The organism is Roseibium sp. MMSF_3544 (assembly GCF_030732845.1).
Classification (GTDB): Bacteria; Pseudomonadota; Alphaproteobacteria; order Rhizobiales; family Stappiaceae; genus Roseibium.
Map to the genome: position 1 here is coordinate 403,132 of NZ_JASHKA010000003.1, position 56,322 is coordinate 459,453.

Sequence of the window (56,322 nt, forward strand, 5' to 3'; positions counted from 1 at the left end):
ACATCCCAGTGCCTCCTGGCGCTTTGCGGGTTTCCGGTCGACGACCGTGACAGCCTTGGCTGCGTGGATCGCGCCGATATTCTTCCGCACATCGGATTGATGTCGCACTATGCGAATTCACCGGACGCCATATCCTCAATGCTGACCAGCTTTTTTGAGGTTCCCTTCGAAATTATCGAGTTCGTTACCAGAACCGTCGATATCCCCCCCGATTCGCGCATGGAACTTGGCATCGGAAACTCTCACCTCGGCGGTGACATGGTACTTGGAGAGGAGGTCGAAGACGATCTCGGCAAGTTCCGCCTCAAGATCGGCCCGGCTCCTTACGAGACGCTTGAGACCTTCTTGCCTTACGGTGACCATCACGAAACACTTGTGGACCTTCTTTCGATGATCGTTCGCGACCCGATCGACTGGGATCTCGAATTCGAGTACGAAGCCGACAGCATGCGGCCGGGCCAGCTCGGAGTGTCGCGGCTCGGTAACAATATCTGGGTATCAGACGTCGAGGGGGCTCCTCTGGAAAACAATGTTCATTTGGCTCCGGCGTCGCCAGACAGTTCCGTTTCCGGTTAGAATTGCGCCGTGCTAGACAAGGTTGACGGGAAAGCATAATCGGGCGAATCGCCCTCTTCAGGAGATTCGTCCTCGGGCAGGATGCAAGTTCAGGTATGAGTCACTCACTTACACTTGTTTGCGACAAGATCGGGTCCCGGCATCAATTCGGATCGGGCGGAGGTGCTTTCGGGCGATCGCGGAAGTGCGACTGGGTTCTGCCGGATCAAGAACGGCATCTGTCGTCGGTGCATGCGCGGATCATCTTCCAGAACGAGACCTTTGTGCTGGTCGATGAAAGCACGAACGGCACCTTTCTGGAAGGACACACCACCGCGATTGGCCGGGGCAAGGCCGTCAGCTTGTCACCCGGAATGAAGTTGCAGGCCGGCCCCTATGAGATCCGCGTGGAGAGCATTACGGCAGGCCCCTCCGGCCAGACCGGGGCCTTCGCGCACTCGCCAATCACCGACAACAGGCAGACACAGTCCGGTACGGCGCCATTGGGTGTGGACACTTTGGGCGCAAGCGTTGCGCAGAAGCCGTCGCTGGATCCCCTCGACCATCTTGGCGGCGGATCCTCTCAGCCGTTGACGCCGGTTGCTGTGGCCGACGCTCAAGCAGCGACGATACCGGAACCGGTCTCTTATGCCATGCCGACGCAACCCGGACGCTCAGGGACACCGACACGGATTCAGCCCGGGCAAACAGCGTCTGCGGGTGCGCCGGAAGCGGCAGCCGACCAGACACGAATTGCACCCGCCCCAGCAACGCCGGACACAAGTGCGCTCCTGCCCACGTCCCCGAACGATCTGTCACCGGTGACGCAGGTACAACCGCAATCCCTTCCCGTCAGCCCAGTGGAAACAGAAAGCCAGACCAGCGCTCCGAACGTCGTGCTTCCGCAGGCCGCGCAGGCAACTCCTTCTCAACCTGCAGCGCCGGCAGATAACCTCATCCCGGAAGACTTTCTCTCGTCTCTGACGGGTGGAGCTGCCGCGCCGCCATTGCCCGCAGCACCATCACTACTTCAGGAAACCGGTCAGCCAGCAGCTGAAACGCCGGTGGAAGCCGCAACCGCACGGACGGCTTCGAAACCGGAAGAAACACCCGGAGAAGGCGTCATTCCGGATGGTGTCGATTTCGGAATGGCCACCCCGGTAGACGCCACGCCATCTCCAGTCCCGCAACCTCAACAGCCGGCTGCAGCGCCCGCCGTACCCGCAAGCCAAACGCCAACGACAACGCTCAGCCCGCTCGAGGCACTGAAGCGGCGCAGAGCGCAGCGTGAAGCTGAACTTGCACAAAAGGCAAAGTCGCGGGCAGCACCGGGCGGTGACGCCTCCACGCCCACGCAAGCACCCGGCTCCAGCAAGGCCGCCACGACGTCGGCACCAAATCCGGTCGTGCCTGCAACCTCTATAAAGACGACGCCACCGGAGGGAACAGATGCGGAAGCTGTTGTCTTCCAGGCTCTTCTTGCGGGACTTGGCTTTGCAAACGCGTCTGTGGCCCAGGATGATAAAGCGGGCGTTGCGCGCGAAACAGGTGAATTGGTTCGCGAATTGGCAAACGGCCTCATCGCCTTGCTGAGTGCACGCAAATCGCTGAAAAGCGAGTTCCGGATGTATGAAACCAGGATACAGCCGGAAGAAAACAACCCATTCAAGCACTTTAACGTCGGTGAACTGGCCATCGATGAAATGCTGTTTTCGCGCAAGGGTGGCTTCATGGAACCGGCCGAGGCGGCCAAAGAAGCCTTCAAGGACCTGCAAAGCCAAAACATGATCACCATTGCAGCAACCCAACGCGCAATGCGACTCCTGTTCGAGAGCCTCTCGCCCGAGACGCTTGCCGGTGAAGAGGATGATGGTGGCCTCAGGCTGAAAGGACTTGGGTCGCGCCGGAGCAAGTTCGAAGCAGCAAAGGAAAGACACGAGCGCCTTCGCGCCGATTTTGATGCAATCGTCCGTCAGACAATCGCGGAAGCCTTTGTTCAGATAGAAGAAGAACAGGTCCGACAACAGTCGAAGGACTTTTGGGGGAATAGAAAATAATGGAAATATCCCGGCGGAACATGATGAAACTGTCTGGGGTCGCAGCCTTTGCGACGCTGGCGGGTTGTTCGAGGGTCCCTCCGCCGACGCCGATCAAGATTGAGATCCAGGCTGATGAGTTCACCAACCCCAACGAAAACGGTGATCCGGCTCCGGTCGTTGTCAGGGTGTACCAGCTGAAAGAAGTCACCGCTTTCGAAAACGCCGAGTATTTCGATCTTGCCGACGATGAAGCCAAAGTGCTTGGCGGCGACCTGATCGGGGTGCAGGAATTCGAGCTTACACCGGGCGAATCGAAGGATTACACAAGAGACGTGTCTTCCGAAGCAACGCATCTTGGGGTAATTGCGAGTTTCCGGGATATAGATTCTGCCCAGTGGCGCGATACAATCGAACTGCAGCAAGAAAAGAAGAATCAATTTATCATCTACCTGACAAGTCTTGCAGTAAGAATACAGAAATTGCGCAACCGCCGGCTCGGAGTTCTCTAGCGTCCCTGACCTGCGCCGGTTTCCTGCGGTCACTGGCGCGTTCGGCTCACGAAAAGGCAGCAAACAGGGGGCAAATGCTGCGCTATGTTCTTAAGTAAATCTGCGGAGATGGGCCTTGAATGAAAGCCTGAAACCACTGTGGCTCGAGGGAATGTTCCTGCGGCCCCAACATCTGCAACAACAAGACCGCTGGTTTGAATCCACACTTGAACAACGCGTGCAGGACTTGCTGCCCTATGCTTGGGGCTTGCGTCAGCTGACCGTCGATTCCGAGGCGCTGGAGCTTGGACAGTTTCAGATCACGCTTGCCGAGGCGATCTTCCCCGACGGAACCTCTTTTTCAACAGAAAAAAACGGCGTCATTTCAAGCGCGCGCCAGATCACGGTCGATGACCAGGGAAAACGTGTTTTTCTGGCGCTGCCGCTCAAGTCCGCAGGCCAGCTTGAGCTGGGCGACGATGAAAAAACACATCGCCGGTTTTCGCGCCGCTCGAGCGAGGTCCGCAACACAAACGAGGCGGACAAGCCCCAGGCTGCGATTGCCGTCGGGGCGCTGACGGCGCGCATCGTCCTGGAAGGAGAAAACCTCGACGAAACCGCCCATATTCCAATTGCTGAAATCGAGACCGTTTCAACACAGGGCCAGATCAAGCTTTCCGAAACCTTCATCCCACCCGTTCTGACGGCCTCGGCCAGTCAGCACCTGCTGGGGCAGATCGATCAGATCCGCTCTCTTTTGCGCAAGCGCGGAGACATGTTGGCCTCCAACACCACGGGCCAGGGAGAATCGACGCGCTCGGGTATCGTGGATCTCATGGCGCTCAGCATCACCAATCACTACGAAGTGCTGTTCGATCATATCGCCAGCTCCGGGCGCCATTCCCCGGAACTCGTTTACCGGGAGTTCATCAGCCTGATCGGGACCTTCGCGGCCTATGGCGCCGACGACCGACGCCCGCCGGAGCTACCGGCCTATGACCATCTGGATCTGCGCCAGACCTTCCAGAAACTCGTCGCCATTCTGGACAATCTGCTGAGCTTCGTGATTGAGCAGAATGCCGTCAACATTCCGCTTTCGAAGCGCGACTACGGCGTCTGGCTTGGCGAGACGACCAACAAGATGATCTATTCCGAGGCACGCATGTTCGTGCTGATTGCACATGCCAATGTCAGCCTCGAAATTCTTCGCACACAAATGCCGATCCAGATCAAGATCGGGCCGGTCGAGAAAATCCGCGAACTCGTGAACCTGCAGCTTCCCGGCGTGCCGATTACACCCATGTCTGTCGCGCCACGCCAGATACCCTACGTCCAGAACGCCGTTTATTTCGCTGTTGATGTTGAAAACGAACTTTGGCCTCAAATGCAGTCGTCTGCGGCCTTTGCGTTGCATCTTAGCGGCGATTATCCTGGTCTTGGTCTGGAACTCTGGGCCGTTCAGAAGGGGCAGTAACCCGTAGCATGACTGACGACGACCTGGACCAACCGACCGTCGCTCAAAAACTGAGCCCCAGAGCCCGGACCTCAATGGCCGAGTCGCGGGGTCCTTATGCCGGGGAAGAAGACGAACCCACCATTGCCTTTGTCTCGCCGACGGGAAGTCCTGCCGCGACCGTGTCGCCGACCCCGTCTGAAGGCAATGGCAATCTTCAATCTGCGGCTGGCATCGTGCGCCAGCTCGACCCGGATCCTGAACGGATCATCGTCCGGGCAGCGGCCCCGCTTCTGCTGATCATCTCGCAAATCCGCAACTCGATCGAACAGGCTGATGTGCACGCGCTGCGTCAGGAAGTGGTCGACGAAATCGACCGGTTCGAACAACTCGCACAGCGCAACGACGTCGGTGCGGGAGACATCATCGCGGCCCGCTACATTCTGTGTTCGACGCTCGATGAGACTGTTCTGATGACGCCGTGGGGCAGCCGAAGCGAATGGAGTTCGAACAGCCTGCTCAACCAGTTTCACAACGAGACCTGGGGCGGCGAAAAGGTCTTCAGCATTCTCGATCGCATTCGCGGCGACGCCAAAGCCAAGCTGCCGCTCCTCATTCTGGTTCACACCTGCCTTATGCTCGGCTTTGAAGGCCGCTACCGTGTGCTTGAGGGCGGGCGCAATCAGTTGGAGGATCTTCGCAACGAATTGTCGCGCCTCATCCGGCGCAACAGCAGCCTGAAGGCTGATGAACCGTTGTCGAAGAATGCCAAGGGCACGCAGAAGGGCGACAATGTCAGTTCCCTGCCGCCCTTCTGGATTCTGCTCGCGATCGGGCTGCTTCTACTGGTCGTTGTTCGCGGCTACAGCGATTTCATCCTGGACGGCGAGCTTGTCGAAGCGCTCGGCGCCATCAATTCTCTCAACAGGCTGTAGGAGGTAAGCGATGTTCCGTACTTACCTCGCGTCGCTGCTGCGCCCGGCCAGCCTGCTGATCCTGCTTATCCTGATCGTCATTTCCCTGATCGTGCTGATCTGGGGCGGCCTGCTCACGGTCGCGAACGTGACACCGTTTGCGAAGGCAGCGCCGCGCGTCATCCTCGCGGTCGTCCTGATCCTGGGCTTTTTCCTGATCACTTTCGTGCGCCACCTGCTGACGCGGCGCGCCAATGCCAAACTCATCAACTCGATGCTCGCGAACGACGAGCTCGTTTCCATGGGCAACGATCTGTCCGCGGACGAGGTCGAACTGATCCGCGAACGGTTTGAGTCCGCGCTGAAAACGCTTCGGGACAATCCCGTTGCCGGGTCAAGTTCGAGAAATTATCTGTTCGAGCTGCCCTGGTACATCATCATCGGTCCGCCGGGGACCGGCAAGACCACTATTTTGCGCAATTCGGGGCTTGATTTTCCGTTGGCCGAGGGCGGTCACGAGGCGATCCAGGGTGTCGGCGGAACGCGCAACTGCGACTGGTGGATCTCGAACGAAGCCGTTCTGATCGACACCGCAGGACGGTACACGACGCAGGACGTCAACAGAGGGGTTGATTCAGCGGCCTGGAGCGGCTTCCTCGATCTGCTCCTGAAGCACCGCCAGCGGCGCCCGATCAATGGTGTTCTGCTCGCCGTCAGTGTGGAAGATGTCGCCCTTGCGAGCGAAGCGGAACGCAAGCAGCAGGCGGAAATCCTGCGTCAGCGCCTTCGGGAGTTGCACCGGGCCTTCGGCATGCGCCTGCCGGTCTACCTGATGTTCACGAAGTGCGACCTCATTGCCGGCTTCGACGAGTATTTCGACACGTTGCGCGATGCCGACCGGCAGCAGGTCTGGGGCGTGACTTTCCCCTATAACGAGGAACAGTCCTCGGTGGGGCCGGTGTTCGAAACGGGCTTCGTGGATCTGGTCAACCGGATCGAGCGGCACCTGCCTGAAAAACTCGCCGAGGAGCGCAACAACGGCCGCCGTTGCCGTATCTATGGCTTCCCGCATGAGTTCGGCAGTCTCAGTAACGTTCTGCGGGACTTTGTCAGCGACGTCTTCCGGGCAACCCGTTACGAAGCGCAGCCGCTTCTGCGCGGCATCTACTTCACTTCGGGCACTCAGGAAGGCACGCCGTTCGACCGTCTGCTCGGCGCGATGGGGCGCAGTTTCTCGCTTGCGGCCAGCCAGCAGCCGGCATTGAGCGGTCAGTCCAAGGCATTCTTCATCAAGAAACTGCTGACTGACATCGTCTTTCCGGAACAGAATCTTGTCGGCAAGAACCGGGCCCTGGAACGCCGCATCGCGACGATTTACGGCGGTGCCGCAGCCGCTCTTGCCGTCGGCGTGATCGGCCTGTGCCTTTACTGGATCGCCGGTCTGGACAATGCGATCGAGGTGTCCGAGACGACGGCGCAATCCGCCGACCAGGTCCGCGTTCTCAAGGCGGAGGCCGACCGGAACCGCTCTTTGATCAACCTATTGCCGACGCTCAATGCAGCGCGTGACATGCGCAACGAGATCGAAGAGCAAAGCAACTGGCTGTCGGCAACACCGATCAGTATCGAAGCCCAGTCCGTGCTCTACCCGGCTGCGGAGCGGACCTACGACGATCTGCTGGAGGAATACCTCTTGCCGTCGATCAACTCCCGTCTGGAAGCGCAAATCCAGCTTCTGTCGACTGCCTCGGACGGCAACAGTACGTTGTTGCGGGACCAGCTTGAGACCTACCTCATGCTGACGACCGGGCAGAACTACAATGCTTCCAAGGTCAAGGCGGCGCTCAGGGCGCAGAACGAGTCGACCTTCCTGCTGAACCCCGCGGACAGGGCGGAAATGCAGGTTCACATGGACAACCTTGAGAGCCTCTTGCCGATCTCCGGAACTGCGGCCGCTTCGACCGCAAGTGAGCTTCCGGTGCTGGATGCCGCACGAAGCCGGATCCAGCAGGCGCCACAGGCAACGGATATCTACAACCGCATGGTATCGGACGCAGCGCAGCGCTACAGACTGCCGCCGGTCAACATTGTACGCACGCTCGGGTCTGGATCTCTCTACGTCGATACGGCAAATGCGGGCGGCCGGACGATCATTCCGGGACTCTATACCAAGAACGGTTTCTACAATTTCTTCCTGGAGCGGCTTCCGGAATACATTCGTGGCTCCATGGGCAGCGACTGGGTTCTGGGCAACTCGGTCAACGCGACGACTTACAACCAGGTCGCAATGGAAGTCGTGAAACTTTACACCGACGACTACATCAAGGCGTGGCGTGAAGGCACGGCCTATATCCGCGTTGTCGACATTGGTTCACTCGGGCGGTCGCAGATTGTTCTGGAACAGCTATCAAGCCCGGATTCGCCTCTCCTGACGATTCTGAACGTTCTGAGGGAAAACACCCAACTCCCCTTGCCGGGCGACAGCTCTGATCAAAGCAGTGCCGGTACCGACCAGGCTGCCGGCCAGACAAGCGGAGGCGCTACCGGTCTCGTCGCGTCGGCTTCCGAAGCATCGCAAAGGGCGGCGGTGCAAACCGCCTTTGGCGATGCTCCCTGGCCAGGACTTGCGATTGAAGATGCCTTCCGTCCGCTGAATAATCTTGTTGATCCGGACAGCGGTGCTTCGCTTGACAGGGTCCTTCAGCTCTTCGGGGACCTTTACGGCAACGTCTCCGGCGTCGTCACAGCTCCGGAGCCCAACAAGGCAGCCTTCGATATCGTGAAGTCGCGCGCGGAGAACCCGCAGAACGATTCCTTCACCTCACTGCGTTCAGAAGCGGCGACAAAACCGGAGCCGGTCCGATCACTTGTGCTTTCCATCGTGAACCGGACCTGGGCATTGCTCAATCAGTCCGCCTATATCTACATAAACCGGAGCTGGCAGAACGAAGTGGTTCCGGTCTGCTCCAGCATCATGGCCGGACGCTATCCCTTCTTCCAGGATTCTGAAGACGATATCTCGCTGCAGGATTTCGCGGACCTACTGGGTCCTGCCGGCGTGGTCGATGCCTTCTTCAAGGACTTTGTTTCGCCCTTCGTGAACATTCGGGGACGTCAGCTCGTCGAGATTGAAACGCAAGGGGCAAATCTTGGCCTGTCGAGTGAGTCGCTTGCACAGCTCGCGACGGCCCAGACGATCCGGGACGCATTCTTTCCGGCAGGGGCAGCCGATCCGACAGCCAAGTTCACGATCAGGCCGACCTTCCTTGATCCGGGCGCGCTCAAATCCACTCTTAAGATCGATGACGACACAATGATCTACAGGCACGGCCCTGTCCGTGCGAAAGATTTTACCTGGCCCAGCCAGGCGGATGCCAGCAGCGCCGACATCTCCGTGACCCTTCTCGACAATTCCACGTCCTCGCTCAAGAAAACTGGAACCTGGGCCATCTTCCGGCTGTTGACTGCCTCCGGATTGTCCTCGGCCAGGGGGCGGGATCAGTTTGTCTTTTCAATCAGCAAGGACAACGTTCGCGCAAGCTTCGCGCTGAATGCCGGCAGTGTCACGAACCCCTTCAACCTCGGACTTTACAGCTTCCGCTGCCCACCGTCGCTCTGACATGAGCGCGCCATGCGACCAGCCTGCCTGTCATGGCAGGTAACTTGAAAAATCGTCTCTCCGTACGCAATGACGGAACAAGAAAAACGGAGCGGGAGATGGAACACTGCGGTTATTTCGGCAAACGACCACTGGAACGGGACTTCGTGTTCGAGGGCCTGACCGCCGGAATGACCGACGCCTGGGCGAACCTTATGTCCGACTGGCTGATCAGCGCACAAAGCGCCTTTCCGAACGACTGGCAGCAGTTCTATTTCGAAGCGCCCGCATGGAGATATGCCATCGCACCTGGCTTGCTCGGCCCGTCAGGTTGGTGTGGTCTCTTGTGTGCGTCAGCCGACACGGTCGGCAGGGCGTTTCCGCTGGCCGTTATGCTGCCGACCGAAGCTTCGAACCGTGACATTTTTTTCGACGCTGAGACCGAACGGGCATTGGATGCGCTTGAAGTCGACATGATGGCTTTCATCGACGGACAAGTCTCGCGGAGTGAGTTTCACACCACGATTTCCGAGCATGCAAAAATTCTCGGAAATCGTCAGGGGTTCAATACCGGGACACCGGACGAGCTTTTAAGCGCACAGAACGAAGCGCTCTGCCTCAGATACGCACGCACAGGTGACGAAGCCATCATTGCGGAAAGCGCACTCAGCTTCCGGTCCCAGGCTGCGTCCAAAGGCACGCTGCCGCTGTCTTTTTGGTGGCAGGATGGAAGCGATGCCAGAGCGCCGGAACTGTGCGTTTGGAAAGGTCTTCCGAGAGGGTCGGGGGCCGGCGGGTTTTTCGCTGGTTCCTGGGAAACATTCGGCTGGCAACACGAACAAATCGATCCGGACCGGATCCTGCGGCTATAAGGAAGCGACTTCAGGAAATGACTTACAAGTTGTCTGTCCCCTTGAATCTGCGCACAGAAGCCGCGACCCGGCAGGGCCCAAACCATGAAATGAACCAGGACACGCATTTTGCCGACGCGGAAAACGGACTGTTTTCGCTGGCAGACGGTATGGGCGGGCACAGGGACGGCGATCTGGCCAGTCAAGCCACGGTCGAGGCGGTTGCCGAGCTGGTCAATCTGCCGGCAATGTCACATGAAAAACAGCTGACTGCGCTCGATGCTGCGCTTGCCAGCGTGAATCAGAAACTGTTTTCCAGTTACCTTGCCGCGCCGGAGCACGACGTCTCCGGTACAACAAGTCTTAGCCTCGTGATCAGCGAGTCCTTTGCCAGCTGCATCTGGACCGGCGACTCTCGTCTTTACCTGCTGCGTGACCATCACCTTTTCCTCATTTCGGAAGACCATGCCGACGAGCTCGGGCGGCTCACCTCGGCCGTCGGCATTTCCGAGCAGATCACCACATTGGGCCGGCGAACTGTCGAACTCATGCGCGGTGACGTTTTCCTGCTCTGCACCGACGGGCTGCTGAAAGGGATGGACGAGACGATGCTTGCCAACATGACAGCCGAAGGAACCTACGGGCTCGCCGACCGGCTGATCGCGCGCTCGGTCGCTGGCGGGTCGTCTGACGACATTACCGTGATCGTGGTCTGGACGGACGGCAATGGCTGAGAAAAAGAAACCGGCAGTGCGCAAGAAGCGAGGCAAGGTGGCAGCCGCCGACAGCTCTGCCGGAGCCTCCAGTCGCAAAAAAGGTCAAGAAGCCAGCGTTTCGCCAGATAAAGCTGACGGTGACAAGCCGCAGGCAGAAGGTGACACGTCGAAAGCAAACCTGCCGGAGGAACAGCCTCAAGGTGCCGCCGATGACGGCGACGCCAAGAATCTCCCCCAAACGGAGGACGTCTCACCGAAGGAGACGTTGCCGGATGAACCGGTTCGAAAAGACACGAAAGCTGCGAAACCGGACGTTGACCTCGGTACAATCCTGAAGGACAGGTTCCTGCTGCTGAAGGTGATCGGAAAGGGGGGACTGTCGACTGTCTATAAGGCCCGCGATCTGGTTGCAGCCAAGGCTGGGCTTGCAAATGCAGATGTTGCCATCAAGATCATCCGCGCTGCACCCGATGTCGACAAGGACAATATCGCCCTGATGCATCGCGAGGCGCGCCGCCTCAGAGATCTCGTTCATCCGAACATCGTGCGGGTCTACGACATGGACCGCCAGGACGACATCCATTTCATGGTCATGGAACTCCTGGAAGGCCAGCCGCTTTCGAAACTGCTGCGGCAGTCACCGGAGCATACGTTGCAGCCTGCACAGCTTTTCCGGCTGATCGGCGACCTTGCAGCCGCACTTGGGTACGCACACCGTAACGGGATCATTCACGCCGACCTGAAACCCGGCAACGTCTTTGTTCAAAACACAGGCGTTGCCAAGCTGATCGACTTCAACATCGCCTATCCGATTGCCCGGCCGGTCAAGACACGCGAAGAAGACACAGTCGTCATTCTGGCCCGCTTCGGCGCCGTTACCCCTGCCTACGCGTCCCCGCAACGGCTCAACGGAGCCGAACCGTGCGAGGCTGACGACGTCTACTCGCTTGCCGTGATCACTTACCTGGCGATCTGCGGAACGCGGCCCTTCGGTAAGAAAAATGCTCTTGAGGCCCGCGACGAGGGACTTCAGCCCGCGCGGCCCGACGACCTCTCCTGGCTACGCTGGAAGGCCCTGAATGCGGGCCTTGCGCTTGACGACAGTGGCCGAACGCCATCCGTGCACCAGTTCGCACAAGGTTTTTGCAACCCCAACCCGTTGCACCTGGCGAAGGCATTTCTTTATCGGCAGATTTTGGGACAGGCCTATCAGCCGTCCTCGGCCGGAAGATAGAACGAATGGGTCTGGCCTGAAGCCCACCCCCCGAGCACAGAAGCCGTCACGTTGATCAAGTCCTGGTCCTCGACCTGAACCCGCTTTACCTGAAACGAGACCTGCCCCGTCAGAGACGCGCTCAGTTTACCAAGGCTATCCGCAACAGCAGCAACGCGAGCGTCGGCAGTTTGCCCCGGTGACAAAGCACCACCCAGCGCTTCCTGGAACAAAGAGAACAATCTCGAAACCAGGAGTGCCTGATCGAGCGATCCGCGGCCTTCCTTTCCAGGCTGCAGCGTGACGCCGCGCCGGAACACAAGGCTGGTGCGATTGGCAACACCCTCAAGCACGTTGATCCCGCATTGAGCCAGAGATGGTGCTGCACCCGGCCCGGCGTGGAAACGGACGGCAGTTGCCACGTTTCGCCCCATGGCCACGCTCTCTTCAACTTCCAGAGCGTCGAAGTCCGCGGGCACACCGACAGGCAGGTGCGGGAATACTTCATTCGCCAATTGCGCGATCACGCGGGAGAGAGCGATCCAGGCGGCCGATGCAAAGACGGAAGGGTAAGCCGGCTCTTCCGATGACAGCCTTGCGTCGTTCCAGAACAGGGACACATGGGACGCGGCATCGGTTCCGCGCAAGCCTTGAAAACTCTCAAATCCAGGTTCTTCCAGGAGCTGGTGTGCCGCTTCCATATCCGCGAGCTCTTCGCCTGGCACACCGCTGAAATCTGACTGAAGCGCAATCAGGCCCACAGTGTCGGATTCAGCACATTCGCGGGTGATTACCTTGACGCATTCAGCATCCTGGCCGGAAACCCCTGTCCTGTTGGCAAACAGCACAACGTCATAGAGCTCGGCCTGCAATGCGCCGTCGTAACCGCCAATCAGGTCTGCCAACGCATCGGGTGCAAGATCATGATCGAGCTGCATCAGGTGAAGTTCGAACGGCAGCGACAGCGATAGCTCGGACAATAGAAGTTTGAGGCCGTGCCAATTTTCCATCACCGTATGCAGCTTCGGTGCTGCAAAGAAAGCCCTGGATTGCGCGTCGGCAAGTTCCGACTGAGGCGAGCTTTTTTTCGCGGGTGGGGGCTTCACAAAATCCTGGCTCTCCTCGCGCAGGGTCTTGCGAACGAATGCGTCAACCGCCGCTTTTGCAATCTCGCTGTTACCGCTTGGTTTGTCCGCTTTGTCGGGCGTGTTCACCATGGAAAAGAGCGCGTCCAGGCCATCCACGGCCTCTCCCGTGCCAGACCCGCTGGACGCATCGTCTGAGGCCGTGCTCCCGGCGGACGGTCGCGGAGTATCAGTCTGCTCCGCTGTTGTAGCGGTGCCCGCTCTTAGGCGGGCGAGCAGCTTGTCGTAGCGTTGACCGTAAGCTTCCAGCTCGTCCGGGTCGACTTTCGCAGCCGCGATCTCACGCTGGAATTTGAAGTTTCCGGCAATTGTCGCAGGCCGCAGGTCCTTGACCTTGCCGAACGCAAGATGTTCTTCAAGTTCAGCCGGATGAGAACCGAGCCCATTGGCGGACTGAACGTCAAACTCGGGCTGATTTTCCTCCAGGACTTCAGCGACATCGAGACCGGTGATGTTCAAGAGACCTCGGTTCGACGGCAACCCGAAGTCTCCGGCAATCAGGACGCGGAATGGCGGCGGTGGTGAAACGGGAACCGCCTGGGGCGTTCCGTCTCCGAGGCCGATGGAAAAACTGCTGATACCACCCTTGTTCTCGTCCTGCCCGGTCATTGTCTCTAACCCTGATTGATGACTGTGAGATTGGCTTCTATCAAAAGAAAGGCCAAGGTCTGCCTGTCGATTATAACCTGTCCGTCGACTTTGTAGCCTTTTCGTGTATCTGCGGCATGACCCGAGACTTCAAAGACCAGAGCCGATCTGGAGTTGATAGATGACATTCCGACAGGGGTGACGGTCAGGTCAATATTCAGCGGCTCGCCATTTGCCATTGTTTCCTGCGACCTGCCCAATGGTGTCGGCGCGTTTCCACCCGGCTGATAGACCTGGGGAGAGCGGGTTCTCAGGTAATCGTAGATGCAAGAATGCAGGGCATCGGGTTCCCGCTGCGCCGGTTTCCAGGTGGCCATTCAGTTCCTCGTCATTCTCCCGGTGGGATACCGGTTTTTGCTGATGATTGACGTGCTGCCGGGCACTCGGCAAAAGCGCCCGGCAAACCTGTTAAATAGATCTCGTCAGACAGCGCCGTCGCTGATCTGGAACACGATCCCAGATGATGTTTTTGTGCGATGGGCAACATTCTGGTTTGTCGACGTGACCGGGTTGGTCAACTCTCCGTTCGAGACAGCGCCGAGGATCACCGGCCGGTCCGGGTCCCCCTGAAGGAAGCCAAGCAGGACTTCGGTGTCCTTGGTCAATGTCGAATGCGAGCCGTAGCCATCGCCACCGCCATAGGGTTCCATTTTCCTGACGAAGTAACTGGCCAATCCGTTCAGGAGGCCGCTTTCCTCGTCAATGATCCGGACCTTGTAGCGCCCGTGATCATCCAGCTCCGCGCGCTTGCTGTCGGTCTCACCGTCGATAAAGCCGACCATGTAACCGCTGACAAGCGGTTTCGGTGTTCTGACCGGAGGACGATAGCCCTTGTCGAAGGGCACGCAGACGAAACTGTTCCGATAAGGTGAAGATTCTACATTGGAAGAGCTGAACCCGACCGGTGGCGTTATCGTGCAGGAATGCTTGACAGCAATGATGATGTATTGCCCGTCAAGATCGCTGACCGGATGATCTTTCAGACGGAAGAACACACCAGGGCGGAGGTTTGGAATGTTGCTTTCGCCCTGGAATTGCAACTGCTGACCTTCGAGCTGCTCCACGCGACGCTTGGCAATAAACTCGCCATCGGAGACCGTGGGATAATTCTCACCATAAAGAGTCATCACCCCTTGTCCCTCGTAGGACGCGCTGGCTGAAACAGACAGGGATACATTGGGCTTATTCTCGTTGTACTCCCTGAGCGCAACAGTTCCGCTTGCAGTTTTGTAGCAGGCGGTGAAAGACCATACTCCCATAGAGTCAGTCCCCAATACCTGGTTCTTGCTGCGATAGGGAAGTTCGTCGGGAATGTTGTCTCCGCTCAACTTGGTGAAGTGTTCCTTCTTGTCGCCAAAAATGACCTTCTCGCGGTCGCCGGAATGATCAAAAGCGTAGTAGATCCCGAACCGCTCACACATACGATTTATGAAATTCAAATCGTCTTCCTGGTACTGGAACACGAAGTCGAGTGTCGGATAGTCCGATGCTGTGAGCAGCATCTCGGATTGAATCTGGCGTGCGACCCGGTCGGACGACGTGCTGGACGAGGCCTTGTTCGCATCTGCGATTTCCGCCTGAATTATGTCGACAACCGTGACGTCCTTGTCTGTTCCATAGACCTGGTTCTGGGAGCTGTGCCGAAGGAGTGACAGTTCAGGCTCAATCCAAATCTCATAAACGAATTGCCGGTTATGTGTGGGCTCCAGTATTTTAATTACCGTCAAAATGCCGACAAACTTCATAGTCCAACCAGCTTGCTTGAATTCAAACTGCGTCGGCTTTGCAAGTATGTCGTCAACTTTAATCGTGCTTTCTGCAATGAACGTGACGACGATTTTGTAAGTGTCTCCCAACCGGTCATCCACCTGAAAACTCTCGACGTAGATGTCGTCTTCCGAAACATCCGGCATCGATAACGTCATTTGTGTCATTACCTGGTCAGCACTCATCGGGAATCCTCCTTGGGCTGGTCTTGCCGGTCTGCGCATTGCAAACGCAAGTTTTGCAGGAATTTCGTTACGCTTCTACAAAACTTGACATCCGGCTGTCTTGATATGCCCAACGTGGGTTGCACTCAGCGAGGGGTCAATTCACCGAATTCTGCACAGCAAGCCTTATTTACTTTGTATAAACTATGAATTTACGCGTTTTCAGCACCACATTGGCCATTTTCGCAAGTGAATTGCTCTGAAGATGAAAAATTTGTGACCTAAATCACACGTCAGACACGGGATTTATTGCGCACTCTACACAGAAGTGTGAAGAAAACTGCGCAGTGTCATATATTAACAGAGGTTAATATTGTCACTTAGTGTGTTGAATTCATGTGATTATTTTAAATTTCCCAAAACTGGCACGCCCGTTGCAATTCCCTTGGCATCGGCGCCAATCACAAAACCAAGGGCGTCCTAGACAGCGAACGAGAGTTCTTACGAACAAAAAAAGCCGAGGAGTTCAAAATGTCCAATATCGCATACATGACCATCAAAGGTGCCACCCAGGGCGACATCTCAGCTGACGCAACCACCGCAGACAGCATCGGCAACCTGTGGCAGGAAGGCAAGGAAAGCACTTGCCTGGTCTACGCCTTCGAACAGAACGCCGTTGTTCCGCGTGATCCGCAGTCCGGTACCGTGATCGCCGCCCGCCGTCACATGCCGACGACCTTCCAGAAGCCGGTCGACAAGGCAACCGCTCTTTTGTGGCAGGCACTGGCCACCGGTGAAGCCCTGGAAATCGAAGTTCACTTCTGGCGCACGGCGACAACTGGCGTTCAGGAGCACTACTACACGATCAAGTACGAAGACGCGGTCCTCGTTGACGGCAAGACCATGATCAAGGACGTCAACGACGAAGCCAATGCGTCCCGTGGCGACCTCGACGAGTTCTCCTTCACCTACCGCAAGTGTGAATGGACCCACGAAGTGGCAGGCACCAGCGCATCCGACGATTACCGCGCGACATCTTAATAGCCGTCGAAATTTCTGAAATAAGAGGGTCGTTCCGGAACTCCGGGACGGCTCTTTTTTTAGTTTTACAGATTTTTTTAACGGGACGCGGAGAACTATGCCTGCATAGTACTCTTGTCATGATATCGTATTAGCTAAATCACGATAATCGAACAACTTGCAGATGGGGCCAGCTCTTGATTGATCTCGATCTTCGCCGACTAATTGGACGTCTCAATACCTATTGCCGACGTTCCCTTGAAGCTGCCGCCGGGCTTGCAGTGACACGTGGTCACTACGAGGTCACGATTGAACACCTCCTGCATGTTTTCACGGACAGTGCTCAGCACGACCTGCAAAGCGCCTGCCGGTATTTCGAGATTGACCCGGCACCGCTCAAGAAGGCTCTGGACTCAACGCTGGAAAGCCTGAAACGCGGAAATCAGGGCCGTCCGGCCTTTTCGCCGCTGTTGATCGAATGGATTTCGGATGCATGGCTGGTCAGTTCCGTGGAACTGGAGCTGGACCAGGTTCGCTCCGGCAGCCTGCTGGCAACGATCTTCGCCAAGCCCAACCGATTCGGGGACGATCGCTGGCTCAGCCTCCTCGACGCCATGTCATTTGTCGAGCTGAAGAAGAATTTCCGCGACATTATCGACCAGTCCGAGGAGACCACGGCCGGACTGGCTGCGCTTCCGTCGGGTGAAGAGGGCGCCGCGAGCCGGTCCGTTGCCCCGGGAATGGATCCGGACAGCGCGCTCGCAAGGTTCTGCACCAATTTCACTCAGCTCGCGCGCGATGGAAAAATCGACCAGGTGTTCTGCCGCGACCGCGAGATCCAGCAGATGATCGATGTGCTCGGACGCCGCCGCAAGAACAACCCGATCTGCGTCGGTGAACCTGGCGTCGGTAAGACCGCAGTGGTCGAGGGCCTAGCCCGCAAGATCGCTGAAAACGACGTTCCGGACATGCTCAAGAATGTCGAGCTAATCGGTCTGGATCTCGGCATGCTTCAGGCAGGCGCTGGTGTGAAAGGCGAGTTCGAAAATCGCCTCAAAGGCATCATCGACGAAGTCAAATCGTCTGCAAAACCCATTATTCTGTTCATCGACGAAGCCCACATGCTGATCGGTGCCGGCGGATCGGCCGGAGGGGCTGATGCTGCGAACCTTCTGAAACCGGCGCTCGCGCGCGGCGAACTTCGGACTATCGCGGCAACGACGTGGAGTGAATACAAGAAATACATCGAGAAGGACCCGGCCCTGGAGCGCCGTTTCCAGCTGATCAAGCTGGACGAACCGAGCCCGGAACAGGCGATCACCATCATGCGCGGTCTGCGCGGGGCCTACGAGAAGAACCACGGCGTCTATATCCGGGACGATGCGGTTGTCGCAGCTGCCAAGCTCGGGGCGCGCTACATTTCGGGACGGCAACTGCCGGACAAGGCGGTGGATGTCCTTGATACGGCTTGCGCCCGCGTGAAGCTGTCTCTGTCTTCCAAACCGTTCGTCATCGAGCTTAAGGAAAAGCGGCTCGGGGAACTGCAGCGCGAACTCGACTCTCTCAAACGCGATCATGAAGCCGACTTTGCGTCTCATGACCTTGAGGTCTCGGAAATCGAAGCTGAAGTCGCGGCAGAAGAGACTGCGATCAACACGCTCTCCGACCGATGGAACCGGGAGAAAGAGCTTGTCGAACAACTGCTCAAGATCCGTCATGAACTCGGTCTGAGCCTGGAAGACGACGTTGCGCCTGAAGATACAGATGCGGAAGCGGACGACGGTGAGGTATCCGAGGACGCCGGAGCGGAGGGGGAAACGGCAGTCGAATCGGCCGATGACGCCGCTGCGATCAGCCCGGAAGACTATGCAAAGATCGCTGCCGATCTGAAGACCGTTCAGGAAGGCGATCCGCTGATCTCCTTTGAAGTTACGGAAGAAGCAGTCGGGCAGGTCATATCCGACTGGACCGGTGTTCCGCTCGGCCGCATGGTTCAGGATGATGCTGAATCCATTCTGGCGCTTGGCAACAATCTGAAAGGCCGCGTCATTGGTCAGGATCATGCCATCGAGGCGGTTGACCAGGCCCTGCGTACTGCCAAGGCGGGTGTCCAGAACCCCGATGCGCCGATGGGCGTTTTCCTGTTCGTCGGCCCCTCAGGTGTCGGTAAGACGGAACTTGCAACGGCAATTGCGGACCAGTTGTTCGGCGGAGAACGTTTCCTGATTTCCATCAACATGTCCGAATTCCAGGAAAAGCACACGGTTTCCAAGCTGGTGGGCTCGCCTCCAGGATATGTCGGCTACGGTGAAGGTGGTGTTCTGACCGAAGCGGTCCGCCAGCGTCCCTACTCTGTGGTGCTGCTCGACGAGGTCGAAAAAGCCGACCTTGAGGTCATGAACCTGTTTTACCAGGTCTTCGACAAGGGCATGCTATCGGATGGAGAGGGCCGCCTGATTGACTTCAAGAACACGATCGTCGTTCTGACAAGCAACCTTGCGACAGACGTTCTCACTGAAATGGGCAGTCTGCCGACGAAACCGAACGTCGATGAACTTGTTGCCGGTTGCCGTCCGATCTTGAGCGCGCACTTCAAGCCGGCGCTCCTCGCGCGCATGCAGATCGTGCCCTTCTATCCGCTTATCGGCGAACCGCTGGAGAAAATCGTGCGCCTGAAGCTGAACAAGATCGGCAAACGGCTTCGCGAGAATCAGAAGCTGGAGCTCCGCTATACCGACGAAGTGGTGCAGTCGATTGCTGCGCGCTGTACAGAGGTGGAAACCGGCGCCCGCAACATCGACCACATTATCAACCGTACCGTTCTGCCGGAGCTTTCAACAGAGCTTCTGACACAGATGGGTGCGGAAGACGCTGACTTCACAACGGTTGAAATCGGCTTGGGAGAAGGCGGCACGTTCAGCTATGCCCTCTCCTGAACAACCCGTTGCCACATCCTTGAGACGGTGCTGCCGCAGCGCCTCCGTCTCGGGTCTCCTGTCCAAGAAAGACGGTCTTTGAGGCAATGATACTAGGAGACTTGATTGAACTGACGGCAGCGATCACCGCGGGCGTCAAAGTCGAAGCGGTGATGGACCAGGTCGTTGAGTCCGCCCTGGACCTGACGGATGCCGAGGAGGCGTCGATCTTCACGCTCGACACTTTCGGACAGACGCTTCACCGCGCCTGTTCGCGGCATCGCGGCTACATAAAGGCCATGCCGACCGGCAAGCAAGTTATTCTCTACGGTCCGGACAAGCTGCCGAACATGCAGGAACCGGCTGCCTTCGTTGTCTCCACCGGTACGGCACTTAACCTTGCCGACATCAACAAGGTCATCGGTTACGATTTCGAGCGTATCCGGGAAGAGGACAAATTGGGCGGCCTCAAGACCCAGTCGCTGGTGATCCTGCCTCTGACCATCCAGGCCAATCGAACGATCGGAATCCTGCAAATCATCAATCCGGGAGCGTCTCAAAAGGCAATTGACGCCGTTGCAGAAGAGCCCTTGAAGGAATTGAAAAGCCTTGCCTCGCTTGCGGCGATCTACATGTGGAACTCCCGGCTCGTGGAAGACAACACGCGGCTGAAACGGCAATTCGACCGTTATCTGGCGGAGCTTCCAAAGCAGATGCGCAAGGAAGAACCCAAGAAGAAGGTGGTGGCGCAGCGCCCGAAGGGCCTGATCGGCGAGAGCCCTCCGATCGAACACGCCATCAAGCTGGTCGGAAAGGCAGCGCGTTCAACGGTTCCGATTCTCGTGCGCGGTGAAACAGGCACCGGCAAGGAGATGATGGCCAGCTTCATCCACATGTCGAGCGACCGCGCTGACAAACCCTTTGTCGTCCAGAACTGCGCCGCACTTCCCGAAGCGCTTTTGGAAAGCGAGCTTTTCGGTCATGTCAAAGGTGCCTTCACCGGTGCTAACGTCAACAAGCAGGGTCTTGCCCATGAGGCGAATAACGGGACCCTTTTTCTGGACGAGATCGGCGACATGCCGCTGGCGCTTCAGGCCAAGGTCCTGCGTCTGCTGCAGGAAGGCGAGGTCCGGCGCGTCGGCTCTACCAGAACGGAAAAGGTGGATGTGCGCATCGTTGGAGCGACGAACATCAATCTGGAAGAAAAAATCGAGGCCGGTGAATTCCGCCAGGATCTTTTTTACCGGCTGAACGTTTTTCCGATCAACCTGCCACCGCTCAGAGAACGCCCTTCGGACATTCCGCTTCTGATCGATTTCTTCCTCAGGGCGGCCGCCGCCGAATCCGGTACGCAAGTTCCCGTTCTCTCTTCAGAAGCGCTCGAAGCGCTGATGTGCTGGGGATATCCCGGCAATGTCCGGGAATTAAAGAACATTCTCGACCGGGCGCGGCTGATGGCCGAGGACGGATACCCCATCGAGCTGACGCATTTGCCGCCGGAACTGGCCGGAACGCAGCACGAACTCAACAATCGTGTCCCGACGCTCATTCCGGAAGGCGATCTGAAGACCATTGTCGGTCAATACGAAGCCATGGTGATAGAAGCAAAAATGCGCGAAGCAAACTGGAACAAAACAAATGCTGCGCGCATACTGAATGTTAGTCGCCGGACGATTATAGATAAACTCAACCGGTACAACATTACCCGTCCGGATGGTTTCGAACGCCCTTGAGCCGATGGAACCGTCGGCGCCATTGAGACAGAGGGCACACGCTTCTTGTCGACAGAAAGTGCAACAGCCGTACGCGCGATGATCAACGACTTCGTGTCGGGCCGTCTTTCCTATGAAAAACTGTCCAAACAGCTGCGCACTGAGGCTGTCCGCTCGCAAGACGCCCTGCATGAAGCTCATCAGGCAATTGGAGCATTTGTCGAGGAAGGGCGCCTGCCGCAGGACCTCGGCCAGATTCTTCTGAACCTGCTCCCGAACGCGCCAGCAGAAGCTGTGAACACGGCGCCGCTAAGTCCGGCTGCTGCCGATCCGGTTGACGATGCGGATCGCACCGCGCCCATGAACCTCGATGCGGACGGTTTCGAGGAGCCAACACTGCCCCATGCGATCGCACCGGACTGGCACGAAGATGATGCCTCTTCTCCTGGAAATGATGTCGACGCGCCCGCGCCCGAACCTCAAGTCACGCTTCCCCCGTTGCCCTTCCTGACCAATGAACCTGCCGAAGCCGGAGACGACATGCGCGGCAAGGTCGACGATGCGATCCTGACGTCGCTCGTATCCGGTTACTCGGATTTCCGCAGCAAGCGCAACGACGCGGATCAGCCCCAGTCTCGCCCGGCCGACGAAGGCAAGCTCGACAAGTTTCTGACCGACTTCAGAAGCGCACGGTTCCGTTCCGATGCCCGGCGCGCCTCGAGTGGGCGACAGACCGACGGACTGGACATCAACAAACTGGCCGTACCGGATGTCAAAAGAGCAGGTGTCGGGTCGATCCTGAGGGACAGGTTCATTCTCGATACGGAAATCGGTCGCGGCGGCATGGGATACGTTTATTCGGCCGTCGATCGCCGCCGGCTGGAAGCAGGCCACGATCAACCTTATGTCGCCGTGAAGCTTCTGAACGAAAGCTTCTACAACGATTCAGAAGCCCTTCGTTTGCTTGAGGCAGAAGCGCGCAAATCGCAGTCGCTCGCCCACCCCAACATCACCACCGTTTATGATTTCGACCGCGACAAGGCAGACGTCTTCATCGTCATGGAACTCTTGAACGGAATTCCCCTGGACCGGCGGCTCGGGCAGACCATGGGTCTGCCGCTGTCTCCGGGAGAATGTGCACGCATCCTCAAAGGAACCTGTGCCGGCCTGAGCTACGCCCACAGCCAGGGCGTCGTTCACTCTGACCTGAAACCGGGGAACATCTTTTTGTTGCAGGACGGGACGATCAAGCTTCTGGATTTCGGCCTGGCTGCAGCAGCCAGCGCCAGCGCCAACCATCCCATTCAGGACAGCTTGACCACCACCTATGCAAGCCCCGAGCAGTTTGAACGTGCGCCGCGCGATCCGCGTGATGACGTGTTTGCACTCGGGTGCGTCGCCTACCAGATCCTGTCGGGCCGGCATCCGTTCAACTCCCGCCCCATCGACGAAGCCGCCAGGGAAGGTCTTCAACCGGAACCCATGGAAGGTCTCGAGCCGCAGGCCTGGGCCACTCTCCGCAGCGCACTGGAGTTTGACCGGCAGCAGCGGCTGCCCGACGTCGACAGTTTCCTTGCCGGTCTGTTTGAAGAGCAACCGGAGCAGTAACAGATTTTCGGAAACGCCCTCAGGGCTTATTCAACTGAATCGACAATGGTTTCGATTGCTCGTGTGAAAATGTGATCGGGCTGAAGCGTGCGGATCAGTCCGGTGCTGCCGATCTGAATGAGATCGGTGGAGAGCGGCAGAACGGCGGCGACCGGGGTCCGGTAGTTTGAAAAGATCCGTTGTGACAGGTCGTTGAAATCAAATGTCTCAAGCGCCTTGTTGACGACCAGAAACAGCTGCGGAACCTCCAGCTTGCGCGCCAGTTCCAGTGTGACAGCTGTTCCCTGATAGTCCTGGATGTCCGGACGCAGAATTAAAAGGAGCGTGTCCGAGATTGCGATGGACAGCAACGTTTCCTCGTTGACGCCCGGATGGGTGTCAATCAGCAGGTAATCCAGATCGAGGCCGCCGCAGAGGTCGACGAAACCCCGGTTCAGATCCTCCACATCGTATTTTTCTTTCAGGATACGTGCGATTTCACCCGTCTTGATCGAAGACGGCACAAGGAAGACCCGCCCTCCGTCCGGCACCACGGGATTGCCCGCAGCGTCGATCACATTGGCGGTCACGTCCAGCGCCGTGTCCGTGACGGCACAATGGCCCCAAAGATAGTTGTTGAGCGTGTGCGTCACGCTGTTCAGATCAACCTTGAAGAGCGTGTGAATGCCCGGGGACTGAATATCCGTATCCACAATGCCGACGCGGTGCCCCCTCATTGCAAGGGCAGACGCGATATTTGCGGTAACGTTGGATTTTCCCGTTCCGCCACGATAGGAGTGCGTGGAAATTATCTTGGTCAAGTTGCTGTTCCGAGTGATCTATTCGGTGTTCTGGGGTCAGGACCCAGGGCTTCACGACTTGTATTTGGATCTGAGGTCCTTTGCCCGGGATTGCAGCGAGCGGAAGTAATCGGTGTCGGTGACTTCCTGAACTTCCATCTCCGCCTGCTTTTCGTCGTAGGTCACCTCAAACTTGTCGAGCCGGGTCTTCAGCTCCGCGTTTTCCTTGCGCAGTTTCGCCTCGGCCAATTCGAGCTGCCGTTTGGTCTCTGTCAACTCCTCGATCAACTGGCTTGAATGAAACTCGCGCGCTTCAACCTGCACCACCATGCCGGAGAATGTTTCGGCAAGTGCTCTAATGTCGGCGTCAACGCTGTCGTCGGTAATCACTCCGTACAGCTCCTCGACATCGTCAAAACGGCCGTTGGCGATCGCCTCGCATGTCCTCGCCAGGCTGGCCACGGCGGGATTCATTGATTGCGATGATGACATGCAAGATCTCCAGCAACGGGTATCAACTGTCCGGCATAACAGCTTGGCGGGTTAAAGCATGCCTTGCCGGACGGCCCAAGGGAATTGTGAAAGGCAGTTGCCACTTCGGACCTCCGTGCACTCGGCTGTGTGGACTTCAGTTCGATGCTGTCACCCCGGTCGGATTGGTCGGGCTGAGATACCGCCCTGAAATCCACCCCTGCCTGCCGGTGTCCGTGTCGCGCACATACACCCAATCGCCGTTCACCTGTGTCTGGCGAACTTCACGGCCCTTGTTGAAACGTTCGATCACATTGGCCTGCAAGCCGGCTTCCGTTCGAAAGGCAACCCTGTTGCCACTGACATAGAGCAAGGGACCCTGCGGTTCCTGCGAGGGAGGCAGGATAACGCGGGAAACCGGTGGCGCCGGATAGGCGGCCCGGGCAACGTCCTCCAGATAGGACCGGTCACGGAACTGGAAAAACAGCAAAGCCAGAACAAACAACCCGACCACGATGGCATATGGAACGAATCTCGGCATCTCGCGCCTTTTAAGGTTTCCTGCGAACCAGCATACCTACACACTTAAACATAGAGTTGAAGCGTCTTCTCCCGCTGATTTTATTCCTGTCGCCGCCACTTTCCAACACACCCTTTTCAGAAGACTGAAAAATTGCGGCCGCATCACTTCGCCCAGTCGGGCTCAGGAAATCCTAAACGCCAAATATTCAAGAAATGATGAGCGCGACGGGGTCAATTTCATCCCATTGACGTCTCAAGGCAGTTCGGCGGGTGCCGACCTCATGTTTTGCGGCGGTGCCGAGCCGGAAACCTGCCATTGTGAGCGACAACGGCCGTGACTGCGTGTTCTACCGAAACAGCAAACGGGGCGGGCTGCTGAAGGCAGCCCGCCCCTTTTTCGAAATAGTCGTTAAATTCGTATCGTCATCTCTTGGGGATGATGTTGTGCTCCGGGCCGAACGGGAAGCCGGTAATGTTTTCCGCGCCATCCTCGGTCACGATCAGGATGTCGTGCTCGCGGTATCCGCCGGCACCGGGATCGCCTTCCGGAATCATGATCATGGGCTCCATCGAGACGACCATGCCCGGCTGAAGAACTGTTTCAACATCCTCACGCAGTTCGACGGACGCCTCGCGGCCATAGTAGTGGCTCAATACTCCGAAGGAGTGGCCGTATCCGAAGCTGCGGTATTTCAAGAGGTCATGACTGCGGTAGATGTCATTGAGTTCGGATGCGATATCGCAACAGCGCGCCCCCGGCTGAATCAACTTGAGACCTTCCCGGTGCACATGGCAATTGATCTCCCAAAGACGCAGATGCTCATCAGACGCGTGTTCGCAGAAAAGCGTCCGTTCCAGGGCTGTGTAGTAGCCGAAGATCATCGGAAAGCAGTTGAGGCTCAGAATATCTCCGGCCTCGACGACCTTGTTGGTGACCGGGTTGTGAGCACCGTCGGTGTTTATGCCGGACTGGAACCAAGTCCAGGTGTCCATCAGTTCAACGAAAGGGAAGGAATTCGCGATTTCGCGGATCATCGCGTTCGTGGACGCAATCGCGACTTCATGCTCGGTAACTCCGGCCTGCACCGCGTTCACGAGCGCAGCTCCACCAACATCACAGATCCGCGCACCTTCCCGAATGAGGACGTGTTCTTCCGCGCTCTTGATCGTACGCTGCGCCATCGCGTCCGCTGCAACATCAACAAATTCAGTGCCGGGGAAGGCAGCTTCCAGCAATTTCATCAGGTCGAGTGACACATGATCGAATTCGATGCCCATGCGTTTGACGGAGGTGTTGGGCCAGCCGAGCAGTGTCTGAATGGCATGGAAATAGTTGTCGCGGCGCCAATCAGTATAGATCAGGGTTTCGCCATGGGTCCGGCGCCAGGGTTGGCCGCCATCGATCCCGGCCGCGATGGTTGTTGCCTTGTCCTGCGTGATCACAAGGCCGTATTTCCGGCCGAAGTAGCAATACAGGAAGCCGGAGTAATAGCAGATGTTGTGGTAGGAGGTCATGAGACAGGCGTCGATGCTGCGCTCGGCCATCAGCTGCCGCAGATTTGCCTGCCGCCGGTCCATTTCTTCCGGAGAAAACGGTGAGAAGGCTTTCTCGCCATTGTTCATTTCGTAAATGCGGATCATGTCGTCGCTCATGGAAGATCTCCTTTCTTGGATGCGATCCTATTCCGTCCTGTTTTCAGTTTCCCGGCCTAAAACGCAAAACGGGCCGGCTTCGAAAAGAAGCCGGCCCGCCAGGCCTAAAATCCAAATGTCTTGCTACCGGGAAGACCCTGGTCTTCCGCCCGGTGACTGGCGTTCCGCCACCGGCACGATCCGTGAGCAGCTGGGCTGATATCAGCCCGGTGTCAAACCTCTAAGCCTTTCAGAGCGCCTGCGCAAGAGTTCCAATACGGTCAGCAGTGCGATCGATATCGCGACCATGAGCGAGGCGACGGCCAGGATGGTCGGCGAGATCTGTTCACGCAGGCCGGTGAACATCTGCCAGGGCAGCGTCTTCTGACCGGCAGAACCGAGGAACAGGACCACGACCACTTCGTCGAACGACGTGATGAACGCGAAGAGAGCACCGGAGACCACGCCCGGGACGATCAGTGGCATCTGAACCTTGAAGAAGGTCGTGACCGGGTTGGCACCAAGGCTTGCGGAGGCGCGCACGAGAGAGCGGTCGAAGCCGACCAGCGTCGCGGTCACCGTGATAATGACGAAAGGTGTGCCCAGCGCCGCGTGAGCCAGCACGACACCCCAGTAGGTGCCCTGCAGACCGATGCGGGAATAGAAGAAATACATGCCTGCCGCAGAAATGATCAGCGGCACGATCATCGGAGAGATCAGGATCGCCATGATCGCCGGCTTGTATGGCACGTGCGACTGGGACAGGCCAACAGCCGCGATCGTTCCGAAGGCCGTCGCCAAAAGCGTTGCGACCGGCGCGATCAACACGGAGTTGACGAGCGCCTGCTGCCAGTCCGGATTGGTGAAGAAGTCGTTGTAGTGCTTGAAGGAGTAGCCCGCCGGATCGAACGACAGCATTTCCTTGGTGAAGGTGAAGAAGTCCTGCGCATTGAAGCTGAGCGGAAGGATCACCAGGATCGGGAAGATCAGGAAGAAGAAGATCAGCCCGCAGATGATCCGGAACGAATAGAACCACGTTCTTTGAAGCGGGGACGCATAGGGTGGTAGTGCGCTCATGTCGTCCTCCTATCCGAGCTTCACGTTGTCGATGCCGACGATCTTGTCGTAGACAACAAAGAGAACAAGAACCGCCACGAGCAGCAGGGTGCCGAGCGATGCGGCCAGTCCCCAGTTGAGCGACGACGAGATGTGATAGGCGATCCGGTTGGAGATGAAGATGCCGGACGTTCCGCCGACAAGCTCAGGCGTGATGTAGTAACCGATCGACAAGATGAAGACGAGAATGGCACCGGCGCCGATCCCCGGAACGCTCTGCGGGAAATAGACCCGCCAGAAGGCGGTCCAGTCATTCGCGCCAAGGCTTTTGGCCGCCCGCACGTAGCTGGGTGAAATGGTTTTCATGACCGAATAGAGCGGCAGGATCATGAACGGCAGCAGGATATGCGTCATCGCAATGATCGTGCCGGTCTGGTTGTTGATCATAACCAGGCGTCCCGCGTCATCGATCAACCGGGTCCAAACGAGGAAGTCGTTGATCACACCCTGTTGCTGAAGGAGTACCTTCCAGGCCGAGGTTCGAACCAGAAGACTGGTCCAGAACGGCAGCAACACGAGGATCATGAGCAGGTTGGAGGTTCGAAGCGGCAGGGACGCAAGCAGGAAGGCGATCGGGTAGCCGAGCAACAGGCAAGAGAGCGTGATCACGATCGACAGGAACAGGGTCCGCCCGAACAGGAACATGTAGATCTGCTCGTTTTCCGGCTTCATCTCGATGCCTTCCGGACCGCGCTGGGCGTCAAAGGCGTTGAGGAAATAACCGTCGGTATAACGAGGCGAAAACTGCTGCAGAACCTGCCACGTCTCAACCTCACCCCACTTCTTGTCCGCGCCGATGAACTGGTCCTTGAAAGGCCCGTCCTCATCCATGCGCTTGATGCGGCGGCCGGTCTTGCGGAACAAACTGGAGATCCCGCTTTGCTCATAGTTCAGACGGGAGCCGAGGCGGGTGTGCGTTTTCAGATCGACCGCGATGAGCATGTCGTCGTAAAGCGCGGCGTAAACCTCTTCGCCAGGAGCCTCGCCTGAGGACGAGTCCCATTTGTTGAGCTCGATGACCGTCTTTGGAAGCGTGTCAGCCACGATACTGTTTTCGACAGAACGGAACAGCATGTCGACAATCGGTGCCACAAAGGTGATCAGCACGAAAATCAGCAAGGGTGCGATCAACAGGAACGCGCGCAGCTTTTCGCGACGCAAGGCGCGCCTGAGCGCTGCTTTCAGCGGTTTGCCGTCCTGGGTCGTCAGAACCTGACCGTTGTCAGTGGTATCGCTCATGAAACAATCTTCCGGGTATCAAAAAATAGCCCGGGCGGTGGTTTCCGCCCGGGCCTGAGCCGATTGGCTTACTGTGCGAGCCAAGCCTGGAACTTGGCGTCGATGTCGTCGCGATAGTCCGCCCACCACTCGTAGTTATAGAGGAAGGTGTTCTTCGCGTTGTTCGGATCGGTCGGCATGTGCGGAGCCATGTCGATGCCGAGTGTTGCGTGCTGACCGACGAGCGGCGCAGAAGACTTACGGGCCGGGCCGTAGGAGATGAACTTCGCCTGATCTGCAAGACGCTGAGTGTCTGTCGCGAATTTGACGAGTTTCTTCACTTCTGCGAGGCGGTCTTCCGGCAGACCGGTCGGAATGATCCAACCGTCAAGGTCAAACACCTGCGCGTCCCAGAGCATCTTGACCGGCTGTTTCTGCTCTTCGATCAGGGCAAACAGACGTCCGTTATACGTGGAACCGATCACGACTTCCTTGTCGGCGAGCAGCTGCGGTGTTTCAGCACCAGCGGACCACCAGACAACGTTGTCCTTGATGGTATCGAGCTTCGCAAGAGCCTGTGCCTGACCTTCTTCGGTCTCAAGAACGTTGTAGACTTCTTCTTTCGGCACGCCGTCACACAGCAGAGCCCATTCCATGTTGTTGATCGGACGCTTTTCCAGGGACCGCTTGCCCGGGAACGTTTCCAGATCGAACACGTCACAGATCTGTGTCGGTTCCTTTCCGCCCCATTCGTCAACGTCGGAACGGAAGCCGAAAGTGGTGGAATAAACGATCTGCGGGATGAAGCAATCGGACACCAGAAGGTCACCGAAGTCTTCAGAGGCAGGCGTTCCGTCAGGCGCAGCGGCAAGGAGCTCGTCAGCGTCGATTTCCATTGCCAGACCTTCGTCGCAAAGACGGATCGCGTCAGAAGCAACCACGTCCACCAGGTCCCAGGTCACGTTGCCTGCCTCGTTCATGGCGCGCAGTTTTGCAACGGCCTCTGCGGAGGATTCGTCCCAGATCACGTTAATGCCGGGATTTTCTGCAATGTAAGGATCGGTATAGGCATTCTTCTGGGACGCCTGGTACGCACCGCCCCAGGAGACGAGCGTCAGGTCGGTAGCAAGTGCAGTGCTCGTGGCGAATGCCAGAGCAGTGCCTGCCAGAATTACAGTTTTGAGCTTCATGTGAGCTAGCTCCCTCTTTTAGGATTAAACGGATTTCTTTCCGTTGTTGTCGCGGGCAGCTCTGTGGAGCCACCGCACGAATTTAGGCAACAGCGTCGAGCGCTTTACAGTCATTCAGGGCCCAGCCGACCTGAACTGTTTCACCGACATGCAGCTTGCGCTTCTCTCCGCGGTTGCGAACCTTGACGATAAACTCGTCGTTTCCAGCCACGTTCATACGAACGCGGATGTGATCTCCCAAATAGATCAATTCCTCGATACGGCCATTGACGAGATTGTCCATGGTATCGTTGGTATCGAACTCGACACGCTCCGGACGCAGAGACAATGTCGTGCGTTCACCGACTTCCGACACGTTGACCCGGTCAGCCTTGAGCTGTGTACCATCGTCAAGCTCGACCAGACACTCTTCACCTTGAACACCGAGAACCTTGCCGTTCAGCTTGTTGTTTTCGCCGATGAACTGGGCCACGAAGGAGTTCTGGGGATCCTCGTAAAGATCATCGGGCGTCGATAGTTGCTGGATAACACCGTCATTGAAGACCGCGACGCGATCCGACATCGTCAGCGCTTCGGTCTGATCGTGTGTCACGTACACGACGGTGACGCCCAGATTTTCATGGATGTGCTTGATTTCGTACTGCATCTGCTCGCGCAGCTGCTTGTCGAGCGCGCCGAGCGGTTCGTCCATGAGTACAAGTTCCGGGTCGAACACGAGGGCGCGGGCGACCGCGACACGCTGCTGCTGACCACCGGACAACTGTGCGGGACGACGGTTTCCGAAAGCCCCAAGCTCGACCATGTCCAGCGCGCGCTGAACCTTTTGTTCCTGCTCGGATTTCGGGACGTTCCTGACCTGCAGCGGGAACGCAAGGTTTTCTGCGACCGACATGTGCGGGAACAGGGCGTAGTTCTGGAACACCATACCGATGCCGCGCTTGTGCGGCGGCACATTGTTGATCGGACGGTCATTCAGGTAGATTTCACCGTGCGTTGCCGGTTCGAAGCCTGCCAGCATCATCAGGCAGGTGGTCTTTCCGGATCCGGAAGGACCGAGCATTGTCAGAAACTCACCCGGGGGAATGTCTAGATTGAGGTTCTTTACGACGAGAGACTCCCCGTCATAGCTCTTTTGAACGCTGTCATACTTAACAGCAGCGCCCCTTATATTCGCCATTTTGTCCCCAAATCCGGTTCTATCATTATTATGGACAGCGTAACGTTTTCCTCAGGTAACACGCGTCACCTTTCAGATATTCGCCGGGACTGCCGCGGCTAGAAAAACAAAAAAGATGCATTTTTGAAAGGGGCTTGTGAAAAAAAATGGATATTTTTTATTCACCATGCGGCTGAATATTTTGCATCGCAGTATAATTGGGGAAAATCTACTCAAGACAAGCCTCCGGGAGGAAGGAATATCTTCTTTCCCGGGTAAAGCGCGGTTGGCGCAGGCTCGACCTTAGCGAAAAAGTAGCATCCGCAAACTGAGACAAATTTGTTCAGAAACGTCTGAAATTGCTCTTCAAGCGGCGCATGGACGCATTTGCGGTGAAGAGGCGTTTGACTAAAACACGGCGATCTTCGATGAAATGCAAGCCTTTCACCTGTCTTGAACCTTTTGACCGGTCTCCGTTACGCTCCCTGAAAAGGCTGGAATCACATTGTCCGAGACTGAAAACCACCAACCGCTTTTCCTGACGACAAAGGAAGTCGCCGATCTTTTGCGCGTCAAGGAGCGCAAGGTCTACGACCTTGCGGCCGCAAACGAAATCCCGCACCGCAGGATCACCGGGAAACTCCTGTTTCCGGCCGAGGCGATTCGCTCCTGGATTGGCGGAACGGAAGACGCAGCTACCGCAGACAGGCCGAACGTGCTGGCGGGATCCCACGACCCGCTGCTGGACTGGGCCATAAAAGCATCGAACTGCGGGCTGGCAACGCTCTGCAACGGCAGCAGAGACGGGTTGGATCAGTTCTCGTCCGGAAATGCCGCGCTTGCCGGTATCCATATGCCGGAAGATGACGGCTGGAACATTTCAGCGGTCTCCAATGCCGGGCTGACCGGCTGCGTTCTTCTCAACTGGGCTGTGCGCAAACGCGGACTGCTGGTTTCAGGCGATGCTGCCGACGACATCCGGTCCGTTGCAGATCTCGAAGGGCGTCGGGTGGCTTTGCGACAGCCCGGCGCCGGGACAGCGCTCCTTTTCGCAAGATTGCTTGGTGAAGCAGGACTGAGCGAAACCGATCTGGAATTGAGCAAGGACCAGGCCCATACCGAGAGCGATGCAGCAGCCGCCGTTGCCGCCGGGGACGTTGACGCAACGCTCGGCATCGAGGCAATGGCGCGGCAATTCAAGCTGACATTTCTACCGCTCGCCGACGAAAGTTTCGACCTGCTGATCGACCGCAAGTCCTACTTTACCGATCCGGTGCAGACGCTTTTCGGTTTCGCGCAAAAACCTGATCTTGAGGAAAAGGCAAAAACTCTCGGCGGTTACGATCTGCAGGGCCTTGGAACGGTCCGCTGGCTGTCCGCCTGAGCCATACGGAGTACATTGATGAGCGACATCCGACCGCATGAAATCATGGTGCCGACATCTGATCCAGACGATGCCCGGCTGCATTTCATCGGACGTATTCACACACCCTGGGACGACAGAAAGGATTGTCCGCGCCAGGGCAAGCAGGACGGGCCGGAGTGCCGGATCGAGGTTTTCGAGCCCTGGGTACCGGCGCTCAAGGGCATTGAAGATTACGACCAGATCGAGGTGCTTTACTGGCTCGACCGGTCACGACGGGACCTCGTGGTTCAAAACCCGGGACACAGCGACAAAACCTTCGGCACCTTTGCCCTGAGGTCGCCTGTCAGACCGAATCCGATCGGAACCATCGGCGCCAAGCTGATCAGGGTCGACGGCGCAAACCTGATCGTTCGCGGGCTCGACTGTCTGAACGGAACACCCCTGATCGATCTCAAGCCGGACCGCTGTGCCTTTACACCCAAGGCCGCTCCGAAGTAGCCGGGCAACCATTCCAATCAGGCACGTTCCCATTCTGTTTCGTCGGCTTGACAAGACCCACCCGGAATTGAACAGTCCCGGGCGATTTCGGGAGGATTTCATGCAGTCTGGATCAGAACGTGGCGGGACCGCTATCAATGATGTTGTGTCGATCGAACGGCAGGGGCCGCTCGCACTCATCGCCCTTGACAATCCGCCGGTAAACGCGGCCTCCCACGCGGTCCGTTCCGGCCTGTGGCAGGCGATAGAAGCCTTGCAAGCAGAGCCAGACACCAGGGTCATCGCCCTCTACGGCAAAGGACGCACCTTCATCGCAGGGGCCGACATCCGCGAATTTGGCAAACCGCCCAAAGATCCCTGGCTGCCGGACCTCTGCAACTTCATCGAGGATTGCGAGACGCCTGTGGTTTGCGTCCTTCATGGTACGACCCTTGGCGGTGGCCTGGAAGTCGCGCTTGCCAGCCACCTGCGCGTTGCCCTTCCAGGCACAAGGGTCGGCCTGCCTGAAGTCACTCTCGGCATTCTGCCAGGCGCAGGCGGTACGCAGCGTGCACCCCGGCTTGCCGGTGTCAGCGCCGCGCTGGACCTTATCACCAGCGGGAAACCTCTAGCGGTGGAAAAAGCACTTGAACACGGCCTGATCGACCGCATTGAGGACGGACTGCCCCGGGACGTTGCCCTCAGAGCGGCGCAAGCTGTTCTTGATGGACATGACAGAACCCGGCGAACACGCGACATTGCCGTCGAACCCGACGCCGAAGCATTCGAAGCGATGCGGGCAAAACTCAAGAAGACGCAACCGCTTCTGTTTTCACCGCACAAATGCGTCGACGCCGTCGCGGCCAGTCAGCTTCCGCTCAGCGAAGGCCTCAAGGAAGAGCGCCGTCTTTTCAACGAATGCATGGACAGTCCGCAGCGGGCGGGCCTGATCCACGCCTTCTTCGCCGAGCGTGCAGTCGCCAAGATCCCCGAAGCCTCGGCAAAGCCTCGCGACATCCAGAACATTGGCGTGATCGGTGGCGGTACGATGGGTTCAGGTATTGCAACCGCGGCGCTCCTGGCCGGCTTCAGCGTCACGATGACGGAGCGGGACCAGGCAGGCCTCGACCGCGGCACGGCCACGATCGGCAAAAACCTTGAGGGAGCCGTCAAGCGCGGAAAACTGAGCACTGAGGGGCGCGACGAGATCCTTTCGGCAAAGCTCTCAACGGCAACGGAACTTGACGCCCTTGCCGATGCGGACCTCATCATCGAGGCTGTCTTTGAGGACATGGACGTCAAGAAAGATATTTTCGGAACACTGGACAAGATCGCAAAACCGGGTGCGGTGCTTGCCTCCAATACGTCCTATCTCGACGTCAACGAGATCGCAGCTGCGACCGGTCGTCCGGAAGACGTCATCGGACTGCACTTCTTTTCGCCCGCACACATCATGCGTCTCATGGAAGTCGTCGTAGCCGAAAAGACGAGCGCAGACGCGGTCGCCACCGGCTTTGCCCTTGCCAAAAAGCTGAAGAAAATCGCAGTGCGTTCCGGCGTCTGTGACGGCTTCATCGGCAACCGGATCATGACCTTCTACAAGAAGGCGGCCGACTACATGATGATGGACGGTGCGTCTCCAGAGGAGATCGACAGGGCGATCACGGGTTTCGGCTTTGCCATGGGCCCGTACCAGGTTGCCGATCTTGCCGGGCTCGACATCAGCTGGGCCGCCAACAAGCGCCGCGCGGCGACGCGCCCCGCGGAGGAACGCTACATCCCGATCGCCGACGAGATCTGCGAAAAGGGCTGGTTCGGCCGCAAGACCGGACAGGGTTTTTATGTCTACGATGCAGACGGCACGCGCCCGAACCCGGAAGCGCTTGCGATCATCGACGAAGAGCGTGCCAGGGCAGGTGTCACACCGCGCACCTTTTCCGGCGACGAGATCGTCAGCCGTTTCGTGACGGCGATGATCCTGGAAGCAACGCGCGTCCTCGAAGAAGGTATTGCGCTGCGGCCGGTCGACATCGACGCGGTGTTCCTGTTCGGTTACGGCTTTCCCCGATTCCGCGGTGGCCCGATGCATACGGCCGACCAGATCGGCGCGGCGGAACTGGTGCGGCGGATCGAAACCTATGCGCAGGAAGACAGCTATTACTGGCAAGTTCCGGTCTTGCTGCGGAAGCTCGCCGAAGGGAGCGGCACGTTTGCTGAGATGAACGAGAGCTGAACCGGACGGCCCGGCTCATACAGTCACCGGGTTTTGCTTACGTAGCGTTTTGCAGGCATGATGGACCTCTTCATAAATTTTCGAGGTGCATCATGGCCAAGTACCTGCGTCTACGCAGCGGCGTCGCGCCGCTTATTTTGTTCGTTACTCTTGCGCTTTCATTGCCTGCTTCGGCACAAACCACTTTTCTCAATGACAAGAAATCATTCGACATCGCATGGACGACGCTGACCAGTGAGATCGGCGACAGCGACCTTCTGTGGCTGAGGGTCGAACCTGACAGTTTCTCGGTGATTGCCGCCACGGGGCGGGACGGGGAAGAGTTCAAACTCTGGTCTGTGCGACGCAACAGCCGCGATCCAGGTTCTGTGGACGAACTGCACGGGCCGATGCATATGGCCGACGGTCCAAAGTTTGTTGTCTCGCCGGAGCGTTTCACCCAGGCGGAGCTGCAAATTTCGAAGCTGTGGTCCATTTTGAGTGCCGCACCGGACAATCTGCCTACCAAAAAGCCGGGAAAAGTGACCGCAGCGGCGGCCTCACTCGGCCCGGTCCTCGGTCAGTCCCAATGGGGCGTGAAATGGAACATCTCGGTCAGAAGCGAGCGCGAACACGGCCAGGTTTACGCGCTCGCCGACGGCCGGTTCGACGGCGCGGACATCAGTCATACCGAGCGGGGCCGGTCGATGAATCTGCGGACCCAGTCAGACTGGCCGTTCGACGAAGCCGAAAACCGCTTTTCCGAGGTTATCGGTACGGGTGAGCATGTCTTTGAAATCAAGGTACTGACCCATGGCGTCGAAATCGATGCCGTGTCACCAACCGACCCGGGAGCGATTCAGGACTATCGCTGGAACGGCGGCAGCTTTCGGCGCGGGATCGGCGGCAGACCGGTTTCCATGTACACTCTGACGGGCCGCAGCCAGCCATTTTCCATCACGAAGAGCGGTCTCGCCCGCCTGCCACAGATCCTGGACGCTGCGCGCGCCGAGGCACCGGCCGGTTGGAGCCATATAGATCGCGTCGAGGCAACCAGACCGCCGCCAGCAGGCAAGGAATCCGGCGTCCTTTGGGAAATCAAGTTCCAGAATGCGTCCGGCGGGCGCGAAAATGTCGTGGTGCGCGTGCGCCCCGACGCCAGCATCTACTCAGTGGCGCTACCGGAAAGCCTTCGCACGTTTGACAGCTATCTGTCGATCAAGGGCATGTCGGAGGCATTCGTTCAATTTCAGGGCACGCTCGGCACGGATATTAAGTTCTTTGAAATGACGTTCCGTGAAGACCGTGCCAGCATTTTGCTGCCCGACCCCGAGGCCTCCGGCAACGTGGTGGAATACACACTTGGCAGCAGCGGTGTGTCGCGCGGCTTTTCGCGGCCGCGGATCATGGAAAACGACGCGGACCTGATCACATTCACGCAGGCGGCCGGGTTTCATCCCCAATTGATAACCGATGTTCCCGAGATGCTGCTCAAGGCCTTCAAGGTCGAGAATGCAGAAGTGTTCATGATCAAGCTTTGGAACGGCGCACCGTTTTACAAGGACCCGAACGGCGCTCTGTTTCTGCAAATGCGCGTTGGCGTTCCGCCACAGCACAACAACAGCGGACACGCGGTTTTTCGATATGACGGCGAATATGTCGACGGAGGGCGCTAGCGATTTGTATTGCCCTTCCCGGTCATGCCATGGCTTGACCATGGCATCCATGCCGTTCCCTTTCCGTTTTTGCCGATGTTTTTCACTCGCTCGCGTAAGGGCATGGATTGCCAGATCAAGTCTGGCAATGACCCCATCGGGACTTGTTGCAAATTCGCCGGTTTCCTGCCGCCTGGCCGCGATGAGTGTCGCGCACACGGTGGCACAAGATAACGTCATCCCTCAGTGGCAATTCGCCGCCTTCAGACCGCCTGCCGCATACTCAGGAACACTCGCCCCAAGCCGCAAGCCCAGTTCCGGGTTGGACGCGTTGCCGTCGAGGGCGCGTTTCTTGACGCCCTGCAGGATCGCGCCCATGCGGAAGAAGGCGAAGGCGAGGTAGAAGCCGAAGTCCGGAATTCCGGTGAGCCGAGCGCGTTCGCAATAGGCATCGATGAAAGCCTGATCCTCCGGAATGCCGAGCCGTGTCCGATCGACCCCGGCCAAGCCTCTTCCTTCGGTGCCTGGCGGGCGCTGCCACTGCATGATCAAAGCGGCCAAATCGGCGAAGGGATGGCCGATCGTGGAAAGCTCCCAGTCGAGCACAGCGACGCAAGCGGGCCCGTTTTCGGCGAAAAGCAGATTATCGATGCGATAGTCGCCGTGTACCAGCGTTCTCCTGCCGTCATCGTTGGGGACATTTTCGTCCAGCCACGCGATCAGCGCGTCCATGTCGGCAATGGTTTCCGTTTCACTCGCTCGATACTGGCGCGTCCAGCGGTCGATCTGGCGGCGATAGTAATTGCCGTCCGGACCGAAATCCGAGAGCCCGCTCACCTCAAGGTCCACCCCGTGAATGGCAGCCAGAACTCTGTTCATCTGATCGTAGATACCAGCGCGCGTCTCGGTGTTTAAGTCCGGCAGCCTCGGGTCGTCGAAATTCCGCCCCTTCACCAGTTCCATGACATAGAACGCGGATCCGATCACGGTATCGTCCTCGCAAAGAACATGCATTTTCGCGACAGGAACATCTGATCCGGCGAGTGCTTTCTGGACCCTGAACTCGCGCTCGACCGCGTGCGCCGACTTCAGAAGAACACCCGGCGGTTTTCGGCGCAGGACATAGTCGCCTGATGCCGACATCAACTGGAAAGTCGGATTGGACTGACCACGATTGAATTTTTCAACGCGCGCTGGTCCCTTGAATTCGGCAAGGTTCTGTTCCAGCCAACTGGTAAGACGCTCCAGATCGAGATCAGTGGTGCCGGTCATTTGTTCACATCACCCGACCAACAACCTCATCCTGAGGAGCTTGCCGAAGGCGAGCGTCTCGAAGGATGAGGTTGGGGTTGAATGGGCTTCCTTTGATCGCGCATTTCGAACCGGCCATCATCAGACCTTGTCATTCGTGTATTTGCGCAGCTCCGTGCGCGCGACCTGGCGACGGTGGACCGCGTCCGGGCCATCGGCGAAGCGCAGCGTTCTCAGGTGGGTCCACATGGCCGCGAGCGGGAAATCCTGGCTGATGCCTGCAGCGCCGTGGACCTGCATGGCCTCGTCGACGACCTTCAGCGCTGTCAGCGGTGCAACCACCTTGATCTTGCTGATCCAGGGCTGGGCTGCGCGCGTTCCCTGCGTATCCATCATCCAGGCGGCCTTGAGGCACAAAAGACGTGCCATTTCGATTTCCATACGCGCGTCGGCAATGATGTCGTAGTTGGCACCAAGATCCGTCAGTTTCCTGCCAAAGGCTTCCCGGGACATTGCGCGCCGGCACAAAAGCTCAAGCGCCATTTCCGCCTGTCCGATCGCCCGCATGCAATGGTGAATGCGGCCAGGACCCAGACGGCCCTGCGCCACTTCAAAGCCGCGCCCTTCCCCCAGTACAAGATCTTTTGCCGGCACCCGGACATCCGTGAAGCGGATATGCATGTGCCCGTGCGGGGCATCGTCCGCACCGAACACCTGCATCGGACGGAGAACCTCGATGCCGGGCGCATCGCTTGGTACCAGGAACATGGAATGGCGGCTGTGCTTGTGCGCAGCCGGGTCCGTCGCGGCCATGACAATATAGAGCCTGCAGCGCGGATCACCGGCACCGGTCGCCCACCACTTCTCGCCATTGAGGACCCAGTCGTCGCCCTCCTTGACGGCACTCAGCGAAATGTTGGTCGCATCCGAGGAAGCGACCTCCGGTTCGCTCATCAGGTAGGCGGAACGAATGTCACCCTCCAGAAGCGGTTTCAGCCATCGGTCCTTGTGCGTTTCCGTTCCGTAGCGCTCCAGAACCTCCATGTTGCCGGTATCCGGCGCATTACAGTTGAAAACCTCCGCCGCGATCCCGACCTTGCCCATTTCTTCGGCGAGATAGGCATATTCCACCGTGGTCAATCCGAAGCCCTTCTCGCTGTCCGTCAGCCAGAAGTTCCAGAGCCCGCGCTCCTTCGCCCTGGTCTTAAGGCTCTCCAGGATTTCGAGTTGACGCTGCGTGTGCTGAAACCGGTCGCCGCTCGGATGCTGTCCAACCTCGTGATGGAACTCAAGATCGAGCGGTGCGATCTCGTCCTCGACCATCTGCCGGACCTGTTCGATCAGCGGCCGGACCTTGTCGGTAATGCCCAGATCCATGATGTCTCCCTAAATCATCTCTCGTGTGCGCGCGCATGCTTCCTGATATTCCCGTTCCAGACGGTCGACCACGGCAGACGCCGGGCCGACGGACTTGATCGACCCGATGCCCTGTCCGGCCCCCCAGATGTCGCGCCAGGCCTTTGGAACCGGGCTGTCATCCGGCATGACGCTTACGTCCCACTCCGGCGGCAAGTGGTCCGGATCGAGCCCAACACGGGCGATGGAACTCTTCAGGTAATTGGCGGGATGTCCCGTAAAGAGCGACGACGTCAAAACATCTTCCGCACTGCCCGCGACCATCATGTCCTTGTAGACCCGGTCTGCATTCGCTTCGTCCGTTGCGACAAAGGGCGAGCCGACATAGCCGAAATCGGCTCCCAGAATACGTGCCGCTAGGAGCGCTTCACCTGTCGAGACGGCTCCCGCCAGCATCAGGGGACCATCAAACCACTCGCGGATTTCCCTCACCAGTGCAAAAGGCGATTGCGGTCCGCCATGACCACCGGCTCCGGCGGCAACGGCAATCAGACCGTCAGCGCCTTTCTGAACGGCTTTCTTCGCATAGGTGTTGTTGATGACGTCGTGAAGCGCGATGCCGCCGCAGGAATGCGCCGCTTCGTTTACCTCGACCCGCGCACCCATGGAGGTGATCCAGATCGGGACCTTCCAGCGGGCGCAGATTTCAATGTCCCGCTCCAGCTTTTCGTTGGACCGGTGGACAATCTGATTGACAGCGAATGGCGCGGCGGGCCGGTCCGGGTTTGCCTGGTTGTGACGGTCGAGCTCCTCCGTGATTTGCCGGAGCCAGACCTCCAGCATGACCGGGCCGTCCGGCTCGTCTCTCGCGTTGAGCGCCGGAAAGCTGCCGATTATCCCGGCCTTGCACTGGGCGATGACCAATTCGGGGCAGGAAACAATGAACAAGGGCGCCGCCACCGCTGGCAGCCGCAGGTTTTGCAACACAGGTGGAAGCGTTCGCGCTTTCAACATGCGCTCTGCTCCTTGCCCGTTTGCACAAGATAGAAGCGGTTGAGCCAGTCCGCTTTAAGCGCGGGACGTTCTTCGCCCTCAATCTCCACGCTCGCGGCCCATGCTATGTCGATCTCGCCTGGTCTGGCTTGGGAAACGCGGCTGAGCACGAACCGGCCCCGGACCCTGCTCCCTGCTTTGACTGGCGAGAGAAACCTGACCCGGTCAAAGCCGTAGTTGATCCCCATCTGCGCGCCTTCAATTGTCGGCTGCGCCTCCTGCCCCATCACCGACAGGAGCGACAATGTCAGAAATCCGTGCGCGATAGTCCCGCCAAAGGGTGTCTTTTGAGCGCGCACCGGATCGACATGTATAAACTGATGATCCTGCGTGACCTCGGCGAAGGCATCGATCCTCGCCTGATCGATCAGGTACCAGGACGACACACCGAGTTCCTTTCCGGTCCGGGCAGCCAAAGCATCAACCGAGTAAGACCGCAATTCCGGGGCGGGATTCACGCATATGCCTCCTGAAAGAGGTCGGGACCGGTTTCAACATTTATTCCGCCGCTGATGGGGAGAATGGCACCTGTGACATAGGCGCCGCCGGGACCGCAAAGATATTGGACCGCCGCCGCGATATCCTCCGGTCGCCCAACCCTGCCGAGCGGTACCTGGGCCCCAACCCGGCTCCTGACTTCCTCGTCGGCAGTTGCAAAAGCGGTCATCTTGGAAATGAACGGTCCGGGCGCAAGCGCATTGACAGTGATCCGTTTCCCAGCCAGTTCCTTTGCCAGGATTTTCGTCAGGTGATGCACAGCTGCCTTGGAAGCTGCATAGCTGTAGGCGCGATCACCATGCGGGATCTCTCCCATGACCGAACCGACATTCACAACGCGCGCCGGGTCACTGTCGCTGGCAGCCCTTTCCAGGAGCGGGAAAAGCTGCTGGGTCAGTTGAAACAGTCCTGTCACGTTGAGCCGCATCACCTTGTCCCAGGCGAAATAAGGAAACTCTCCAAGCGGTGTCCCCCAGCTTGTGCCGGCATTGTTCATCAGGATGTCGAGACGGTCCGTCCGCTCCCCGACATCCGCAGCCAGCTTTTCAATCCCTTCCTCGGTCGCAACGTCTCCGCCGAACCCCTCGGCACGGCCAGAGTAACCGGCGTCGTCCAATTCGTCCGCCGCCGCCCTGCAGGCGTCTTCCTTGCGGCTTGCGATGAAAACAGTGGCACCGGCCGCAACCAGACCCTCCGCAGCCATCCGGCCGACACCCGTTGCACCGCCCGTGACAAGCGCGGTCTTGCCTGAAAGCGAAAAGAGTACATCCGGGGTCATAGGCCACCTTCGGAGCGCATTTTCCTGAGTGTCAGTTTCGACACCTTGCCGGTGGCCGTCAGCGGAAGCTGGTCCACGAAAACCACCTCGTCTGGCACCTGCCACTTGGCAACCTTCTGCGCGATCAGCTCAAGAAGCTCTTCCCTCTGAGGCTGCGCATCTTCTTTCGGCACGACGATCAGCAGCGGGCGTTCGTCCCATTTGGCGTCGGGCACGGCGATCACCGCGCAATTGACCACACCGGGGTGGGACATGACCGTGTTTTCCAGATCGAGCGAACTTATCCATTCCCCACCCGACTTGATTAGGTCTTTCGACCGGTCAGTGATGAGCAGGAAGCCATGTTCATCGATCGTTGCAATGTCGCCGGTGCAGAACCAGCCTTCGTCGTCGAAGACCGGTTTCGACGCCTCCGGATCTTCGAAATAGCCAGACGTGATCGTGTTTCCGCGCACGTAAAGATGCCCCGGGGACTTGCCGTCATGCGGTAACCGTTTCCCCGCATCGTCAACGATCTTCAGATCAACGCCGAACACGCCGCGGCCCTGGGACTGTTTGCGGTCTATGCGCTTTTCAAGCGGCAGATCCGCCATGTCCGGCGGCAGGTTGCACTGCGATCCGAGCGGGCTCATCTCCGTCATGCCCCAGGCGTGGCAGACGTTGACCCCCTTGGTTTCGAACGCCTCGATCAGCGCGCGCGGGGCAGCGGAGCCGCCGATAACGACATCGCCGAAGCCGCCAGGCAAGTTGCCGCGCTGATTGATCTCGTTCATCAGGCCAAGCCAGACCGTGGGAACGCCCCAGGCCGAATAGACCTTTTCGCGGTCCATCAGGTCGAACAGGCTTTTGCCGTCCAGCGCCCCACCCGGAAATATAAGGCTCGCTCCGGAAAGCGGCGCTGCGTATGGCAAGCCCCAGGCATTGACGTGAAACAGCGGCACGACAGGCAGGATCCGGCTTCCTTCCTGCAGGACCTTCGGAATGGTGACGCACAAAGTGAAGGCGTGCAGAACCGTTGAGCGGTGCGAGAACAGCGTGCCTTTTGGGTTGCCCGTGGTGCCGGACGTATAACAAAGACCCGCCGCCTCGTTCTCATCGAAGTCGGGCCAGTCGATTTCCTCAGGCTGGCCCTCCAGGATGTCTTCGTAACAATGGACACCCTCCAAAGAGGTCTCCGGCATGTGCGCGCGGTCCGTCATGACCGCAACGCGCAGCTCGTCGGGCAGATGCGGGCGCAGTTTTTCTAGGATCGGCAAAAAGGTGGTGTCGCAGAAGATGATGCGATCACTGGCGTGATTGACGATATAGATCATCTGCTCGGCAGAAAGCCGCGGGTTGATCGTGTGACAGACCGCGCCGATGCCCGATATCGCATAATAGAGCTCGAAATGCCGGTAACCGTTCCAGGCAAGTGTCGCAATCCGGTCTCCCGGATTGACACCAAGCGCCCTTAACCCGTGGGCCAGCTGTGCCACGCGGCGGGCTGTCTCGCGATAGGTCGCTCTGTGGATATCGCCCTCCGTGCGCACGGAGACGAGCTCGCCAAGCGGATAGTTTTCCGCCGCAAAAGTGATGATGTCCGCAATTTTCAGCGGACGGTGCATCATCAATCCCTTCATTGTGTCCTCCCAAACACCGTTGCCTGTTTGCAATCGTTCAAAGGGTGAGCGTGAACCGTAGCGCGCGCACCGCACCGTGGGAAGGCTGCACAACGCGAATTCCTTTGACAGCACGCCCGACTTGCGCCAAACCCCTGCCCGGACCGCAGTGCGGCCAGCGTCAGTCTACCGGAAGGACAGAACCCGCCACATGACCCAGAAACTGGTCATTGCCGTTTGTACAGCGCAGCGCCCGAACATGCTGAAAACGTGTCTGGCGAGCCTCGACAAGCTGATCCGGCCGAACGGGACAAACCTGACCGTTGTTGTTGTTGAAAACGACCCGGAACCCTTTTTCACCGGCGAGGAGGCCGGGAAGGTCAAGGGGGCGTTGTCTCTTCCGGTCTTCTTCTACCATGAGCGGCGTAAGGGCATTCCGTTTGCGCGCAACCGGGCACTTGAAGCTGCCCTTGAGCACGCACCGGATTGGGTTGCACTGATCGACGACGACGAACGCGCCGAACCCGACTGGATTGAAAAGCTGTTGGCTGCCTGTGGCCAATTCAACGCCGAAGTCGCCAACGGGCCCGTGCGCAGGATCTACGAAAAACCGGCACCGCACTGGTGGAAATCACAGCTGTTGAAGCCACGCCCCACCGGTACCGAAATCACCGAAGCCCCGACCAACAATGTTCTGATCAGCGCCCGGATCATCCACAAGGACGGTTTGGGCCTGCGCTTCGACGAGCGCCTGACCTTCGGCAGCGAGGACATCGACTTCTTCCGCCGGACACATGCGGCGGGTGCAAAGATGATCTGGGTGGATGACGCCTTCGTGGAAGAAGACATCCCAGCCTCGCGGGTGACCACGAAACGTCTGCTCAGCCGGATGCACATGGCGGCAACCTCCGGCGCTTTCAACATCGTGTTGCGCGAAGGCAGGGGCAAGGCTGCCCTGCATTTCATCCCCAAAAGCGCGCGGCGCATGACGTTCGGGGGATTGGCAACCGTCATTGGTTTCTGCTTGAAACCCTTTGCCCGCGAACGCGGCGAAAAACTCTATTATTACGGTCTTATCCGCCTGATGAAGGGTTCGGGAAACCTGCGCGGCCTGCTTGGTCAGGCCCACAACTACTATGACGTGATCGATGGCAACTGACCTTCCCGCCGGTTCCATGAAGCTTGCTCATATCCACCTTGGCGTCGATGGCGGGGCCGAACGGTTTTTCCTGCGTCTTTCAAGAGCGCTGGCAAAACGAGGCGTGGACCAGATCGCCTTCATTCGGCACGACAGGCCCTGGCGCGACGAACTTGCAGAGCATTGTGACGTGCGGGAACTGAAGTTCAGCCGGTCGCATTTCAAGCGCCATTTCGTGCACTGGGGTATTGCACGCGACATTCGCCGCTTCGGCGCAAGGGCCACGATGGGCTGGATGAGCCCGGCCAGCAAATGGCTGCCCAGACCTGGTCCCGACATGCGCACATTCCTGCGCCTTGGCGATTTTCCGGACGGCTTTCACACCTATGGCAATGTCGAACACCTGATCGGCAACACGCCGGAGATCGTCCGCCGTGCCGTGGAAATGGGCTGGCCTGCCGAACGCGCCCACATGATCAGCAACTTTGTCGACCCGCTGCCGGAAGACCTGCAGCCGGTGAACCGCGCGGATTACGGCACCCCGGAAGATGCAACGGTGCTGATCACGCTTGGACGTTTCGTGGAACGCAAGCGCTTCGACCTTGTCATCAAGGCGCTTGCGAAGCTGCCCGACAGCGTTCATGCTTGGCTCATCGGAGATGGTGAACTGGTCGAAGACATGAAACGCTTGGCAGGTGACCTGGGTGTTGACGGCCGCACCCACTTCCTCGGCTGGCAGCGCGATCCGTCGCCATTCCTCAAAGCGGCGGATATCCTTGTCTGCCCCTCTGACGATGAACCCCTCGGCAACGTCGTCCTGGAAGGCTGGAACGCCGGCCTCCCCGTCGCCGCAACTGCCTCCCCCGGGCCTAGCTGGCTGATTGAACACGGAAAGACGGGTTTGCTATCGCCGTGCGGGGATGTGGAGGGGCTGGCGGGGTCGGTGACGGAGTTACTTCACAAGGAGCGCAACGCTGACCTTGTCGCGCACTCTTCCAGAAAACTGGCCACTTTTTCAGAAGATCAGATCTGCAGGTTTTACACGGAAAGACTGTTTTCCTAGACGAGGCGGCGGCAGATCAGCTGTTGGAGAGTGACGCGCCTTGCCCGTTGTTCCGTGATCCTTCAGCGGCTGTTGCCGAACCGGGATCCAACTGCGTCAGAAAATCCTCCAGGGCTCTGCTTTTGCGCATCAATCCGTATTTCAGCAGGGAATTCTCATCTTCGAAAGCCACGCTGCCCTCAAAATAAACACCCTTGGACATAACCTTGTCGAGGTGTGGCACATAGTCCTTGTAAAATCTGCTCGACACCGCATGCTGCTGGCGGTCCAGGGCTTCATCAACCTTGTCCTTGAAGTCGTCCAGATACTTGAAGTGCAAAAGCGCACACCAGTCAGGCGCCAGGCTGAGATCGGAAGCAACATTGTGCACGCCTCCGGAAAACGAAGCTCCCTTCTCCCACTTGAGCAGCGTGACCTTGCTCATGAGCGGATCGACGCCCGGCAGGCTCTTCTTGACCATCTTGAACAGCTTTCTGTCCAGAAAGCGCCCGAGGCTGGTTTTCGGTTCGTTTGACCTGATCGAAAAAACGGTTCCAAGCAGGAACTTGTCGAGAAGATTGGGTTTTCTCTTTGACGTGTGATGAAACAGACGTTCTCGGGTGCCACCGTAAAGATGTCTGAACGGAACGTTGTAGCCTCTGCCATCTGCCCCCTTCAACGGAACATATCTGTATCCGCTGTTGTCGAAGTAAGGACAGCTTTCCAGAAACGGCGTCGATGGCTCGTAGCGTATTTCCTGCACGGGCCCGGCGGCGTACATGTCGACCATCGTTGTGAAAACACCCTGATAGCCGCTTTGGTCGAGATACTCCGTGAACCAGTTGATGCTTGTTTTCGAAAGGCCGGGATACCAGAACAGTTCGTCCACGTCGGGGAAGAGAACCCAGCTTTCCTGCAGAAACAAATCGCAAATCAGCTGCCGCCAAACGGATTTGTTCTCCTTATAGGAGGCCCTGGTATGTATTCTGGTCACGTCAGCCTGCGCGTCGAGATACGCGCCTGTTCCGTCAGTTGAATCATTGTCGATGACAATGAACTGCTTGATTCCGATACGTCTATGATGCTCCAGAAAGTACGGCAGTCGCGTGACTTCGTTGTGCGCAATCACAAGTGCGACGACTTGATTTTCCGCAACCGTAATGTCTGGTATCGCATTTACCTGGAAAGCTTCTTTACTTTTTTCGAGAAGCATCAATCGATCGTCAGCATTCATTGCGGTCGCACTTCCAGTCCACAAAACAGGCCCTGCACTCTTGCAACCAGCGTTGAGCCAAATCGCCGGGCCACGCTCCCATAGCATCTCAGGTCTTCCATGGCTGCCCTGGATTCCTGCGGCAGTGTCTCTTTACCTGTGGCGCTTCGCCAGGCGACTGGATGGTCAGTGCCAAAACAGGTTTACAACCGGTCGCCGCGTGTATCTCGCCCTGGCTTTCAGACGGCTGACTTGTTCCGCTTGACCCGGGATCTTCTTTTCGTGGGTTTCAGCAAAGACATATCGAACGCGTTTGAACAGCTGCGGTGCATCAAACAACGCTTCAAGCAAGGCCACTTCCGCACCTTCAATATCGATTTTCAGAACACCGATCTCTTCTTCGGTTTCGCGCAGGAATCGCAGGAAATCTATCTGCCGAACCTCGTATGCTGCTTCCGACGCGACATTGCTTTTTGAAACAAAGACGGAACTGGACTGCGAATTGATAAGTGGATCGGCGTCAAAATTCTCATGTCTATAGAGGGTTATGTGCCCGTCTTCGAGGCCGGCGGCAGCCTGAATGATTTCCACATTCTCAAGCGTTCTAACACGTTCTGTCAACTTCTGGCAGGCCCAAGGATCCGGTTCAAACGCGTAGACACGTCCAGCCTTGGCCGCCATCATTTCACTTAATTCGCCGACATTTGCCCCAAGGTCGATACAGGCCATCCCCTCGCATTTTTCAATCGCACGCCGCATTGCATCCATCGACGTCAATGCCGAATACCTTTCGAAGTATTTTTTGCCGAAACGCCCTGGAATAGACGCCAATATTCGGAATCTGAGCAGTCGTGCTTTCGAAATTTTGTTCTTTGCAGTCAATCAAACCCCCACGCTTTCCGTCTTCGCGCAATTCAAGTGCTGATTCAGGCAGCCATCGAAACCAGACCGCTCAGGTAATTTATGCAACGTATGGCCCCAGTTTTACCGCAGCGTCAAACTTCTCCAGGATTTCGGAGTCGCTTCGCATCGCGAACAGACTGTCAACCACGTCGGCACGAGGCTTCCGGTTGAATGTGATTTCTTGTGCAGAACACACCAAATCGGCGGCATCGGCTGCCACGAGATTGGACATCAACTGCTCATGGCCGGTTTTGACGATCTGGGGGCGGCGTCCAAAGGCAACACTCTCATAAAGCGCTGTCGAATACCCCCCGATAATCGTCCCTGCCGACGCAATCGCTTCATAAAGGTCTGCGCCGGGCGGCAGCGTGCGTACTCCGGCTTCTTCAAGCGCTCGGGCGACATCATCCTGAAGTTTCTCTTCGACGGGGTGGTTCTTCCAGAGCAATTCGAACGCTCCCCCTGTTCGCTGAACCGATGCTAGTGTTGCCGCGGCAAGCGCCGCCCGGCAAGTCGGTTGGGAAATCGTCATAATGCGCGTTCCTGCGTCAGACGCCTCCGGAAACCGGCTTACGCGATCCCGTAGATACGTGAAGCCGACCGGCGGTGTTCGCTCCAATGGCAGGGGGAGCCTGCTGACCTCCGTCCAGAACTTCCCGAAACTGAAAAAGAAATCCGGGAACGTTTCCATCCTTCGGCCGGCGGGAAAGTCATAGTTCAGCTTTCCGATCGCCGGCGATCCGTGCTGGAGTTCGATGCTGGGAATTCCGAGCCGCCGAGCAGCAGCCACAAGCGCCTTCAGGTGCGAGCCGTTCACCAGCACAACTGCGCGTGGCGCGAGTTTCTTCAGCAGATCGGTATAGATGGGCAACCATCTGCACCACCGATCGATCTCGGTGCGAACAATGTTCGAAGGCTCAATTTCAATCCCAGCTGCCCGAAAGGCTTCATCCAGCGCACGGTTCTTTGTTTCGCCAACGGGACTGAACTGCGAAAAACCGGTTTGCCTTCTTGCCTGACGGCGCAGATCATCAATGTAACGCAGGTCTGGTGTCAGTTCAGGCTTCTTGTGAGAGTTCCAATCCATTTCAATGAGCCGGACATCATATGCCTTGCAAAGGATGACGGACACCGGATCCGCATAGAGATCGATCCAGCGCCCGTTTTCCTGTTTGCGCCTCGGATGACCGAACAAGGCAACGTCACAATGGCCGCCTCTCAGCGGATTGCGCTTGGTCGCTAGGGAAAGCCGTCTTCGAAACCGCTCCAGTCTGCGTCTTGCCGATGAATGATCGTCCGGCCGGCTGGCCGTGCCGAAGGAGAACCCATCGGAATTGCCTTCCTTGCGCGGCATCTGTTGGGGCGACACGGCCTCGCTCGGCATCGATGCACTGGCAACGGACGCGATAGAATATCGTGCCAACTCCCATACCGGAGCATCGCCCTCGCGCCAGTCGAAAAGGTCCAGTTCTTCTTCCAGGCGCTTTAGGTGATCAGCAACGTTCATGCAGCTTTTTTTTTCCAAGCGGCAACCGGGTACTGCCGCATACCTCTGAATGTATTCGTTGAGACAAGACGGTGCGTCTGAGGTCACTATCACAGTGAAAGGGCGACCGCCATATCGTGAGCGCAGGGAAATAGACAGCCCTTACGCCCCAACCTGCAGGGGCCTGGTGCGCCTCACAATGCCGGCGCCAAGTCTGCGTCTAATCCCCCTGGCATATCTTCCATCGCATCAACGTTCCGGTGAACCCGGAGGCGCCTGTCTTTTAAGGCCTGAAAGGCAGCCTCAGGACGGACGCGGTCTCAGCCAGCCTCCAAATCAAACCTGGTTCGATCTCTAAAGCCCGATCTTGGCGCGCAGCTTGCGCAACAAGGGCTGCTTCTTTGGAACACGACGTTCGCTTTGAGCCCGGCTGCGCTCACCTTCGGTGTCAATTCTCATTATCTTGCGAACACGGCCAGGTGCCAGATTGCCGGCCCTGTGCGGCGCATCCGTATCGAAAATGACCAACGAACCTGCAGGACCGGTCAGTGCGACCTCCTCGCCCGAATCAGCGAGCACGTTTTCTCCCGGTGTGATCTCGCTGGCATTCAGCATTTCCAGGCGTTTCTTACGAAACTCCTGCGTACGGCCGGGTACGATCCAGGTCGGTCCGTCGTCTTCGGTCACATCTGTCAGCAGAACCGCGAATTTCAGGAACTGATGCCTGTCGAAGTGCATGACATAGGGCAACGCCGTGACAACTTCATCAGGACGACCGATCGACCGCACGAAAAACAGTTTTGACGGGTAGTCAACGACGTCGTTGTAGTAGCGAGTGGAGATCTCCTTGAAACCACGGCTGGCAACTACATCGCAGGTCACCGGGAACCTGCCTTCATCGACATCCGGCAATCTGGCTCTTTTTGCGATGCTGTAACCCGCGTCCGCATGCACATCGATCTTGTCGATGGTGTTGTCCATCAGATCATCGAATTCGTTCCGCATGGATTCCGTCGTGGCTTGGTCCAGAAAATTCGGAACAATACAGCCACCGGTAGCGTTCACCGTCGCGAGGATTTCGTCCGGCGACGCGGTTGAGGGCAGTTCGATCTCGTGTGCGCGCATTGTCCGATCCTACAAGTCCACCACAAAGAAAAAATGTCATCCCGGATTACTCATCAAAACTGAGGAGCGCAAGTGTTTAGGCTGGATCGTAAACCTATTCTTCTGCTTGCGGGAACCTCGTCGAGCACCGGTCACCGCATGGACCGTTAAGGCTTTTCAGACATCAAACGTCACTGCTGTTACGGCAAAGCCCGCTCACCGGGCAGCTGCTTTGCCGGGCGACCAGCGAGCGCTGCCAAAGTCGCTTGGGTCTCTCTCGCACCCACGCAGCCTCGGACTCCTCAAGTTGGCGACGCACGTCAATTTTCCCGGGCCTTCAGAATGCCTTCTGCGACAAAAAAGTCGCTGCGATTGTCGATATCGACCGAGTTTTCCGCAGACATGATGAACGGCGTTGCATGATCGTACAATGTGGTCAGATTCCGCGTTCTGAGATCCTCAAGCTCACGGATATAGATCGCACCGTTCGGGTGGTACGCAGCCTTTTGATCCTGACTTCTCGTGTTGCCTGTTCTCATGGGTGAATGATCGAAGACGGGATCCCATCCGGCCTCGTCATTGACCGTGAATGCAAACGAAACCGGAAAACTATAGGCCGTGGCAGAAAACACCGGCTTATGCCGCGCCTGCCGTTCTTCATAGGCTTGGTCGATGTGCTGCGATGTGCGAAGCGGAACTGTCGGCAGGGCGAGCAAAAAATCGCCGTCCCGCGTGTCGAAAATCTTGTCGACCGACTGGTGAAGATAGTCAAAGATCTTGACCTGATCGCCCGCCTCCTCGCCATTTCGAGGATCGAAAGTCAGTCTGGTTTCGATGCCGAGATCTTCAAAGTGTCTTGACGCGATGTCCCAGTATTCCTGGCTGTCGGTCGAAAAGATCACTTCCGAAACGCATTCCGCAAGGGCACAGGCTTCCAGTGTCCACAAAACCAGAGGCTTTCCCATCAGCGGATGAATGTTTTTGCCGGGAAACCGTTTGGATCCGGAACGCGCCGGAACAAAAGCTGTAACACTCTGCATCACGCGTCCTGTCTCTGCCACGGTGCCCGAGCGAGAGCCGCTTTGATCCGGCCACAAACAGCGGTGACTTCCGAGAACTGTTCATCCGGCAGGTGTTTGAGAGGCATCCGATCCCGCCTTGGCATCAGGCCGGCAGCTTCCAGCAAGGCCTTGTTGCAGCGATGCCAGCCGTATTTTGCGCAAAGACCGTCGAAAAACGGGCTCTCGAGTTCGTCAAGAATAAAGCGTACAGTCTGCTCATCGCCACTCTCAAGCGCAGTCCAAAAGTTCTCTCCGATTTGCGCATCAATTATTGAAATTCCATTCAGGTAGGCGCGAGCGCCGAGCGGATGATACGGCAGGAAACTGGATTTACGGCCTGCGAGAACCACACGAATTCTCGGCTCGAGCTGCAAGGTCGCTTTGACAATGTCAGGTTCCTTCGCATCTTCTTTCAGGGCGACCACCTCGGGGATGCGAGCCAGAGACCGCAGCAACGACAGGGGCCAGTTCATTTGCTTGCCATCCTGACCGGAAAGAAAGGGCATCTCATGGACCAGCACACCCAATCCGGACTCTCGGCCGACCTTCGCAAAATGTTCCAGGATCTGGTCATCCTCAAAGTACTTTTCCCGGCAGATCACGGAGATCAGGTCAGCGCCGGCCTCCCGTGCCGCGCGCGCGCACTCAACACTGTGCTTCGTCGAGCAGTGAATCGGGTCGCCGACAATGACTACGGATTCGGGATCGATTTTCTTGACCGTTTGCGCGCAAAAACGATTGAGCTCGAAAATCTCATCCATGGTCATCTGCGAATAGCGTGAATTATACGCCATAGCGTAAAACTTCCGCGCGCCTTGTTCGTGCAACATACGCAGATACGCTTCAAGGCTGTCGTAGTCGACAGCCTCGTTTGCATCGAACGGCGTGAAAATCGTGTACACGCAACCTTCAAGGCGGTCACGTGCCCATTCTGCCGCGTCCTTGTCAAACATTGTGCTCTCCCCTGATCCAACGTTTCTTGTCCTCTTCCACCATCTTAGAGGCAAGCATTTCGACACTGGTCTTGGAACGCCATCCAATGGCCTCCGCAAGCCGCGAACTGTCACCCTGAAGCGCTGGTGTCGGACTGTTTCGAAAATATTTTGGTGAGACCACTGCCAATTCCATTCCGGATACAGCGTCCACGCAACGTTCCGCCAGACCTTCGCCCTCAAATTGCGGATCAAATCCGGCAGCTCGCGCTGCACTCTCGACAAAACTGCGAACGCTTGTGAGTTTGCCTGTCGACACCACAAAGTCTTCCGCTGGGTCGTGGCGAATGATTGCCCGCATCGCCCCGACGAACTCCTCGGCATCCCCCCAGTCACGCTCGGCAGACAAGTCGCCGAGAGGCATGGGCGGACCACCCTCGATGGCCAGCCGTGCCAGATTTACGGTGATTTTGCGGGTGACGAAAGAGCGATCCTTCCAGGGGCTCTCATGATTGAACAGGATACCAGTAACGACGTGTAGTCCCTGCGTTTCACGATAGATCCGGCCGAGGTGCAAGACACAAAGCTTCGCGAGGCCATAGGGATTTCGCGGTGCGGGCAGGCTTGTTTCGGTGACCGGCACGCCGACGGCGGAATTACCGATCGCCTCCGAACTTGAGGCCAGAAAGACCCGCGCGTCCGGAGCTGCAATACCGGCTGCCACCAGGACATTCAGCGTCCCGATGGTGTTGGCTTCCATCGTGACATTAGGGTGGCGCAGGCTGTCGGCGACATAACTGTGGCCAGCAAGGTGATAGATCTCGTGAGGTTTCGACACTTTCATCGCCTCAACGAGCGAATGCATATCGTTGAGATCCAGCTCAACCAGCTGGACGGCATCTAAAAGCGCCATCTCCTTGAGGCGCCAGAGCCGCGCAGCTCCACCGCGCCGGAACCCGCCAAAGACCTCCGCACCTTCCCTGACAAGCTCGCGCGCCATAAGCGCGCCGTCCTGCCCGGTGGCGCCGATGATGAGCGCTCGCGTTACCACGGCTCAAAGCACCGTCAGGCGCCGAAGCGCTTCGCGAAAACCGTTGCCCCTGTCCAGGTGACCCTGCCACACTTCGATCACCTTAAGTCCGGGCAATGCGAGTGCCTTGCGTATTATGTCTTCGTTTCCGGGGTCTCCCTCGCCGAATTGCATTCCTTCACCATCCGTTCCCAGAGCGTCCGACAAATGCACGTGGCGCACCTGCGGACGCAGCATCTCAACAATCTCCTTAACGTCAAAGCCGAACATGTTCCGGCCCATTAGCAAGTGGCAAACATCAAGACAGACGGGCATGTTCCTGCGTACGAGGTGCTCGGCATCCTGAACGTTGTTCATTGCTTTGAGCGCCACCGAGCCGCCAAAATACCACGCGATCGGCGGCAACCATTGAGGAGCGATCAAGGCACCGCGCTCGGCATATTCCCGCACCAGTTCAGCGTGGCAGTTGTAGAAGCGTTCAAGACCGCCCTCAGTTTCGGCTGGAACCATCGAAAAGCTGCCGACAATCGGCGTCTCAAATCCCGTTCGATTGCTCAACTCGAGGGCGAAATCGACTGTCCGATCGAGGACCGCCTTGCTCGCCGCACGTTGCCCTTCGTCCGGCGCAAACGGGTCCATGAGCTGCGTGGAGTTCACATAATCTGGAAGGTGGACGCTATACCTGCACCCCGGATCGGCAATCCCCGCATCGGGAACTGAAAGCACTTCCTTGTAGGACAGGTGAAACTCGTAGGCACCGATCGGAAATTGCCGTGCGACCTGTCCCAAGTCATGCAACCGCACGGGGAGTGCGAGTTTCAGTTCCTTTGCCCTGTCCAGCTGCCAGCCCTGCAAAGGTTCTGCCGCATCGAAATCACTGGGGCAAAGCGCATCGCCCTCGGCCACGTCGGTGCGCAGCGGGCGTCCCAGGTAATTTGCGATCTGGTTACGGTCGAATCCGGTATTCGGCGCCCTGTAAACAAGGTCCTCTGCCTTCAGTTCCTCTCCCGCGCAGAGAGGCTTGGCCGCGTAGAAACAGCGACCCAGATTTTGCCGGTTCATAAGTTCGCCCTGATTTGCAGCACGAGGCCCATTGCCGGCGAGGATGAGCGGCAATGCATCGGCGAATGCTCTGATTTTCTGAAACTCGTCAGGTGTTGAGCTGCTGGAATGATCAAGACCAGGTCCGTTACGGTCAAACGTCAGATGCCGTTCGATCGTTGTCGCACCCAGCTGCAATGCCAAAAGACAGATTTCCCAGTGATCGTCATGGCTCGAATAGCCGACCGGCCGCCCCCAGCGGTCTCGAAGATGGGCAATTTGACCCAGACGCGCATTTTCCAGCGAAGCCGGATAATTCGAAACGCAATGCAGTGGTGTCCAATCAAATCCGGACAACCTGGAAAACGCTCCTTCAATATCGGGCTCCGCATGCGCACCCGTTGACAGAAAAAGCGGTTTGCCGAGGTCTCCCAGGAAAGCCACCAAGGCAGCGTTGGTCAATTCGGCACTGGGAACCTTAAAAAAGTCAAACAGATCGATCGAGTCGCCGAAGTCATCCGCGTCTGCGTGATCGAAAAAACTGATGCCTGCATCCAGCCCCAGTTCCTGTGCTTGCGACGACAAGGTCAGAAGTTCTTCGGGTGGGAGAAACGTTTTCCTGATTTCGTCGATGAGAATTTCATCGCCGATTTCAGTGGGCTCACCGAAGTATGCCCGTTCCAGGTTCCTGTACTGGAATTTCACCGCTGAAGCGCCGGACCGGGCTGCGGCAGAGATCATTTCACGTGCCTTGGTCAGGTCGCCATCGTGATTAATGCCGATTTCCGCAATAAGGTACATTTACTTCCAATAATCCTTGAGCCGGTCGCGCGTTATTCAAGAGTTTCTACTCACACAGCCGCCGGTCTGCAAACCTCACAACTTGCTGCTTGAGCTTTCATGCAGGCTCGCAACGCATTCCGCTGTTTGGATGTCTTCGACAAACATTTCTTGTCTTGCCAGGCGAAGCTCAATGCTCCCGCGCGGCCCGCGCTTTAAACCAGTTCCCCTTTGAAAGCGCAACTTAAAAAAAGATACCGACATGGCTTGCGAGATCCCAGCAGTTTGGGTGTTTTTTTGTCCTTAAACCGCGGTTCAGCGCTTCGGATATGGGCGCCTGCTCCGATTGGGGTGCAGGCTCGGTCGCTCAATTTCAGATTGGCGCACGCAAAACCTGATCCGCGTTTGTCGCCACCTCACTGGCCCGCGCCTCCAAAAGCATGGGCAAGAAACGCTTCCACAAATACACTTGCGCAATACGCGCTACATCGCCTACAGACGGCGTGACAAATGGCGATTGGCTACCTGGTGGTGAGCTTCCTGGGTCAGTCGCCACGCGGGTGAAAAACAGATACGGGAGGCTGCGGCATGAACGGCTATACCGCCTCCGAACCTCCCGGAATGTTTGAACGCAGGAATTTATGCAGGCAGCGCATTGCGGGACGGCTTCCGCCTAGCGAAATTATGTCATTTGCGGCAACGGTTCAAGTTTCGTGCGGTTGCTGCGATTAAAGCATGCCAAGGGTAGGAAATGACAAACGTGCATTTCATTCAAGACCGGCTTGCTTGGGTCTGAGACGGGGAACCGATGTTGAAGAAGAGCGCAAACAAGGCAAGAAAAATCGTCGTTGTTGATGGGTTGGCCCGTTCCGGTACGACGTTGTTGTCGAGCCTCATTCACAGCCAACAGTCTGCAGCTTGCTATCGTGGTGTTTTTCACGAGTTCCTAGCTTGCGATGTTGGCCGTTGGAAAAGGGATTATGCGTGTTTCCCGCTCTTGCGGCCCAAAGACCAAGTTCGGATCGTCAATGACTTCAGCCCGAACTATAAAGTTTCGTTAGGCAAAATTGACCAGACACCGTTGGCGCGTCTTTTCACGCGAAAGCTGGAACTGTCACTCTCCCGGCTCCGTTCACAGACGCTCACTAGAATAAAGCGAAAGGATCAAACCGATCGCTTAAGCCTGAGCCGCTGGGAAGAAATGTGTGATTTTTCGTCAATCAAAAGCTTTGACGATCTTGATGAGCGATATCAGTCGATTGCAACGGAATTGGATGTTGACGTTTTGGCGTTCCGCTGGAACCAGGGATACCCTTACATCGACAAGTTCCTCCGGAATCCAAACCACTACTGGATTTCGGTTGTCAGACACCCCCTTACGCGCGCGCATAGTGATTTCAAGACGTTCGGCGAAAGTTACGAGCTAGATATAAGATATACAGAGAATTTTTTCAATAT

General features: G+C 57.6%; 45 protein-coding genes (1 of these 45 only partly in view). 20 read left to right on the forward strand and 25 right to left on the reverse strand.

Translation table 11 applies throughout. The features are described from left to right. From tssG to RBB47_RS06605, 9 genes are all read left to right on the forward strand, one after another. Positions 1-576: the 3' portion of a type VI secretion system baseplate subunit TssG gene (gene tssG, locus RBB47_RS06565; RefSeq protein WP_305984952.1), read on the forward strand. It extends 453 nt beyond the left edge of the window; the window shows 576 of its 1,029 coding nt (coding positions 454-1,029); its start codon lies beyond the left edge, outside the window; its stop codon occupies positions 574-576. 95 nt (positions 577-671) lie between these two features. After that, entirely contained in the window at positions 672-2,612 is a 1,941-nt protein-coding gene (locus RBB47_RS06570) for a type VI secretion system-associated FHA domain protein (protein ID WP_305984953.1), read from the forward strand. Next, the gene (tssJ, locus tag RBB47_RS06575; protein WP_305984954.1) at positions 2,612-3,103 is read left to right on the forward strand and encodes a type VI secretion system lipoprotein TssJ; all 492 of its coding nucleotides are present in this window, start codon (positions 2,612-2,614) and stop codon (positions 3,101-3,103) included. The genes RBB47_RS06570 and tssJ overlap by 1 nt, the downstream gene beginning before the upstream one ends. 115 nt (positions 3,104-3,218) lie before the next feature. Continuing rightward, entirely contained in the window at positions 3,219-4,556 is a 1,338-nt protein-coding gene (gene tssK / locus RBB47_RS06580) for a type VI secretion system baseplate subunit TssK (RefSeq protein ID WP_305984955.1), read from the forward strand. 8 nt (positions 4,557-4,564) lie between these two features. After that, positions 4,565-5,470 (forward strand): type IVB secretion system protein IcmH/DotU, encoded by a 906-nt coding sequence (gene icmH / locus RBB47_RS06585; RefSeq protein WP_305984956.1) that lies wholly within the window; start codon positions 4,565-4,567, stop codon positions 5,468-5,470. Between the two features lie 10 nt (positions 5,471-5,480). Beyond that, entirely contained in the window at positions 5,481-9,068 is a 3,588-nt protein-coding gene (gene tssM, locus RBB47_RS06590) for a type VI secretion system membrane subunit TssM (RefSeq protein ID WP_305984957.1), read from the forward strand. A 98-nt stretch (positions 9,069-9,166) separates the two neighbouring features. Next, a complete protein-coding gene (gene tagF, locus RBB47_RS06595) occupies positions 9,167-9,919 on the forward strand; it encodes a type VI secretion system-associated protein TagF (protein WP_305984958.1) in 753 nt (250 codons plus the stop codon). A gap of 17 nt (positions 9,920-9,936) precedes the next feature. After that, complete coding sequence (locus RBB47_RS06600; protein WP_305984959.1) at positions 9,937-10,632, forward strand: PP2C family serine/threonine-protein phosphatase; 696 nt, start codon at positions 9,937-9,939, stop codon at positions 10,630-10,632. After that, positions 10,625-11,848: a serine/threonine-protein kinase gene (locus tag RBB47_RS06605; protein ID WP_305984960.1), complete on the forward strand. Its 1,224-nt coding sequence runs from the start codon at positions 10,625-10,627 to the stop codon at positions 11,846-11,848. The genes RBB47_RS06600 and RBB47_RS06605 overlap by 8 nt, the downstream gene beginning before the upstream one ends. Here RBB47_RS06605 and RBB47_RS06610 read toward each other — a convergent pair. The 3 genes from RBB47_RS06610 to RBB47_RS06620 form a co-directional block, all read right to left on the reverse strand. After that, positions 11,824-13,581, reverse strand: coding sequence for a type VI secretion system contractile sheath small subunit (locus RBB47_RS06610; protein WP_305984961.1), 1,758 nt, complete (start codon positions 13,579-13,581; stop codon positions 11,824-11,826). The two genes, RBB47_RS06605 and RBB47_RS06610, sit on opposite strands and share 25 nt — an antisense overlap. 5 nt (positions 13,582-13,586) lie before the next feature. Beyond that, entirely contained in the window at positions 13,587-13,937 is a 351-nt protein-coding gene (locus tag RBB47_RS06615) for a hypothetical protein (protein WP_305984962.1), read from the reverse strand. 105 nt (positions 13,938-14,042) lie between these two features. After that, entirely contained in the window at positions 14,043-15,572 is a 1,530-nt protein-coding gene (locus RBB47_RS06620; RefSeq protein WP_305984963.1) for a type VI secretion system Vgr family protein, read from the reverse strand. Positions 15,573-16,082: 510 nt separating this feature from the next. On the opposite strand from RBB47_RS06620, the gene RBB47_RS06625 reads away from it, so the two are divergent. The 4 genes from RBB47_RS06625 (at position 16,083) to RBB47_RS06640 (ending at position 22,806) form a co-directional block, all read left to right on the forward strand. Beyond that, the gene (locus RBB47_RS06625) at positions 16,083-16,592 is read left to right on the forward strand and encodes an Hcp family type VI secretion system effector (RefSeq protein ID WP_305984964.1); all 510 of its coding nucleotides are present in this window, start codon (positions 16,083-16,085) and stop codon (positions 16,590-16,592) included. 176 nt (positions 16,593-16,768) lie between these two features. Next, positions 16,769-19,507 (forward strand): type VI secretion system ATPase TssH, encoded by a 2,739-nt coding sequence (gene tssH, locus RBB47_RS06630; RefSeq protein WP_305984965.1) that lies wholly within the window; start codon positions 16,769-16,771, stop codon positions 19,505-19,507. Positions 19,508-19,608: 101 nt separating this feature from the next. Further along, complete coding sequence (locus tag RBB47_RS06635; RefSeq protein ID WP_305984966.1) at positions 19,609-21,219, forward strand: sigma 54-interacting transcriptional regulator; 1,611 nt, start codon at positions 19,609-19,611, stop codon at positions 21,217-21,219. A gap of 45 nt (positions 21,220-21,264) precedes the next feature. After that, positions 21,265-22,806, forward strand: a complete 1,542-nt coding sequence (locus RBB47_RS06640) for a serine/threonine-protein kinase (protein WP_305984967.1) — start codon at positions 21,265-21,267, stop codon at positions 22,804-22,806. A gap of 26 nt (positions 22,807-22,832) precedes the next feature. Here the strand turns inward: RBB47_RS06640 and RBB47_RS06645 are convergent, their stop codons facing one another. The 8 genes from RBB47_RS06645 to RBB47_RS06680 all read right to left on the reverse strand — a co-directional run bounded on the left by RBB47_RS06645 (position 22,833) and on the right by RBB47_RS06680 (position 30,911). Continuing rightward, positions 22,833-23,606, reverse strand: a complete 774-nt coding sequence (locus tag RBB47_RS06645; protein ID WP_305984968.1) for a MinD/ParA family protein — start codon at positions 23,604-23,606, stop codon at positions 22,833-22,835. A 51-nt stretch (positions 23,607-23,657) separates the two neighbouring features. Further along, positions 23,658-24,077: a hypothetical protein gene (locus RBB47_RS06650; RefSeq protein WP_305984969.1), complete on the reverse strand. Its 420-nt coding sequence runs from the start codon at positions 24,075-24,077 to the stop codon at positions 23,658-23,660. Positions 24,078-24,213: 136 nt separating this feature from the next. Beyond that, entirely contained in the window at positions 24,214-24,597 is a 384-nt protein-coding gene (locus tag RBB47_RS06655) for an SH3 domain-containing protein (protein WP_305984970.1), read from the reverse strand. Between the two features lie 404 nt (positions 24,598-25,001). Further along, positions 25,002-26,231, reverse strand: a complete 1,230-nt coding sequence (locus RBB47_RS06660) for a M24 family metallopeptidase (RefSeq protein ID WP_305984971.1) — start codon at positions 26,229-26,231, stop codon at positions 25,002-25,004. Between the two features lie 201 nt (positions 26,232-26,432). Further along, positions 26,433-27,287: an ABC transporter permease gene (locus RBB47_RS06665; protein WP_305984972.1), complete on the reverse strand. Its 855-nt coding sequence runs from the start codon at positions 27,285-27,287 to the stop codon at positions 26,433-26,435. A gap of 9 nt (positions 27,288-27,296) precedes the next feature. Next, complete coding sequence (locus tag RBB47_RS06670) at positions 27,297-28,565, reverse strand: ABC transporter permease (protein WP_305984973.1); 1,269 nt, start codon at positions 28,563-28,565, stop codon at positions 27,297-27,299. A gap of 68 nt (positions 28,566-28,633) precedes the next feature. Beyond that, the gene (locus RBB47_RS06675) at positions 28,634-29,734 is read right to left on the reverse strand and encodes an extracellular solute-binding protein (protein ID WP_305984974.1); all 1,101 of its coding nucleotides are present in this window, start codon (positions 29,732-29,734) and stop codon (positions 28,634-28,636) included. Between the two features lie 82 nt (positions 29,735-29,816). Beyond that, on the reverse strand, positions 29,817-30,911 hold the full coding sequence (locus RBB47_RS06680; RefSeq protein ID WP_305984975.1) for an ABC transporter ATP-binding protein: 1,095 nt from the start codon (positions 30,909-30,911) through the stop codon (positions 29,817-29,819). A gap of 484 nt (positions 30,912-31,395) precedes the next feature. On the opposite strand from RBB47_RS06680, the gene RBB47_RS06685 reads away from it, so the two are divergent. The 4 genes from RBB47_RS06685 (at position 31,396) to RBB47_RS06700 (ending at position 36,621) form a co-directional block, all read left to right on the forward strand. After that, positions 31,396-32,274, forward strand: a complete 879-nt coding sequence (locus tag RBB47_RS06685) for a helix-turn-helix transcriptional regulator (RefSeq protein WP_305984976.1) — start codon at positions 31,396-31,398, stop codon at positions 32,272-32,274. 18 nt (positions 32,275-32,292) lie between these two features. Then, positions 32,293-32,754, forward strand: a complete 462-nt coding sequence (gene tsaA / locus RBB47_RS06690; protein WP_305984977.1) for a tRNA (N6-threonylcarbamoyladenosine(37)-N6)-methyltransferase TrmO — start codon at positions 32,293-32,295, stop codon at positions 32,752-32,754. Positions 32,755-32,854: 100 nt separating this feature from the next. Continuing rightward, positions 32,855-34,966, forward strand: coding sequence for a 3-hydroxyacyl-CoA dehydrogenase NAD-binding domain-containing protein (locus tag RBB47_RS06695; protein WP_305984978.1), 2,112 nt, complete (start codon positions 32,855-32,857; stop codon positions 34,964-34,966). A gap of 92 nt (positions 34,967-35,058) precedes the next feature. Beyond that, on the forward strand, positions 35,059-36,621 hold the full coding sequence (locus RBB47_RS06700) for a hypothetical protein (RefSeq protein WP_305984979.1): 1,563 nt from the start codon (positions 35,059-35,061) through the stop codon (positions 36,619-36,621). 222 nt (positions 36,622-36,843) lie between these two features. Here the strand turns inward: RBB47_RS06700 and RBB47_RS06705 are convergent, their stop codons facing one another. The 6 genes from RBB47_RS06705 to RBB47_RS06730 all read right to left on the reverse strand — a co-directional run bounded on the left by RBB47_RS06705 (position 36,844) and on the right by RBB47_RS06730 (position 43,155). Then, positions 36,844-37,872, reverse strand: a complete 1,029-nt coding sequence (locus RBB47_RS06705) for a phosphotransferase family protein (RefSeq protein WP_305984980.1) — start codon at positions 37,870-37,872, stop codon at positions 36,844-36,846. A gap of 120 nt (positions 37,873-37,992) precedes the next feature. Further along, positions 37,993-39,228: an acyl-CoA dehydrogenase family protein gene (locus tag RBB47_RS06710; RefSeq protein ID WP_305984981.1), complete on the reverse strand. Its 1,236-nt coding sequence runs from the start codon at positions 39,226-39,228 to the stop codon at positions 37,993-37,995. A 9-nt stretch (positions 39,229-39,237) separates the two neighbouring features. After that, the gene (locus RBB47_RS06715) at positions 39,238-40,221 is read right to left on the reverse strand and encodes a nitronate monooxygenase family protein (RefSeq protein ID WP_305984982.1); all 984 of its coding nucleotides are present in this window, start codon (positions 40,219-40,221) and stop codon (positions 39,238-39,240) included. Beyond that, positions 40,215-40,718: a MaoC family dehydratase gene (locus tag RBB47_RS06720; RefSeq protein ID WP_305984983.1), complete on the reverse strand. Its 504-nt coding sequence runs from the start codon at positions 40,716-40,718 to the stop codon at positions 40,215-40,217. The genes RBB47_RS06715 and RBB47_RS06720 overlap by 7 nt, the downstream gene beginning before the upstream one ends. Then, a complete protein-coding gene (locus RBB47_RS06725) occupies positions 40,715-41,536 on the reverse strand; it encodes an SDR family oxidoreductase (RefSeq protein WP_305984984.1) in 822 nt (273 codons plus the stop codon). The genes RBB47_RS06720 and RBB47_RS06725 overlap by 4 nt, the downstream gene beginning before the upstream one ends. Continuing rightward, positions 41,533-43,155: a long-chain fatty acid--CoA ligase gene (locus RBB47_RS06730; protein WP_305984985.1), complete on the reverse strand. Its 1,623-nt coding sequence runs from the start codon at positions 43,153-43,155 to the stop codon at positions 41,533-41,535. The genes RBB47_RS06725 and RBB47_RS06730 overlap by 4 nt, the downstream gene beginning before the upstream one ends. 190 nt (positions 43,156-43,345) lie before the next feature. Between RBB47_RS06730 and RBB47_RS06735 the strand changes: the two genes are divergently transcribed. Both RBB47_RS06735 and RBB47_RS06740 read left to right on the forward strand, forming a co-directional pair. Further along, complete coding sequence (locus RBB47_RS06735; protein ID WP_305984986.1) at positions 43,346-44,293, forward strand: glycosyltransferase family 2 protein; 948 nt, start codon at positions 43,346-43,348, stop codon at positions 44,291-44,293. Beyond that, positions 44,283-45,335 (forward strand): glycosyltransferase, encoded by a 1,053-nt coding sequence (locus tag RBB47_RS06740; RefSeq protein ID WP_305984987.1) that lies wholly within the window; start codon positions 44,283-44,285, stop codon positions 45,333-45,335. The genes RBB47_RS06735 and RBB47_RS06740 overlap by 11 nt, the downstream gene beginning before the upstream one ends. 16 nt (positions 45,336-45,351) lie before the next feature. Here the strand turns inward: RBB47_RS06740 and RBB47_RS06745 are convergent, their stop codons facing one another. The 8 genes from RBB47_RS06745 to RBB47_RS06780 all read right to left on the reverse strand — a co-directional run bounded on the left by RBB47_RS06745 (position 45,352) and on the right by RBB47_RS06780 (position 54,885). After that, positions 45,352-46,527, reverse strand: coding sequence for a glycosyltransferase family 2 protein (locus RBB47_RS06745; RefSeq protein WP_305984988.1), 1,176 nt, complete (start codon positions 46,525-46,527; stop codon positions 45,352-45,354). Positions 46,528-46,713: 186 nt separating this feature from the next. Next, positions 46,714-47,286, reverse strand: a complete 573-nt coding sequence (locus RBB47_RS06750; RefSeq protein ID WP_305984989.1) for an FkbM family methyltransferase — start codon at positions 47,284-47,286, stop codon at positions 46,714-46,716. A gap of 202 nt (positions 47,287-47,488) precedes the next feature. Beyond that, a complete protein-coding gene (locus tag RBB47_RS06755) occupies positions 47,489-48,937 on the reverse strand; it encodes a hypothetical protein (RefSeq protein WP_305984990.1) in 1,449 nt (482 codons plus the stop codon). 333 nt (positions 48,938-49,270) lie between these two features. Then, entirely contained in the window at positions 49,271-50,041 is a 771-nt protein-coding gene (locus RBB47_RS06760) for a phytanoyl-CoA dioxygenase family protein (protein WP_305984991.1), read from the reverse strand. A gap of 299 nt (positions 50,042-50,340) precedes the next feature. Continuing rightward, positions 50,341-51,060 carry a cytidylyltransferase domain-containing protein gene (locus tag RBB47_RS06765; RefSeq protein WP_305984992.1) on the reverse strand — a complete coding sequence of 240 codons (720 nt, stop codon included), beginning with the start codon at positions 51,058-51,060 and terminating at the stop codon, positions 50,341-50,343. Continuing rightward, on the reverse strand, positions 51,060-52,034 hold the full coding sequence (locus RBB47_RS06770; RefSeq protein WP_305984993.1) for a dihydrodipicolinate synthase family protein: 975 nt from the start codon (positions 52,032-52,034) through the stop codon (positions 51,060-51,062). Before RBB47_RS06770 ends, RBB47_RS06765 begins: the two co-directional genes overlap by 1 nt. Further along, positions 52,027-53,064 carry a GDP-mannose 4,6-dehydratase gene (locus RBB47_RS06775; protein WP_305984994.1) on the reverse strand — a complete coding sequence of 346 codons (1,038 nt, stop codon included), beginning with the start codon at positions 53,062-53,064 and terminating at the stop codon, positions 52,027-52,029. The genes RBB47_RS06770 and RBB47_RS06775 overlap by 8 nt, the downstream gene beginning before the upstream one ends. A 3-nt stretch (positions 53,065-53,067) precedes the next feature. Then, positions 53,068-54,885: an N-acetylneuraminate synthase family protein gene (locus RBB47_RS06780; RefSeq protein ID WP_305984995.1), complete on the reverse strand. Its 1,818-nt coding sequence runs from the start codon at positions 54,883-54,885 to the stop codon at positions 53,068-53,070. 787 nt (positions 54,886-55,672) lie between these two features. Here RBB47_RS06780 and RBB47_RS06785 point away from each other — a divergent pair. After that, the coding region (locus RBB47_RS06785) for a hypothetical protein (RefSeq protein WP_305984996.1) at positions 55,673-56,322 on the forward strand (650 nt) is incomplete at its 3' end.

Bases quoted from the DNA above. Each gene is read 5' to 3' on its own strand.
- RBB47_RS06570 (WP_305984953.1), top strand. From the start codon at position 672: ATGAGTCACTCACTTACACTTGTTTGCGACAAGATCGGGTCCCGGCAT.
- tssJ (WP_305984954.1), top strand. From the start codon at position 2,612: ATGGAAATATCCCGGCGGAACATGATGAAACTGTCTGGGGTCGCAGCC.
- icmH (WP_305984956.1), top strand. From the start codon at position 4,565: ATGACTGACGACGACCTGGACCAACCGACCGTCGCTCAAAAACTGAGC.
- tssM (WP_305984957.1), top strand. From the start codon at position 5,481: ATGTTCCGTACTTACCTCGCGTCGCTGCTGCGCCCGGCCAGCCTGCTG.
- tagF (WP_305984958.1), top strand. From the start codon at position 9,167: ATGGAACACTGCGGTTATTTCGGCAAACGACCACTGGAACGGGACTTC.
- RBB47_RS06600 (WP_305984959.1), top strand. From the start codon at position 9,937: ATGACTTACAAGTTGTCTGTCCCCTTGAATCTGCGCACAGAAGCCGCG.
- RBB47_RS06605 (WP_305984960.1), top strand. From the start codon at position 10,625: ATGGCTGAGAAAAAGAAACCGGCAGTGCGCAAGAAGCGAGGCAAGGTG.
- RBB47_RS06610 (WP_305984961.1), bottom strand. From the start codon at position 13,581: ATGACCGGGCAGGACGAGAACAAGGGTGGTATCAGCAGTTTTTCCATC.
- RBB47_RS06615 (WP_305984962.1), bottom strand. From the start codon at position 13,937: ATGGCCACCTGGAAACCGGCGCAGCGGGAACCCGATGCCCTGCATTCT.
- RBB47_RS06620 (WP_305984963.1), bottom strand. From the start codon at position 15,572: ATGAGTGCTGACCAGGTAATGACACAAATGACGTTATCGATGCCGGAT.
- RBB47_RS06625 (WP_305984964.1), top strand. From the start codon at position 16,083: ATGTCCAATATCGCATACATGACCATCAAAGGTGCCACCCAGGGCGAC.
- RBB47_RS06650 (WP_305984969.1), bottom strand. From the start codon at position 24,077: ATGTCATCATCGCAATCAATGAATCCCGCCGTGGCCAGCCTGGCGAGG.
- RBB47_RS06655 (WP_305984970.1), bottom strand. From the start codon at position 24,597: ATGCCGAGATTCGTTCCATATGCCATCGTGGTCGGGTTGTTTGTTCTG.
- RBB47_RS06660 (WP_305984971.1), bottom strand. From the start codon at position 26,231: ATGAGCGACGACATGATCCGCATTTACGAAATGAACAATGGCGAGAAA.
- RBB47_RS06665 (WP_305984972.1), bottom strand. From the start codon at position 27,287: ATGAGCGCACTACCACCCTATGCGTCCCCGCTTCAAAGAACGTGGTTC.
- RBB47_RS06670 (WP_305984973.1), bottom strand. From the start codon at position 28,565: ATGAGCGATACCACTGACAACGGTCAGGTTCTGACGACCCAGGACGGC.
- RBB47_RS06675 (WP_305984974.1), bottom strand. From the start codon at position 29,734: ATGAAGCTCAAAACTGTAATTCTGGCAGGCACTGCTCTGGCATTCGCC.
- RBB47_RS06680 (WP_305984975.1), bottom strand. From the start codon at position 30,911: ATGGCGAATATAAGGGGCGCTGCTGTTAAGTATGACAGCGTTCAAAAG.
- tsaA (WP_305984977.1), top strand. From the start codon at position 32,293: ATGAGCGACATCCGACCGCATGAAATCATGGTGCCGACATCTGATCCA.
- RBB47_RS06695 (WP_305984978.1), top strand. From the start codon at position 32,855: ATGCAGTCTGGATCAGAACGTGGCGGGACCGCTATCAATGATGTTGTG.
- RBB47_RS06700 (WP_305984979.1), top strand. From the start codon at position 35,059: ATGGCCAAGTACCTGCGTCTACGCAGCGGCGTCGCGCCGCTTATTTTG.
- RBB47_RS06705 (WP_305984980.1), bottom strand. From the start codon at position 37,872: ATGACCGGCACCACTGATCTCGATCTGGAGCGTCTTACCAGTTGGCTG.
- RBB47_RS06710 (WP_305984981.1), bottom strand. From the start codon at position 39,228: ATGGATCTGGGCATTACCGACAAGGTCCGGCCGCTGATCGAACAGGTC.
- RBB47_RS06715 (WP_305984982.1), bottom strand. From the start codon at position 40,221: ATGTTGAAAGCGCGAACGCTTCCACCTGTGTTGCAAAACCTGCGGCTG.
- RBB47_RS06725 (WP_305984984.1), bottom strand. From the start codon at position 41,536: ATGACCCCGGATGTACTCTTTTCGCTTTCAGGCAAGACCGCGCTTGTC.
- RBB47_RS06730 (WP_305984985.1), bottom strand. From the start codon at position 43,155: ATGAAGGGATTGATGATGCACCGTCCGCTGAAAATTGCGGACATCATC.
- RBB47_RS06735 (WP_305984986.1), top strand. From the start codon at position 43,346: ATGACCCAGAAACTGGTCATTGCCGTTTGTACAGCGCAGCGCCCGAAC.
- RBB47_RS06740 (WP_305984987.1), top strand. From the start codon at position 44,283: ATGGCAACTGACCTTCCCGCCGGTTCCATGAAGCTTGCTCATATCCAC.
- RBB47_RS06745 (WP_305984988.1), bottom strand. From the start codon at position 46,527: ATGCTTCTCGAAAAAAGTAAAGAAGCTTTCCAGGTAAATGCGATACCA.
- RBB47_RS06750 (WP_305984989.1), bottom strand. From the start codon at position 47,286: ATGCGGCGTGCGATTGAAAAATGCGAGGGGATGGCCTGTATCGACCTT.
- RBB47_RS06755 (WP_305984990.1), bottom strand. From the start codon at position 48,937: ATGAACGTTGCTGATCACCTAAAGCGCCTGGAAGAAGAACTGGACCTT.
- RBB47_RS06760 (WP_305984991.1), bottom strand. From the start codon at position 50,041: ATGCGCGCACACGAGATCGAACTGCCCTCAACCGCGTCGCCGGACGAA.
- RBB47_RS06765 (WP_305984992.1), bottom strand. From the start codon at position 51,060: ATGCAGAGTGTTACAGCTTTTGTTCCGGCGCGTTCCGGATCCAAACGG.
- RBB47_RS06770 (WP_305984993.1), bottom strand. From the start codon at position 52,034: ATGTTTGACAAGGACGCGGCAGAATGGGCACGTGACCGCCTTGAAGGT.
- RBB47_RS06780 (WP_305984995.1), bottom strand. From the start codon at position 54,885: ATGTACCTTATTGCGGAAATCGGCATTAATCACGATGGCGACCTGACC.